The organism is Amycolatopsis sp. NBRC 101858, assembly GCF_030269325.1.
Lineage (GTDB): Bacteria > Actinomycetota > Actinomycetes > Mycobacteriales > Pseudonocardiaceae > Amycolatopsis > Amycolatopsis ponsaeliensis.
Genome location: NZ_BSTD01000004.1, coordinates 40,558 through 95,360, shown reverse-complemented (window position 1 = coordinate 95,360; position 54,803 = coordinate 40,558). Strand labels below are relative to the sequence as shown.

At 72.5% G+C, this 54,803-nt stretch carries 58 protein-coding genes (1 of these 58 running past the window's edge); 30 read left to right on the top strand and 28 right to left on the bottom strand.

All coding sequences use genetic code 11. From position 1 onward, the window contains the following. The 3 genes from QSK39_RS29110 to QSK39_RS29100 all read right to left on the bottom strand — a co-directional run. Positions 1–121: the 5' portion of an FG-GAP repeat domain-containing protein gene (locus tag QSK39_RS29110; protein ID WP_285481024.1), read on the bottom strand. Its footprint begins 530 nt before the window's first position; the window shows 121 of its 651 coding nt (coding positions 1–121); it begins with the start codon at positions 119–121; its stop codon lies off the left edge, out of view. A 119-nt stretch (positions 122–240) separates the two neighbouring features. Continuing rightward, positions 241–981 carry an SDR family oxidoreductase gene (locus QSK39_RS29105; RefSeq protein ID WP_285481023.1) on the bottom strand — a complete coding sequence of 247 codons (741 nt, stop codon included), beginning with the start codon at positions 979–981 and terminating at the stop codon, positions 241–243. Positions 982–1,070: 89 nt separating this feature from the next. After that, positions 1,071–1,736 (bottom strand): DUF4190 domain-containing protein, encoded by a 666-nt coding sequence (locus QSK39_RS29100; protein ID WP_285481022.1) that lies wholly within the window; start codon positions 1,734–1,736, stop codon positions 1,071–1,073. Between the two features lie 267 nt (positions 1,737–2,003). Here QSK39_RS29100 and QSK39_RS29095 point away from each other — a divergent pair, with 267 nt between their 5' ends. From QSK39_RS29095 to QSK39_RS29085, 3 genes are all read left to right on the top strand, one after another. Continuing rightward, on the top strand, positions 2,004–2,180 hold the full coding sequence (locus tag QSK39_RS29095; protein ID WP_285481021.1) for a hypothetical protein: 177 nt from the start codon (positions 2,004–2,006) through the stop codon (positions 2,178–2,180). Beyond that, positions 2,177–2,353 carry a TetR/AcrR family transcriptional regulator gene (locus tag QSK39_RS29090; RefSeq protein ID WP_353051092.1) on the top strand — a complete coding sequence of 59 codons (177 nt, stop codon included), beginning with the start codon at positions 2,177–2,179 and terminating at the stop codon, positions 2,351–2,353. The genes QSK39_RS29095 and QSK39_RS29090 overlap by 4 nt, the downstream gene beginning before the upstream one ends. 152 nt (positions 2,354–2,505) lie before the next feature. Continuing rightward, entirely contained in the window at positions 2,506–3,237 is a 732-nt protein-coding gene (locus QSK39_RS29085) for a hypothetical protein (RefSeq protein ID WP_285481019.1), read from the top strand. Between the two features lie 38 nt (positions 3,238–3,275). Here QSK39_RS29085 and QSK39_RS29080 read toward each other — a convergent pair whose 3' ends face one another. The 4 genes from QSK39_RS29080 to QSK39_RS29065 all read right to left on the bottom strand — a co-directional run bounded on the left by QSK39_RS29080 (position 3,276) and on the right by QSK39_RS29065 (position 6,535). Then, positions 3,276–3,656 carry a nuclear transport factor 2 family protein gene (locus tag QSK39_RS29080; RefSeq protein WP_285481018.1) on the bottom strand — a complete coding sequence of 127 codons (381 nt, stop codon included), beginning with the start codon at positions 3,654–3,656 and terminating at the stop codon, positions 3,276–3,278. Next, positions 3,653–4,102 carry a cupin domain-containing protein gene (locus QSK39_RS29075; protein ID WP_284741379.1) on the bottom strand — a complete coding sequence of 150 codons (450 nt, stop codon included), beginning with the start codon at positions 4,100–4,102 and terminating at the stop codon, positions 3,653–3,655. The genes QSK39_RS29080 and QSK39_RS29075 overlap by 4 nt, the downstream gene beginning before the upstream one ends. A gap of 14 nt (positions 4,103–4,116) precedes the next feature. Next, positions 4,117–5,610 carry a flavin-containing monooxygenase gene (locus QSK39_RS29070; protein ID WP_285481017.1) on the bottom strand — a complete coding sequence of 498 codons (1,494 nt, stop codon included), beginning with the start codon at positions 5,608–5,610 and terminating at the stop codon, positions 4,117–4,119. 100 nt (positions 5,611–5,710) lie between these two features. Then, positions 5,711–6,535 (bottom strand): IclR family transcriptional regulator, encoded by an 825-nt coding sequence (locus QSK39_RS29065; RefSeq protein ID WP_285481016.1) that lies wholly within the window; start codon positions 6,533–6,535, stop codon positions 5,711–5,713. 21 nt (positions 6,536–6,556) lie between these two features. Between QSK39_RS29065 and QSK39_RS29060 the strand changes: the two genes are divergently transcribed. From QSK39_RS29060 to QSK39_RS29040, 5 genes are all read left to right on the top strand, one after another. Then, entirely contained in the window at positions 6,557–7,348 is a 792-nt protein-coding gene (locus tag QSK39_RS29060; protein WP_285481015.1) for an SDR family oxidoreductase, read from the top strand. A gap of 13 nt (positions 7,349–7,361) precedes the next feature. Beyond that, positions 7,362–7,868: a cupin domain-containing protein gene (locus QSK39_RS29055; protein ID WP_285481014.1), complete on the top strand. Its 507-nt coding sequence runs from the start codon at positions 7,362–7,364 to the stop codon at positions 7,866–7,868. Next, positions 7,865–8,758, top strand: coding sequence for an alpha/beta fold hydrolase (locus tag QSK39_RS29050; RefSeq protein WP_285481013.1), 894 nt, complete (start codon positions 7,865–7,867; stop codon positions 8,756–8,758). Before QSK39_RS29055 ends, QSK39_RS29050 begins: the two co-directional genes overlap by 4 nt. Further along, positions 8,758–9,687: a DODA-type extradiol aromatic ring-opening family dioxygenase gene (locus QSK39_RS29045; RefSeq protein ID WP_285481012.1), complete on the top strand. Its 930-nt coding sequence runs from the start codon at positions 8,758–8,760 to the stop codon at positions 9,685–9,687. Before QSK39_RS29050 ends, QSK39_RS29045 begins: the two co-directional genes overlap by 1 nt. Positions 9,688–9,814: 127 nt before the next feature. Further along, entirely contained in the window at positions 9,815–10,603 is a 789-nt protein-coding gene (locus QSK39_RS29040) for a glycoside hydrolase family protein (protein ID WP_285481924.1), read from the top strand. On the opposite strand, the gene QSK39_RS29035 is transcribed toward QSK39_RS29040, so the two are convergent. Genes QSK39_RS29035 through QSK39_RS29025 form a run of 3 tightly spaced genes read right to left on the bottom strand, consistent with a single transcriptional unit; the run spans position 10,588 to position 12,596 of the window. After that, positions 10,588–11,028 (bottom strand): VOC family protein, encoded by a 441-nt coding sequence (locus QSK39_RS29035; RefSeq protein ID WP_502873316.1) that lies wholly within the window; start codon positions 11,026–11,028, stop codon positions 10,588–10,590. The genes QSK39_RS29040 and QSK39_RS29035 overlap by 16 nt on opposite strands. Further along, positions 11,012–11,725: an SDR family oxidoreductase gene (locus QSK39_RS29030; RefSeq protein ID WP_285481010.1), complete on the bottom strand. Its 714-nt coding sequence runs from the start codon at positions 11,723–11,725 to the stop codon at positions 11,012–11,014. The genes QSK39_RS29035 and QSK39_RS29030 overlap by 17 nt, the downstream gene beginning before the upstream one ends. Position 11,726: 1 nt before the next feature. Then, positions 11,727–12,596, bottom strand: a complete 870-nt coding sequence (locus QSK39_RS29025; RefSeq protein ID WP_285481009.1) for a DUF427 domain-containing protein — start codon at positions 12,594–12,596, stop codon at positions 11,727–11,729. Positions 12,597–12,689: 93 nt separating this feature from the next. Between QSK39_RS29025 and QSK39_RS29020 the strand changes: the two genes are divergently transcribed. From QSK39_RS29020 to QSK39_RS29010, 3 genes are read left to right on the top strand one after another with little or no spacing between them, the layout of a single operon-like run. Continuing rightward, positions 12,690–13,190 carry a CGNR zinc finger domain-containing protein gene (locus QSK39_RS29020; protein ID WP_285481008.1) on the top strand — a complete coding sequence of 167 codons (501 nt, stop codon included), beginning with the start codon at positions 12,690–12,692 and terminating at the stop codon, positions 13,188–13,190. 14 nt (positions 13,191–13,204) lie between these two features. Then, complete coding sequence (locus tag QSK39_RS29015; protein ID WP_285481007.1) at positions 13,205–14,881, top strand: MOSC and FAD-binding oxidoreductase domain-containing protein; 1,677 nt, start codon at positions 13,205–13,207, stop codon at positions 14,879–14,881. A gap of 43 nt (positions 14,882–14,924) precedes the next feature. Beyond that, entirely contained in the window at positions 14,925–16,046 is a 1,122-nt protein-coding gene (locus QSK39_RS29010) for a glycosyltransferase (RefSeq protein WP_285481006.1), read from the top strand. Here the strand turns inward: QSK39_RS29010 and QSK39_RS29005 are convergent. Further along, complete coding sequence (locus QSK39_RS29005; protein ID WP_285481005.1) at positions 16,024–16,593, bottom strand: GNAT family N-acetyltransferase; 570 nt, start codon at positions 16,591–16,593, stop codon at positions 16,024–16,026. The genes QSK39_RS29010 and QSK39_RS29005 overlap by 23 nt on opposite strands. A gap of 56 nt (positions 16,594–16,649) precedes the next feature. On the opposite strand from QSK39_RS29005, the gene QSK39_RS29000 reads away from it, so the two are divergent. From QSK39_RS29000 to QSK39_RS28985, 4 genes are all read left to right on the top strand, one after another. Beyond that, entirely contained in the window at positions 16,650–17,039 is a 390-nt protein-coding gene (locus tag QSK39_RS29000) for a helix-turn-helix transcriptional regulator (protein WP_285481004.1), read from the top strand. Positions 17,040–17,503: 464 nt separating this feature from the next. Further along, positions 17,504–17,941: a helix-turn-helix domain-containing protein gene (locus QSK39_RS28995; protein WP_285481003.1), complete on the top strand. Its 438-nt coding sequence runs from the start codon at positions 17,504–17,506 to the stop codon at positions 17,939–17,941. Next, positions 17,938–18,444, top strand: a complete 507-nt coding sequence (locus QSK39_RS28990) for a hypothetical protein (protein ID WP_285481002.1) — start codon at positions 17,938–17,940, stop codon at positions 18,442–18,444. Before QSK39_RS28995 ends, QSK39_RS28990 begins: the two co-directional genes overlap by 4 nt. 296 nt (positions 18,445–18,740) lie before the next feature. Further along, positions 18,741–19,784, top strand: a complete 1,044-nt coding sequence (locus QSK39_RS28985; RefSeq protein ID WP_285481001.1) for an MAB_1171c family putative transporter — start codon at positions 18,741–18,743, stop codon at positions 19,782–19,784. Here QSK39_RS28985 and QSK39_RS28980 read toward each other — a convergent pair whose 3' ends face one another. The 5 genes from QSK39_RS28980 to QSK39_RS28960 all read right to left on the bottom strand — a co-directional run bounded on the left by QSK39_RS28980 (position 19,785) and on the right by QSK39_RS28960 (position 23,773). Then, on the bottom strand, positions 19,785–20,741 hold the full coding sequence (locus tag QSK39_RS28980) for a catechol 2,3-dioxygenase (RefSeq protein WP_285481000.1): 957 nt from the start codon (positions 20,739–20,741) through the stop codon (positions 19,785–19,787). It abuts the gene before it with no gap. 9 nt (positions 20,742–20,750) lie between these two features. After that, positions 20,751–21,797, bottom strand: a complete 1,047-nt coding sequence (locus tag QSK39_RS28975) for a 4-oxalomesaconate tautomerase (RefSeq protein ID WP_285480999.1) — start codon at positions 21,795–21,797, stop codon at positions 20,751–20,753. Then, the gene (locus tag QSK39_RS28970; protein ID WP_285480998.1) at positions 21,794–22,498 is read right to left on the bottom strand and encodes a 4-carboxy-4-hydroxy-2-oxoadipate aldolase/oxaloacetate decarboxylase; all 705 of its coding nucleotides are present in this window, start codon (positions 22,496–22,498) and stop codon (positions 21,794–21,796) included. The genes QSK39_RS28975 and QSK39_RS28970 overlap by 4 nt, the downstream gene beginning before the upstream one ends. A gap of 366 nt (positions 22,499–22,864) precedes the next feature. Then, positions 22,865–22,996, bottom strand: a complete 132-nt coding sequence (locus tag QSK39_RS28965; RefSeq protein ID WP_285480997.1) for a hypothetical protein — start codon at positions 22,994–22,996, stop codon at positions 22,865–22,867. Between the two features lie 99 nt (positions 22,997–23,095). Then, the gene (locus tag QSK39_RS28960) at positions 23,096–23,773 is read right to left on the bottom strand and encodes a GntR family transcriptional regulator (protein ID WP_285480996.1); all 678 of its coding nucleotides are present in this window, start codon (positions 23,771–23,773) and stop codon (positions 23,096–23,098) included. Positions 23,774–23,848: 75 nt separating this feature from the next. Between QSK39_RS28960 and QSK39_RS28955 the strand changes: the two genes are divergently transcribed. The 3 genes from QSK39_RS28955 to QSK39_RS28945 all read left to right on the top strand — a co-directional run bounded on the left by QSK39_RS28955 (position 23,849) and on the right by QSK39_RS28945 (position 26,571). Beyond that, on the top strand, positions 23,849–24,634 hold the full coding sequence (locus QSK39_RS28955) for an NAD(P)-dependent oxidoreductase (RefSeq protein WP_285480995.1): 786 nt from the start codon (positions 23,849–23,851) through the stop codon (positions 24,632–24,634). A 75-nt stretch (positions 24,635–24,709) separates the two neighbouring features. Next, positions 24,710–26,044, top strand: a complete 1,335-nt coding sequence (locus QSK39_RS28950; RefSeq protein WP_285480994.1) for an MFS transporter — start codon at positions 24,710–24,712, stop codon at positions 26,042–26,044. A gap of 254 nt (positions 26,045–26,298) precedes the next feature. Next, a complete protein-coding gene (locus tag QSK39_RS28945; RefSeq protein WP_285481946.1) occupies positions 26,299–26,571 on the top strand; it encodes a hypothetical protein in 273 nt (90 codons plus the stop codon). 128 nt (positions 26,572–26,699) lie between these two features. On the opposite strand, the gene QSK39_RS28940 is transcribed toward QSK39_RS28945, so the two are convergent. The 3 genes from QSK39_RS28940 to QSK39_RS28930 all read right to left on the bottom strand — a co-directional run bounded on the left by QSK39_RS28940 (position 26,700) and on the right by QSK39_RS28930 (position 28,990). Beyond that, positions 26,700–27,146, bottom strand: a complete 447-nt coding sequence (locus QSK39_RS28940; RefSeq protein ID WP_285480993.1) for an STAS domain-containing protein — start codon at positions 27,144–27,146, stop codon at positions 26,700–26,702. Between the two features lie 319 nt (positions 27,147–27,465). Beyond that, a complete protein-coding gene (locus tag QSK39_RS28935) occupies positions 27,466–28,197 on the bottom strand; it encodes a GAF and ANTAR domain-containing protein (RefSeq protein WP_285480992.1) in 732 nt (243 codons plus the stop codon). A gap of 43 nt (positions 28,198–28,240) precedes the next feature. After that, positions 28,241–28,990 carry a GAF and ANTAR domain-containing protein gene (locus QSK39_RS28930; RefSeq protein ID WP_285480991.1) on the bottom strand — a complete coding sequence of 250 codons (750 nt, stop codon included), beginning with the start codon at positions 28,988–28,990 and terminating at the stop codon, positions 28,241–28,243. A gap of 197 nt (positions 28,991–29,187) precedes the next feature. On the opposite strand from QSK39_RS28930, the gene QSK39_RS28925 reads away from it, so the two are divergent. From QSK39_RS28925 to QSK39_RS28910, 4 genes are all read left to right on the top strand, one after another. After that, entirely contained in the window at positions 29,188–30,360 is a 1,173-nt protein-coding gene (locus tag QSK39_RS28925) for a carboxylate-amine ligase (RefSeq protein WP_285481923.1), read from the top strand. A 228-nt stretch (positions 30,361–30,588) separates the two neighbouring features. Beyond that, positions 30,589–32,019, top strand: a complete 1,431-nt coding sequence (locus QSK39_RS28920) for a DUF4389 domain-containing protein (protein WP_285480990.1) — start codon at positions 30,589–30,591, stop codon at positions 32,017–32,019. A 103-nt stretch (positions 32,020–32,122) separates the two neighbouring features. Further along, complete coding sequence (locus QSK39_RS28915; protein ID WP_285480989.1) at positions 32,123–32,956, top strand: alpha/beta fold hydrolase; 834 nt, start codon at positions 32,123–32,125, stop codon at positions 32,954–32,956. A 25-nt stretch (positions 32,957–32,981) separates the two neighbouring features. Beyond that, positions 32,982–33,554 (top strand): TetR/AcrR family transcriptional regulator, encoded by a 573-nt coding sequence (locus QSK39_RS28910; RefSeq protein WP_285480988.1) that lies wholly within the window; start codon positions 32,982–32,984, stop codon positions 33,552–33,554. Positions 33,555–33,558: 4 nt separating this feature from the next. On the opposite strand, the gene QSK39_RS28905 is transcribed toward QSK39_RS28910, so the two are convergent. Beyond that, entirely contained in the window at positions 33,559–34,338 is a 780-nt protein-coding gene (locus QSK39_RS28905) for an IclR family transcriptional regulator (protein ID WP_285480987.1), read from the bottom strand. A 108-nt stretch (positions 34,339–34,446) separates the two neighbouring features. On the opposite strand from QSK39_RS28905, the gene QSK39_RS28900 reads away from it, so the two are divergent. The 3 genes from QSK39_RS28900 to QSK39_RS28890 are packed head-to-tail and all read left to right on the top strand — an operon-like array spanning position 34,447 to position 38,755. Beyond that, a complete protein-coding gene (locus QSK39_RS28900; protein ID WP_285480986.1) occupies positions 34,447–35,724 on the top strand; it encodes an MFS transporter in 1,278 nt (425 codons plus the stop codon). Further along, entirely contained in the window at positions 35,724–36,182 is a 459-nt protein-coding gene (locus tag QSK39_RS28895; RefSeq protein ID WP_284741342.1) for a DUF3237 family protein, read from the top strand. The genes QSK39_RS28900 and QSK39_RS28895 overlap by 1 nt, the downstream gene beginning before the upstream one ends. Beyond that, positions 36,179–38,755 (top strand): family 78 glycoside hydrolase catalytic domain, encoded by a 2,577-nt coding sequence (locus QSK39_RS28890; protein WP_285480985.1) that lies wholly within the window; start codon positions 36,179–36,181, stop codon positions 38,753–38,755. The genes QSK39_RS28895 and QSK39_RS28890 overlap by 4 nt, the downstream gene beginning before the upstream one ends. On the opposite strand, the gene QSK39_RS28885 is transcribed toward QSK39_RS28890, so the two are convergent. The 8 genes from QSK39_RS28885 to QSK39_RS28850 form a co-directional block, all read right to left on the bottom strand. Further along, on the bottom strand, positions 38,739–40,097 hold the full coding sequence (locus QSK39_RS28885; RefSeq protein WP_285480984.1) for an MFS transporter: 1,359 nt from the start codon (positions 40,095–40,097) through the stop codon (positions 38,739–38,741). The two genes, QSK39_RS28890 and QSK39_RS28885, sit on opposite strands and share 17 nt — an antisense overlap. A gap of 20 nt (positions 40,098–40,117) precedes the next feature. Continuing rightward, a complete protein-coding gene (locus tag QSK39_RS28880) occupies positions 40,118–41,026 on the bottom strand; it encodes an amidohydrolase family protein (protein ID WP_285480983.1) in 909 nt (302 codons plus the stop codon). Beyond that, the gene (locus tag QSK39_RS28875) at positions 41,023–42,048 is read right to left on the bottom strand and encodes an amidohydrolase family protein (RefSeq protein WP_285480982.1); all 1,026 of its coding nucleotides are present in this window, start codon (positions 42,046–42,048) and stop codon (positions 41,023–41,025) included. Before QSK39_RS28875 ends, QSK39_RS28880 begins: the two co-directional genes overlap by 4 nt. 250 nt (positions 42,049–42,298) lie before the next feature. Continuing rightward, complete coding sequence (locus tag QSK39_RS28870) at positions 42,299–43,780, bottom strand: type 1 periplasmic-binding domain-containing protein (RefSeq protein ID WP_285480981.1); 1,482 nt, start codon at positions 43,778–43,780, stop codon at positions 42,299–42,301. Further along, positions 43,777–45,774, bottom strand: a complete 1,998-nt coding sequence (locus QSK39_RS28865) for a hypothetical protein (RefSeq protein ID WP_285480980.1) — start codon at positions 45,772–45,774, stop codon at positions 43,777–43,779. Before QSK39_RS28865 ends, QSK39_RS28870 begins: the two co-directional genes overlap by 4 nt. Positions 45,775–45,993: 219 nt before the next feature. Beyond that, positions 45,994–46,839 (bottom strand): carboxymuconolactone decarboxylase family protein, encoded by an 846-nt coding sequence (locus QSK39_RS28860; RefSeq protein ID WP_285480979.1) that lies wholly within the window; start codon positions 46,837–46,839, stop codon positions 45,994–45,996. Beyond that, positions 46,839–48,062, bottom strand: a complete 1,224-nt coding sequence (locus QSK39_RS28855; protein WP_285480978.1) for an RNA polymerase sigma factor — start codon at positions 48,060–48,062, stop codon at positions 46,839–46,841. Before QSK39_RS28855 ends, QSK39_RS28860 begins: the two co-directional genes overlap by 1 nt. Beyond that, positions 48,055–48,417, bottom strand: a complete 363-nt coding sequence (locus QSK39_RS28850; protein WP_285481922.1) for a YciI family protein — start codon at positions 48,415–48,417, stop codon at positions 48,055–48,057. The genes QSK39_RS28855 and QSK39_RS28850 overlap by 8 nt, the downstream gene beginning before the upstream one ends. A 235-nt stretch (positions 48,418–48,652) precedes the next feature. On the opposite strand from QSK39_RS28850, the gene QSK39_RS28845 reads away from it, so the two are divergent. From QSK39_RS28845 to QSK39_RS28825, 5 genes are all read left to right on the top strand, one after another. Next, complete coding sequence (locus QSK39_RS28845) at positions 48,653–49,831, top strand: carbohydrate-binding protein (protein WP_285480977.1); 1,179 nt, start codon at positions 48,653–48,655, stop codon at positions 49,829–49,831. Between the two features lie 106 nt (positions 49,832–49,937). Continuing rightward, positions 49,938–51,224: an extracellular solute-binding protein gene (locus QSK39_RS28840; protein WP_285480976.1), complete on the top strand. Its 1,287-nt coding sequence runs from the start codon at positions 49,938–49,940 to the stop codon at positions 51,222–51,224. Positions 51,225–51,294: 70 nt separating this feature from the next. Further along, the gene (locus QSK39_RS28835) at positions 51,295–52,236 is read left to right on the top strand and encodes a carbohydrate ABC transporter permease (RefSeq protein WP_285480975.1); all 942 of its coding nucleotides are present in this window, start codon (positions 51,295–51,297) and stop codon (positions 52,234–52,236) included. Then, positions 52,233–53,051, top strand: a complete 819-nt coding sequence (locus QSK39_RS28830; protein ID WP_285480974.1) for a carbohydrate ABC transporter permease — start codon at positions 52,233–52,235, stop codon at positions 53,049–53,051. Before QSK39_RS28835 ends, QSK39_RS28830 begins: the two co-directional genes overlap by 4 nt. Beyond that, positions 53,051–54,574 carry a beta-N-acetylhexosaminidase gene (locus QSK39_RS28825; RefSeq protein WP_285480973.1) on the top strand — a complete coding sequence of 508 codons (1,524 nt, stop codon included), beginning with the start codon at positions 53,051–53,053 and terminating at the stop codon, positions 54,572–54,574. Before QSK39_RS28830 ends, QSK39_RS28825 begins: the two co-directional genes overlap by 1 nt. The last annotated feature ends 229 nt before the right edge of the window (positions 54,575–54,803 follow it).

Sequence of the window (54,803 nt, the reverse complement as noted above, 5' to 3'; positions counted from 1 at the left end):
TGAGGTCGGCGACCGTGGTGACCGGGCCCGGCGCGGCCACCGCCGGCGCGGCGACGGCCAGGCCCAGGGCCGCGGCCAGGCCGGCGACGGTCGCGGTGCGGACGATTCCGGTGCGGTTCATGAGATCTCCCTCCCGTTCGGTGATCTTTTCACCGAACGTGCCCCCATGAAGAAAGACGGCCACAGTGACCGTGCGTGCACCGGGAGTGCGATGTGCCACACGGACGCAACCCCGGGTGATCAGCCCTGCCGGGACGGCCGGATGGTCAGATCCCCGATTTCGACGTCGTCGGGCTGGTCGATCGCGAAGACGATCGCCCGGGCCACCGCCTCGGGGTCGATGCCGAGGTCGGCCATGGTCCGCTGGGCCTGCTCGCGCACGGCCGGGTCGTCGACGGCGTGGTCGATGAGCTCGGTGCGGACGTAGCCCGGCGAGATCGACGTCGTGCGCGGCACGCCGTCGGTGCTCTCCTGCCGCAAGCCCTCCAGCAGGGTGCGGACGGCGTTCTTCGTCCCGGCGTACACCGCCTGCGTCGGGACGATCTTCAGCCCGGACGTGGAGACGACCGTGACGAGGTGGCCGCTGCCCTGACGCCGGAACACCGGCAGCGCCGCGGCGATCCCGTGCAGGACGCCCTTGACGTTCACGTCGACCATCGCCGCCCAGCCTTCGACATCGAGGTCGGCGACGGTGCTGATCCGGCTGACCCCGGCGTTGCCCACGAGGACGTCCAGCCGGCCGAAGCGTTCGACGGCGGTGGCGACGAGCGCGCGGAGGTCACCGGGCTCGGTGACGTCCACCCGCACGGCGGAGGCCTGTCCCCCGCCGTCTTCGATCTCGGTCACGAGCCGGTCCAGCCGATCGGTGCGCCGCGCCCCGAGGACGACGGCCGCACCGAGCGAGGCGAGGTGACGCGCGGTCGCCGCGCCGATGCCACTGCTGGCACCGGTGATGGCGACGACCTTGCCGTGGATGGTCATGATGACCCCCCGATTGAAGTGGACATGTGTCCACTTAGGTTAACGGACACGTGTCCACTTCTGTCAAGCGGGCCCGGCCGAGCCCGCGATCAGGGCTGGTAGGTGCACAGCGCGCCGACGCTGTCGGACCGCTCGACCACGGTCTTGCCGTCGACGGTGATCTTGCAGGAGTTGTCCTTGTCGCCCAGCTTGAAGTCGACCGGGGTGACCGTGACCGAGGTGAACGTCAGGTCGTCCATCGACAGGGTCTGGCGCCAGGTCTTGCCCTTCTCCAGGACTTCCTGGGAGTTCGCGGTGAACCCGCTGTTCCACTGCACGTTCGACTTCGCCGCCGTCGTCACCTCGAGGACGATCGTGTGCTTGCCCGACGCCGCCGCGCTCGGGGCCGCCGCGGCGGCATCGGATCCCGCGTCCGCCACCGCGGCCGGCGCCGCCGGGGCCGGCAGGCCGTTCGCGGTGTCGCTGACGGCCTTGCCGAACGCGGCCGTCCAGAGGATGCAGATGACCAGTCCCAGCGCGGAAAGCACGACCGCGGCGATGGCCAGTCCCTTGTTGCTCGCCTGGCCGCGGTTCGCGCGCAGCGTCCCGACGATGCCGAAGATCAGCCCGAGGATCACCAGCGGCCACGCGACGACCCCGACGATCGGGATGAACGCGAAGATCAGGCCGACCAGGCCGAGGACGAACCCGGCGGTGCCGAGGCCGTTCCGGTAGCCGACCGGGGCGGACAGGGGTGGCATGGGGGCGTAGGACATGGGATTGCCTCTTTCAGCGCAGCGACGGCACGACCGGATGCGGTCACGTTCTGGGCCATCCGTCGCACCGCGAGGCGCGCGCGTAACAGGGCACAAAAGCGACCCACGGTAACGAAGGGGACTCAGAACGGCCGAGTTCTCGATCATTCCCGCAGGTGGCCGCAGTGCGTGACTCCCTGACCGCCGTTACCCAAGGTGAGAAAGTGCAGCCTGCAGTTCACTCGTAAGAAGTAAGCGCCGGGACGTCCCACCGGCTCCCCCGCCCTGGTGGCCGGGGTCAATCAGGCGCTGGTCCACCGGCACGTCGGGTCGAAGGAGGAGCTGATCGCGGAGGCCGCGGGCCGCGACCTGGACACCGCCGACACGATGACCACCGGCACGCCCTGCTCGACCGGGCCCTGGACGTGGGCGCGGAGCACCCGAGCCACCTGCCGGGTCTCGTGACGGCGGCCAACGACGACGTGATCCGCGCGGTCGTCCGCGACCGCATCGAGCGCGCGTTCGACGAGCAGCTCGCGCCGAGGCGTCCGGGCGCGGACCGCGAGCTGCGCGCGGAGTCGCCGGCGGCGGTGATCACCGGGATCGCCGTGCTGCGCGGCAAGGTGGGCGCGCGCTGACCGCGGCGCGATCGCCGGGTACGTCGACCGGATCGCGGCGATCTTGCTCCGATGAGGACACTCTTCGGTCGCGAGGCGTAACGGATCACCCGAATGGTCGATATCCCGATCGTGTCCGGATCACCCGGACCTTCACGAGGGGATCTCCGACCATGCTTCGTGTCCACTGGGGAGCACTCATCGCGACCGGGGCCGCCGCGGCCCTGATCTGCACCGGCTGCTCGACCACTTCCGGGACGGCGGCGCCGGCTGCCGCGTCCACCAGCGCTCCGACGTCCGCCAGTGTCGCGGCCGCGTCGCTCGACGGCTCGAAGGCCGGCTCCGCCGTCGCCGCCGCCGCGAAGCAGGCCAAGTCCGTCCACGTCCGGGGCACGGTCTCCGAGGGTGGGGTCAACCTCGACCTGCAGCTCAACCCGGACAGCGCGAGCGGCACCGTGGTGCAGGACGGGCTCGAGATCCCGGTCCTGCGCGTCGGCGACAAGTACTTCTTCCGGTTCAGCCAGTCGCTGATCGACAAGGCCGGGATCCCGGCGTCGGTGGGCAAGCAGCTCAAGGACAAGTGGGTGTCCTCGACGTCGCAGATCGGCGCGGGGATCGGCGAGTCCTTCAAGCAGTTCCTCGACTACAAGACCTTCACCGACAACACGGTCGGCCAGCTGGGCTCGGAGACCTTCAAGGCGGGCGGCGAGACCACCACCGGCGGCGTCCCGGCCTTGACGTTCACCAGCGTCGACGGCACCGCGACGGTCGCCGCCGCCGAACCGCACTACCTGCTGCGCATGCAGGCGGCCAAGGAGGGCACGCTGGAGTTCTCCGACTGGGACAAGCCGACGACAGTCACGGCCCCCAAGGCATCGGAGATCTACTCGGGTCCCGGCGCCTGACCGGAGTGCCGGGCCCGGAAGGGCGGGCCCGGCACCCTTCAGGACGGCGCACCGGCCGGGGCGAGGGCCGGGGTGATGTCCATGTGGACGCGGTAGTCGGTCACCCGGTCTCCCGCCAGCCGGATGACCGTCACGCACGGCAGGGCCAGTGGGGTGCCGTCCGGGGCCGCCGTCTCGATGGTGAACCGGCAGAACAGCTGGTCCGCCCCCACCTCCGCGACCTGCTCGACCACGTGGCGGACCCACGGCAGCGCGCCCGCCGCGCCGGCCGTCGCCGCGGTGATCGCGGCGCGGCCGATCAGCGGCTCGCCGTTCGCGAACACGTACACCGCGTCGTCGGCGAACCAGGACGCGAACGACTCGGCGTCGCCCGCGTCGACCGCCGCGCACATCTCGCGGACCATCCGATCGCGGCTCACTTCCGCAGCTCCAGCCCGTAGCGGGTCATCACTTCCGCGACCAGCTTCATGTCCCGGCCGGGCGGCAGCTGCGACAGCTCCCGGTAGTAGTTCTCCAGGCCCGGCGGGGAAACCACGGCGATCACGCGGGTCTCCTCGTCGAACGGGTTGCGGAACACGTGCGGCACCCCGCGCGGCATCAGCAGCGAATCGCCCTGGCCGAGGACGTGGCGCTCGCCGTCGAGCTCCACCTCGACGCGGCCCTGGACGCACGTGAACAGCTCGTCCTCCCGGGTGTGGACGTGGGTCGGCGGCCCGCCGAGACCCGGCGGCACCACGTATTCGAACAGGGAGTACGCGCCGTTCGTGTCGGCGCCGGTCAGCCGGGCGTGGATCCCCAGCCCGATCGCGCCGAGGTTGGTGCCGTCGCCGGGGTGGATGACGTGGTGGCCGGTCGCGGTGCTCATCGGGAACTCCTTTGCTACAGCGGGGTCTTCGCGGGTTCGGGGGCGTCCTTCAGCCGGGTCAGCACGGCCGGCGTGAGCGACCGGTAGGCCGCGGGCACGACCGGGTTCAGCCAGTGCGTGAAGCGGGTGAAGCGGCCGATCTGCACGCCGAGGTCGCCGAGCACCTCGTCGACGTTGTGGATGGAGAAGGGGATGATCTTGGTGCCCCGGCAGTGGTGCGCCCCGGTCGCGACATCGAGGAAGGCCAGCTGGGCGACGACGTCGGCGCGCCGGCTCGCCTCGTCGGGCAGGGTGAGCGCACCCGCGAGATCGGCCGCGATCCACAGCGCCGCCATCTCGGCGTTGAGCGGGCTGAAGAACGACGAGTTGTACCCGTTGAAGTAGAGGCCCGGCGCGGCCAGCGGCTGGATCTGCCGGTACAGCAGGAAGTTCCCGCGCTCGTCGAACAATCCTTTTCGGACGTCCTCGGGCAGGAACGGGACGCCCTGGGTGAACCCGGTCGCGCAGACGACCAGGTCGGCCGGCAGCACCGTGCCGTCGGCCAGCTCGGCCACCGGCGCGCCCGCATCGGAGACGGACAGCCGCTGGATCACCTGGTCGCGGTGGACGCGGATCGAGCCGTCGGCCACGCCCTCGAAGAACCCCTCAGTGGCCAGGCCGATCGCGTTCTTGACGATGTCCTCCATCCGCCCGCGCGGCACCAGGTCGTGCTTCGCGAGCCCGAACTGCCGCACCGACACCGACCCGATGGAGTTGAGCATCGAGCGTCGCAGCCGGTTTCCCGGGCCGTGCAGGAACTTCTCGAACCCGCGCAGCCACCGGTAGCGGAACAGCGCCTCGCCCAGCCGGGTCAGCAGCAGCATCTTGAAGTTGACCACGCCGGCGATCTTGCGCGGCACCTTCCACAGCAGCTGGCGGGCGATGACGTCGGTGGTCTCGGCGACTTCGCCGATCGCCACGGTCACGTCGCAAGCGGACTTGCCGTACCCGACGACGAGCACGTGCTTGCCCCGCGCCTCGGCGACGTCGTGGAACTCCGAACCGGCCAGCAGCCGCCCGCCCGCGGCTTCGAACTCCGCGCGGCCCGGGTAGTCCGGCAGCGCGGGCTCGCAGAACACGCCGTTCGCGACGACGACGCGGTCGACTACCGAGGCCCCCTGCGCCCCGGTGGTCACCGCCCACCGCGCACCGTCGGGGACCACGGACTCGACGGTGGTCCCGAGTCGCAGGTGGGGCGTGACGCCGAACTCGTCGGCGTAGGCGGCGAGGTACTCCTGGATCTGCGCGCCGGTCGGCCACTCCGGGAAGTCCCGGGGCATCGGGAAGTCCGAGAACGAGTACTGCGCCTTGGGGCTCTGCGTGGTCAGCCCCGGGTAGCGCCGGGTCCGGCTCCACACCCCGCCGACGTCCGGTGCCCTGTCGTAGACCTCGACGTCGTGGCCGGCCTGCAGCAGCACCTTGGCCGTGGTCAGCCCGGCCAGCCCGGCCCCGATGATCGCGACGCGCATGCCTGGTCCTCCTCGTCGAGGCGTCCCGTGCCGGTGGCCCGGCTCGGCGTGCGCCACAGCCTGGATCAGGCGCGGGCATCCGGCCAACGGACAGTCCTAGTCACTGGGACGGCAGGTCCGGGCGCGGTGCCGCCCACCGCCGGGCGGAGTACGCGCGGCTGGCCGCCGCGGCCGCCATCCGCACGGCCGGCCCGATCCGGTCGGGCTGCACCGCGGCGCTGGGCCCGGTGACCGACAGCGCGGCGGTCACGCTGCCGGTGAAGTCGAAGATCGGGGCCGCGACGCAGCTGATGCCGGCGTTGCCCTCTTCGCGGTCGTAGGCCCAGCCCTGCTCGTGCACGACGGCGAGCTCGCGCTCCAGCGCGGCGGCACTCGTGATCGTGCGCGGGGTGCGCCGGGTGAGCCCGCCGTCGACCACCGCACCGACCGTTTCGGCGTCCGACCAGGCGAGGATCGCCCGGCCGAGCCCGGAACAGTGCGCCGGGATGAACCCGCCGACCTGGTCGAGCATCGGCAGCTGGCGGTGGCCGCTGATCTTCTCGACGACGAGCACCCGGGTGCCTTCCAGGACGCCGAGCTGCACGGTCGTCTTGGCCGCGGCGTAGAGGTCCTGCAGGTAGGGCAGCACGGCCTCGCGCAGCTCGTGGCGCACCGGCACCAGGCCGGACAGCTCGAACAGGCGGGTCCCGATCCGATACTTCTCGCCGGGTTTGTCCAGCCAGCCCAGCTCGATCATCCGGGCGGCCGTACGGTGCACGGTCGAGCGCGGCAGGCCCGAGCGCTCGACGAGCCGGGACAGCGTCAGCTCGCGGTGCGTCGCGTCGAAGGCGTCCAGCAGCGCGGCGGCGCGTTCGAGCGCCCCGGAAGCGGCGCTCTCTTCGGAGTCCCGTGCAGTGGGACCCGTCCTTGGCCGGCCGGCGGTCATGGCCCGAATGTAGGTCACATCATGGAGAGCAACCAGTCTCATCCGAAACGCCGCCGCGTCGCGCTCGTCGGGGGCGGTGCCGGTGGCATCGGCTCGGCCTGCGCGGCCGCACTGCTGGCGGCCGGGCACCGCGTGGTCCTCGCCGGCCGCACGGAGTCCACCCTGGCCGCAACCGCGTCGACGCTCGGCGACGACGTCCGGCACGTCGTCTGCGACCTCGCCGACCCGGCCGCGGCGGCGGCCGCGGTGACCCGGGTCCACGAGTGGTACGGCTCCCTCGACGTCGTCGTGGCCAACGCCGGCGGACCCGCACCCGGCCGCGTGTTCGACGTCCCGGCCGAGCAGTGGCACCACGACCTCGACCTGCTGGTCCTCGGCCCGCTGTCCCTCCTGCGCGCCGCGCTGCCCGCGATGGCCGAACGCGGGTTCGGCCGGGTCGTCGTGATCAGCTCGACGGCGGTGCGCCAGCCGCAGCCGGAGCTCGCCGCCTCGACGGTGCTGCGCTCGGCGACGACGTCGGCGGCGAAGCTGGCCGCCCTCGAGTACGCCGACCGCGGTGTGACGGTCAACTGCGTCGCGGTCGGCGCCACGCTCACCGCGCGACGCCTGGAGATCGTGCGCAGCCGGGCGGGCGCGGCGGGCGTCGACGTCGCGACCGCGATGGCCGAGGACCTGGCCGCCATCCCGGCCGGGCGGGCCGCCGCGCCGCGCGAGGTCGCAGCCGCGGTGGCGTTCCTGGCCTCGCCCGAAGCAGGCTATGTCAACGGAACCGTGCTCACCGTCGACGGCGGCCGCACGGAATGTCCCGCCTGAACGGAAGGTGCCCATGACCACGACCGGCCCCGGCTTCACCATGACCGACTTCCTCGCGAGCATCAGCCACGCCGTCCGCCCCGACGGCAGGCGGCCCCTGGTCGTGCACGACGGCGACCTCGAGGAGATCCCGCCGGGCGCCGTCCCGAACCCGACGTCGCTGCGGATCGCCGGCACGCTGCCGACCGCGACGTTCGAGCTCTTCCGGCAGGTCATCCCGGCCGGGGAGAGCTCGGACATGCAGCGCCACCACCACGAGACCGTCCACTTCGTCCTGACCGGCGACGGCCACAGCGAGATCGAGGACGAGACCGTCGGCTGGACGACCGGGTCGTTCGTCTACACCCCGCCGTGGACCTGGCACCGCCACCACAACGACTCGGCCGAGCACCCGGTCGAGTTCCTCACCATCGAGAACTCGCGGCTGCTCGGCCCGCTCGGGCTGAACCGCCGCCAAAGCGCGGGGATGGCGACCCTCGCCGAAGCCCGCGCCCGCTTCGACCACCGGGAGGACCAGTGACCGAGCCGATCCCCGACCACGTCGGCATCTGGGGCGAGCTGGGCGAGCTCGACCACACCCTGCGCCACGTCGACGTCCCGCTCGACGGACGTCCCGTGCGGACGCGGGTGCTGCAGGCGGGCACCGGGCCCGACCTGGTCCTGCTGCACGGGACCGGCGGGCACCTCGAGGCCTACGCCCGCGACCTGGCCGGCCTCGCCCGCGACTTCCGCGTCACGGCCTACGACATGGTCGGCCACGGCTGGTCGGACCTGCCCGACCGGCCGTACACGATCGACGTCCTGTCCGCGCACCTCGTGTCCCTTTTGGACACTCTCGGCATCGGGCGGGCCCACCTCTCGGGCGAGTCGCTCGGCGGCTGGGTGGTCGCCTGGACCGCCGCCCACCACCCGGACCGGGTCGACAAACTCGTGCTCAACACGCCCGGCAACATCGCCAACAAACCCGAAGTGATGGCGCGGATGCGCGACAGCACGATGGCGGCGGTGCTCGACCCGAGCGACGAGACCGTGCGCCGCCGCGTCGAGTTCCTGTTCCACCACAAGGAGATGGTCACCGACGAGCTGGTGAACCTGCGCCGCCGGGTCTACTCCCGGCCCGGGTTCGTCCGGGCGATCACGAACACCCTGGTGCTGCAGGACCCCGAGGTGCGCAAGGACTTCGCGTGGGACCCGTCCTGGGTGTCGCGGGTGAAGGCGCCGACGCTGCTGCTGTGGACCAGCCACGACCCCACCGGCGGGCTCGACGAGGCCGAGCTGCTGCTCGGCTGGCTGCCCGACGCGCGGCTGCACGTCATCGACGACGCCGGGCACTGGCCGCAGTGGGAGAAGGTCGCCGAGTTCCTCGACGTCCACCGCACCTGGCTGCTGACCGGAGAGGATCCGTCCTGATGGCCGAGATCGCCGGGTTCGCCGGCATGTCCCACAGCCCGTTCGCGACGCTGCTGCCGCCGCCGTCCGAGGGCGGGCCGGGCGCGAAGTTCCTCGCCGACGCCGACCGGGCCCGCCGCGCGGTCGAGGCCCTCGCCCCGGACGCGGTCGTCGTGATCGGGCCGGACCACTTCCACGGCAACTTCTACGACGTGATGCCGCCGTTCGTCCTGGGCGTCGAGCACGCGGTGGGGTTCGGCGACTTCGGCAGCACCGAAGGCCCGCTGCCGGTCGCCGGGGAGCTGGCGTGGTCGGTCCACAACGGACTGACGACGGCGGGCTTCGACGTGTCGCTGTCGTACTCCCTCACCGTCGACCACGGCATCGTGCAGACCTACGAGATGCTGACCGGCGGCACCGGGCTGCCGATGGTCCCGGTCGTCGTCAACACGGCCGCGCCGCCGCTGCCCACGCTGGAGCGGTGCGTCGCGCTGGGGCAGGCGCTCGGGGCGGCGCTGCGGTCGGCGAGCTTCCCCGGCCGGGTCCTGGTGGCGGCGAGCGGCGGGCTGTCGCACTGGCTGCCGTCGAACGACCCGCGCGAGGTGGCGGGCGAACGCCGGGAGTCGCTGATCCACGGGCGTTCGGATGTCCGCGCGTTCGCGGCGGCCCGCGAACCCCGCGTCCGCGCCATGGGCGGCGACCCGGGCGCCCGCGTGAACACGGAGTGGGACCGGTGGTTCCTCGACCGCCTGGCCGCCGATGACGCGGGATCGGTGGCCGACCTGGGCCACGAGACGCTCGAGACGATGGCGGGCAGCGGCGGCCACGAGGTGCGCTGCTGGCTCATCGGCCAGGTCGCCGCCGGGGCACCCCTCGCGTGGACCAGCTACGAGCCGGTCCCGGAGTGGATCACCGGCATGGGCATCGGCACCACGTTCCCCGTCGCCTGACCGCACGGGCACGGACGGTTCCTGTTCGCGCCCTCGGCGTCGCCGCGATCTTGCCGCGAGCCTCGGTGGTGCGTTACGCCGGACACGGACCAGCGTGACATTCACCGAGGAGCGGCTCGTGAAGAAAATGCTCGCCGTCGTGGCCGTCGTTCTCCTCGCTCTCGGCGGCCTCGCCGCGCCCGCCGCCGGGGCGAGCGCCAAGAAGGGTGTCAGCGCCAACCCCTACTCCGGGGCCGCGACCGCGCTGAAGGACGTCGGGGCGAAGTGGTTCTACACCTGGGCCGCCGACCCCCAGGGCATCGCGGTGCCGAGCGGCACCGAGTTCGTGCCGATGATCTGGGGCCGGGACTCCGTGACGCAGGACCAGCTCGACCGGGCCAAGGCGAACGGCCGCACGCTGCTGGCCTTCAACGAGCCGGACCTGGCGGGCCAGGCGAGCATGCCCGTCGAGACCGCGCTGGACCTCTGGCCGCGGCTGCAGTCCACCGGGCTGCGGCTCGGCGCACCGGCCGTGGCCTACGGCGGCGACGTCGCGGGCGGATGGCTGGACCGGTTCATGAGCGGCGCCGCGGCGCGCGGCTACCGCGTCGACTTCATCCCGCTGCACTGGTACGGCGGTGACTTCTCCAGCGCCGCCTCCGGGCAGCTGCAGTCGTACCTGCAGAAGGTCCACGACCGCTACCACCTCCCGATCTGGCTGACCGAGTACGCGCTCATCGACTTTTCGGGGTCCAGCCCGCGCTACCCGTCGTCGGCGCAGCAGGTCGACTTCGTGCAGCGGTCCACCGCGATGCTCGAAGGGCAGTCGTTCGTGGAGCGGTACGCGTGGTTCTCGCTGTCGACGTCGACGTCCCCGACCGGCCTCTACTCCGGGACGACACCCAACGCGAGCGGCGTCGCCTACCGCGCCGTGTGACCGCGCTCCTGGACGATCCACGTGTTGCCGTCCGGGTCGGCGAAGTCGAAGAAGCTCGCGTAGTCACGCCGGTCCGGGTCGGCGCCCGGCGCGAAGTCGCCTTGCCAGTCCACGGACTTCTTGTGCCGCACCGCGCTCACCGGCACGCCGCGCCCGGCCAGTTCCCCGTGGGCCGCCTCGATGTCGGCGACCACCAGGTAGTGGTCCCGCGCCGAGCCCGGGGCCGCGCCGGTCAGGCCGACCCCGAGCTGGATCGACGCCGCCGACCCGGGTGGCGTCAGCTGGACGACCCGGAAGCCGTCGTGCGGCGCGTAGTCGACGTCCAGGGTGAAGCCGACGTTCTCGGTGTAGAACCGGACGGCCCGGTCGACGTCGGCGACGGGGAGCGTCAGGACCTCCAAGCTGAACTCAGACAAGGGGTTCACCCCCGTCGACGCCGAGCGAGACACCGGTCAGGAAGCTGCTGCCGAGCGCGAAGACGACGGCTTCGGCGATCTCCTCAGGACGTCCTACGCGCCGCGCCGGGCTGGTGGCCGCGCGGGCGGCGAACAACGCCGCCTTCTTCTCGTCTCCGAGGGCGTCGTAGGCCCCGGTGTCGATCGTGCCCGGCGAGACCGCGTTCACCCGGATCGGCGCCAGCTCCACCGCGAGGCCCCGGGTCAGCGCGTCCACCGCGGCGTTCGTCGCCCCGACGGCGAGCATGCCGGCGGCGGGCTTGCGTGCCGACGATCCCGAGAAGAACACGAACGAGCCGTCCTCGGGCATGCGGGGCGCGAAGTGCTTCGCCAGCAGCAGCGGGCCGAGGACCTTGACGTCGAACGACCGGAGCACGACGTCGTGGGCCAGTTCGCCCACGGTGCCGCGGGCCCGGGCCGACGCCGTCGAGACGACGTGGTCAACCCGGCCGAGGCGCTCGGCCAGCGCGGCGACGGAGGCTTCGTCGGTCAGGTCGACGGCGGCCGCCGTGACGTCCGGGTCGTCGTAGGCCCGGGCCAACGCGTCCGCGTCGCGCCCGGCGACCACGACCGTGGCTCCGGCCGCCCGGGCCGCGAGCGTCACCGCGCGGGCGATGCCGCTGCCGCGGCCGACGACGAGCACGCGGCGATCCTTGAGCGAAGTCATCTCAGTTTCCCTTCGGGGCAAGGAGTTCGTCGGGGTCCAGGCCGCGGTCGATGCCGTGCGGGGTGACGGTCTGGCCCGGTTCGAGGGCGAGCTTGCGGCCGTCGAGCGTCACGTCGACGACGTCCGGCTCGAACGACACGAACCCGGACACCCGCTCGACCTCGGGCCACGCCTCCGCGTACGACCACGCGGCGCGCTTGCCCGCCCCGATGTCGAAGTAGCCGGCCAATCCCTTGTACGGGCAGAAGGTCTCGCCCTCGACCGGCGTCAGCGCGCTCAGGTCGATGTCCTCGCGCGGCACGTACCAGCGCGGCGCGAAGCCGGATTCGTAGAGCACGACCGGGCGCCGGGTCTCGGCGACGACGCGGTCGCCGTCGCGCACGACGAGGTGGCGCGAGGTCTGCCGGATGTCGATGCGGTGGTACGGGTCGGCCGCGTGGCCGACGATCCGCTCGTCCTCCTCGTAGAACGCGTCCATCGCCCGCCAGGCGAAGGCGACGCGGTCGCGCAGGACGTCCGCGTGGCCCGGGAGGCCGGTGTAGCGCCAGGCCGCGCGCGGGGCCTTTTCGTCCCCGGCCTGGACCCCGTACCAGTCGGTCGGCCCCAGCTCGCGGTGCGTCGTCGTCCGGTTCTCGGCGACGAGCACGTCTTCGCGGACGTCGGCGAGCGGGAAGTACGCCACCGGGTAGCGGCCGGGCTCGTGCAGCAGGACGACGTCCTCGCTGTCGGCCACCCACTCCCCGCCGAACCGCACGCGCATCCGCCGCCGCAGCGGCTCGGCGAACAGCAGCCGCTCGGGCAGCGGCTGCTCGACCAGGAAGTGCCCCACCGCGCGCGTCGCCAGTGGTCCCTGCTGCCAGGCCAGTCCCATGACTTCCTCCTAACCTTTTTAAACTTTTTTGATGGTTAGACATGGAAGCACCGGTACTGTAACCTGTCAAGCGTGAGTTTGGAGGTTAGGTCGATGACCGACGAGATGCTGCTCCTGGACCTGCTGAACACCACACCGGTGCGCGACGGCGTCCCTGGTGACGACCTCGCCGACGCCCAGGCGGCCCGCGAGTGGCTGGCCGACCACGGGCAGCCGGCCACCGGCGACGAGCACCGCGCGGTGCTCGAAGCGCGGTCCGTGCTGCAGGGGATCGTCCGCGGCCAGGCCGAGCCCGCCGCGGCCGCGCGGTTCCTCGACGACGTGACCTACCGGGCGTCCTTCGGCGACGACGGCGTCGAGTGGGTCCTCGACGTCCCGGCCGGGCGGTCCGCCGCCGCGCGGGCGGTGCTCGCGTGGGACGCGCTCGCCAAGTCGAGCCCCGGCCGGCTGCGCCCGTGCGCCAACCCGGAGTGCCGGCTGTTCCTGATCGACCACAGCAAGCCCAACAGCGCCCGCTGGTGTTCGATGGCCGTGTGCGGCAACCGCATGAAGGCCCGGCGGCACTACCAGCGCTCCCGCACCGCGGCGGACTGAAGGAGACGAGCACGATGGCCCGCTTGGTGTCACTGAACGTCGGGATGCCGAAGGACGTGCCCTGGCAGGGGCGGACCGTCCACACGGGAATCTTCAAGTACCCCGTCGAGGGCGGGCGGCTGGTCCGCCGGCTCAACGTCGACGGCGACGGCCAGGGCGACCTGGGCGGCCACGGCGGCGAGAACCGCGCGGTGCTCGTCTACCAGCGCCAGTCCTACGAGCACTGGCGGCGGTTCCTCGGGCGCGACGACCTCGAAGACGGCCAGTTCGGCGAGAACTTCACCGTCGACGGCCTCCCCGACGACGAGGTGCACATCGGCGACCGGTACCGGATCGGCGAGGCCGAGTTCGAGGTCACCCAGCCGCGCGTCACGTGCTTCCGCGTCGGGATGCGCCTGGGCGAGCCGCGGATGCCGTCGCTGCTGGTCGCGCACCACCGGCCCGGCTTCTACCTGCGGGTCATCACCGAAGGCCGCGTCGAGGCCGGCGACGAGATCGTCCGCACCCGCACCGGCCGCCACGCGATGAGCGTCGCGGACATCGACGCGCTCCTCTACCTGCCGGGCCGCGAAACCGCCGCGCTCCGCAAGGCCGTCGACATCCCCGCGCTCAGCCCGGGCTGGCAGGGGTCCTTCCGCGATCTGCTCGCCGCGGAGCCCGCTCCCGCACCGGCGGGGTGGCGCGGCTTCCGGCCGTTGCGCGTCGTCCGGGTGGTGCCCGAGAGCCCGGCGGTGTCGTCGATCCACCTGGCCGCCGACGACGGCGCGCCGCTCCCCCGGCCCGAGCCCGGCCAGTACCTCACCCTGCGCGTCCCCGGCGCCGGGGACCCCGCGCCGGTCCGCAGCTACTCGCTGTCGGCGGCACCGTCGGACCGGGAGTACCGCATCAGCGTCAAGCGCGACGGCGTGGTCAGCAGCTACCTCCAGGCGAAGCTGACGGCGGGCGCGCTGGTGGACGTGGCGGCACCCCGCGGCGACTTCGTCCTGGCCGACGACGACCGGCCCGTGGTGCTGGTGTCCGCGGGCATCGGCGTGACCCCGGTGCTGGCGATGCTGCACGCGCTCGCGGCGCGCCGGACCACGCGGGAGGTCTGGTGGCTGCACACCACCCGCACCGCGGCCGAGCAGGCGTTCGCGGCCGAGGCGCACCGGCTGCTGGCGAGCCTGCCCCACGGTCGCGAACACGTCCACTACACGGCCGAGAGCGGCCGGCTGACGCGCGAAACCTTGTCCACTTGGGACCTGCCGGCCGACGCCACCGCGTACCTCTGCGGCCCGGACGCGTTCATGACGGCGATGCGGGAGGCCCTGGTGTCACTGGGTTTCGACGCTGCTCGCGTCCACAGTGAACTGTTCGGCGGGGTGTCCGCGATCAACCCGGGCCTGACCGGAGCCGTCCGGAAGACCCCGCACGCCCCGGCGGGCGCGGCGGGAACCGGCCCGGCGGTGACGTTCGCGCGCAGCGGGCTCACGGTGCCGTGGAGCCAGGAGTACCCGAGCCTCCTGGAGTTCGCGGAGGCGTGCGACGTGCCGACGCGCTGGTCGTGCCGGACCGGGGTGTGCCACACGTGCGTGACCCCGGTGCTCACGGGCCGGGTGGAGTACGACCCCGACCCCCTGGAACCCCCGGCCGACGGCGAGGCGCTGGTCTGCTGCGCCCGGCCGCGGGAGGACGTCGTCCTGGACCTCTGAAGTCTGCCCCTTCGGCCGGCTTCGCCGCGGATAGGCTGCGGTGGTGCGGATCTTGCTGACGGGGTTGCCGATCCGGTCCCACCTGCTGCCGGTGCTGGTGCCGGTGGCGCGGGCGGCCCGGGCCGCCGGGCACGAGGTCGCGATCGCGACCGGCGGGGCGGCCGCCGGCGAGATCGAGCGGGAGGGCGTGCCGGTCGTCGTGCTCCCGGACGTCCTCTCCCCCGAAGAGGCCGGGCGGCGGTCACCGGCCGCGCTGGAGAAGCTGCGGCGGTGGCGGCCGGAGGTCACCGGGCCACTGGCGCTGCCGCTGTTCGACGACGCGATGACGGCCGCGGCCGCCTCGAACATCGTCGGCGCGGCCTGGCGGCCGGACCTGATCGTCCGGGAGACCAACGAGTACGGCGGTCTCCTGGCGGCGGAGGTGCTCGGCGTGCCGTCGACGGTCGTGGACATCGCACCCCTGATCGGGCGGCTGGTGCCGGACCTGGGCACGCGGCTCGACGTGCTGCGCGCGGCCCTCGGCCTGCCGCCGGGAGGCACGCCCGGCACGACGGCGGGCCTGCTGCCCGAGGCGTGGTACCCCCGCGAGCTGCGCACGCCGGGACACCGGTACTACCGCGTGCCCGGTGCGCCGGTGGTCCCGGTGCCCGGCGGACCGCGCGTGCTCGCCGCGTTCGGGTCGAACCTGCGGACCCTGCCGGCAGCGGACTCCCGGCTGCTGTCGATCACCGTCGAGGCGCTGGGCGCCCTCGACGTTCCCGCGGTGGTCGCGCTGGGCAGCGACGAGGCGGTGACGTCGTGGACCGGGCCACGACCGTCCACTGTGGAACTGGCGGGGTTCGTGCCGCAGCGCGCACTGCTGGAATCTTGCGCCGTGTTCGTCACGCACGCGGGGTTCAGCGGGGTGCGGGAGGCGCTGGCGGCCGGGGTGCCGATGGTGGCGGTGCCGTTGTTCGCCGACCAGCCCGCGAACGCGGCCCGCCTGGAGGAACTCGGCGTCGGGCTCCGGGTCGGCCCGGCCGGGCTGACCGCCGGGACCTTGAGCGCGGCGGTTTCGCGGGTGCTCGCCGAGCCGTCCTTCCGGTCGGCCGCACGCGGGTTCCAGCGCCGGATCGCAGCGCTGCCGCCGGTCACCGACCTGCTCAGCGGAGATCCAGCCGCATGAGCCAGCGGACCCGGCGGTCGGCGCGGGCCTCCGTCGGCCGGATGCGCTCGAAGCCCGCCGCTTCGAACAGCGTCGTCGTGCCCACGTGGGCCGCGCTCGAGCTGATGCGCGCGCCCTCCGTGTCGACCGGGTAGCCCTCCACCGCCGGGGCGCCGCACGAACGCGCGTAGTCGACCGCACCGGCCAGCAACTCCGCGAGCACCCCTTGCCGGCGGTACGGCGCGCGCACCACGAAGCACACCACACTCCACACCGGCAGGTCGTCGAGCGGCGGCATCGTCCGTGATCGCTTCAGCCGTTCCATGCTCGACCGCGGCGAGACACCGCACCACCCGGCCGGCGTGTCCCCGTCGTAGGCGAGCACGCCCGGCGCGGGCTGGTCCGCGCAGAGGCCCCGGACCCGCTCGGCCCGGTCCTCGCCGCGCAGCGCGCTGTACTCGGCCGACGTGACGCGGTAGGCGAGGCACCAGCAGGCGCGCTCGTTCCCGCTGGGGTTGAGGACCGCGGCGACGTCGTCGAAGTGCGCGGCAGGACGGATCAGGAACATGGGATCACCGTAGAATCGGATTCCCGACAAAGCGATGTCGGTTGGGGGGAACGCGCGTGGATCGGCTCGTCGGCTCCGGCCGCTACCCGGGGATGACCCAGCTGCACCAGGCCGTGCCCCTGGTCGAGCGCCAGCACGCCCTGATCGAGGAGATGCGCGCGCGGGCGCCCCGGTTCGTCACGGGCCGCGTCCTGGCCGAACGCACCGGGACGACGGTGCGGACCGTCGAACGCGACGTCACGCGCCTGCGCGCGGCGGGCGTCCCGGTCGAGGTCAAGCGCGGCGCCGGCGGCGGCTACCGGCTGACGATGCCGTCCGTCGTGCCGCCGGTGACCTTCAGCCCGGGCGAGGTCGCCGCGCTCGTGGCGTCCCTCGTGGCCCTCGGCCCGTACACCTCCGCCACGGCGTGCAGCGCGCTCGGCAAACTCCTGACGGCCTTCCGTTAGCCGATTTGTCGACTCCGGTCACCGCAGCGGGCGTCCGCGGGCCCCGGGTGCCGGACGGGGACGATGCGCGTCACCGGCACCGGCACCGGCGGACCGGATCCGGCGAGCACGGTCGTGTAGACCGTCACCCGGGTCAGCTGGACGATCGACGTCGTCTCGCAGGTCGTGGCCGCGACGAGCGCGACGGCGGTGTCTTCCCTTCAGGTTCGCTGCCCCGCAAGGCAGCCGGCGCCTCCGATGCAGTGGGCGTAGAGCAGTCCGGCCGCGCCCACCACGGCCAGCCGTCCCGGAATCGTCCTGGTTCGGACCGTCTTCCTCGGAATGTGAACCGCCCCCTCGCCCATTCACATCAGTTGGTGAACCCGGTCGCGATCGTAAACTGACGTGACCGGCGCGGTCAACTGAGGTGGACCGGTGACCGCGAACCCGCTTCACCGCAGCTGGCGGCGCGGTAGACTCCGGACATGCCGGAGGAGATCGCCGCGGGGACACTGGCGGCGAAGCTGAACCACCTGTTCGGCGTCGTGCGGCCCGCCGACGGCGACGAGTACACCTTCGACGAGGTCGCCGAATCGATCCGCACCCAGGGCGGGCCGACCATTTCCGCGACCTACCTGTGGCAGCTGCGCAAAGGCCTGCGCGACAACCCGACCAAGCGGCACCTCGAAGCGCTCGCGGGGTTCTTCGGCGTGCCCCCGGCGTACTTCTTCGACGACGCGGAAGCCGAGCGCATCGACGCCGAGCTGACGCTGCTCAGCGCGTTCCGCGACGCCCCGGTCCGGCAGATCGCACTTCGTGCGCGCGGGCTGTCGGCGAAGAGCCTCGAAGCGATCAGCGACATGGTCGACCGCGTCCGCGAGCTCGAGGGCCTGCCCGAACCGGCGAGCGACGCCGAACGATGAGCTCACGCGGACGGCGGCAGCTGCGTCACCGCTTCGCCGCGGTGCTGCGGGACCTGGAGCTGCCGGCCTCCTTCGACGTGCCGGCGTTGTGCGCGGCACTGGGCAAGCGGCGCGGCCGGCCGATCCGGCTGCTGCCGCTGCCGGGGCTGTCCGAGGTGTGCGGGCTGTGGATCGCGACGGACACGACCGACCTGATCGCGTACGAGAGCAACACGAGCGCACCGCACCAGGACCACATCGTGCTGCACGAGATCGGCCACATGCTGTGCGACCACTACCCGGCCACGCTCACCCCGGCCGAGCAGATGCGCCTCCTGCTGCCGAGCCTGGACCCGGCAATGGTCCGGCGCGTGCTGGGGCGCGCGGGGTATTCGAGCGTGGAGGAGCGAGAGGCGGAGTTCTTCGCGACAATGCTGGGCCAGCACACGGGCCTGTCCCACCGCGGCGACTCGGTAGCGGACAAGCTCCGCTCAGCCCTGGAGGACGGCAGCGACCGTGGGTGACGTGAAGAGCGCGATACGCCCGGCCGCTCCGACGAGCGCGAGCGCGCTCGTGGCCCACACCGCCCCGGCGAGCGCAGGCGCACTCGTGCCGCACACCACCCCGGCCACACCGCCCAGCGCACGCGACCTCCTCCCCCGCGCGACCCCGACCGCCCCGGCGAGCCCGCGTGCGCTCACGCCCCACACCACCCCGGCCGCACCGCCAAGGGCACGCGACCTCCTCCCCCGCGTCACCCCGACAGCCGGCGAGGCGAGCAGCCGCCCGTCCCCCGCCCCGCCGGCGAACGGCGGCGACCGTGGGTGACGTGATCCGCCGCTACGGCCCCGCAGTGCTCGCCTGGATCCTCCTCGTCTTCCTCCGTCCCGGGCCCGCGCCCGGCCGGCGGCTCGTGCGGTTCTGCGTGCTGGGCCTCGCCGTCTCGCAAACCGCGCTGATCCCCGCCGTCCGCGACCTCACCCGTGCCCTCGGCGTGCCCAGCATCGAACTGCTCGTCGCCCACCTCGCCATGGTCGGCGCGGTCTGGGCCGGCGCCCAGGTTCTCCTGCGCCTGCACGGACTTCCGGCCGCCGCCCGCCGTCACACCGGCTGGGCCCTCGCCGGCGGCACCGCGATGGTCGTCACCTTCGGACTGGCGCCCAACGTCATGCCGCAGTCGCCGTTCGTCATGGAGTACTGCATCGCCTACGCCGTCGCGCTGCTGCCCGAGCTCGCGGTCATCGCCTGGCTCTGCCTGCAGGACGCGCGCCGGGCTCCGGACCGGATCCTGCGGGCCGGGCTCGGCCTGGTCGTCGCCGGGGTCGTCGCCGCGGCCGGGTACATGGTGGTCCGGACCCTCGTCGCGATGACCTCGCGCCTCCCCTTCGACTTCGACTACGGCCGGGGATTCCTGCTCAGCAAAGCACTCCCCACGACCGCGCACCTGCTCGTGCTCGTCGGCGTCGGCGTGCCCGCGGCGGCCGGCTGGCTGCGCCGCCACCGCCAGTTCCGCCGGCTCGGCCCGCTCTGGCTCGCCCTCTACCGCGCCGAGCCCGCCATCGCGCTGGAACCCCCGCGCACCACCCTGTTCCCGACGCGCCTGCAGCTCTACCGGCGGGTCATCGAGATCCGCGACGGCCTGCTCGTGATCCGCCCGTACCGCAGCGGGTCCGGCGCCGGCGAACAGCAGGAGGCCGCCGAGATCCTGGCCGCCCTGCGTGCTCGCGAGGACGGCCTGCCACCGCTTTCCCCCGAGACGACCGTCCAAGGTGGACAGGACCTCAGCAGTGACACCGAGTACCTCTGCCGCGTCGCCGACGCCTTCCGCGCGCTCAGAACGAAAACACCGGCCGACGTCTCCTGATCATTCCACCGGCGGGGTGCCGTGCGTGTGGAACGACTCGATCGTCTTCAGCCCCCACGCCTGCCCCTTGGCCCGCTCGGCCTCGGTCCAGGTGACGGGCTCCCAGTCCGGCGCGAAGATCAGCCGCCCGGTCGGGTTGCACAGCTCGACGCGGTTGCCGCCGGGCTCGTAGACGTAGAGGAAGAACGTCTGCTGGATCGCGTGCTTGTGCGGCCCGGTCTCGATGTGGACGTCGTTGTCGAGCGCGATGTCGGCCGCCCGCAGGATGTCCTCGCGGGTGTCGGTCGCGAACGCGATGTGGTGCAGGCGCCCGTTCGCCTTCGTCCAGTCGTTCGTGTAGACGATGTCGTAGGACTTCTGCGCGAAGTGCGTCCACTGCCCCGAAATCACGCCGCTGTCGAGCCGGATCTGCTCGGTGACCCGGCCGCCCAGCGCGTCGCAGATGAACCGGCCGTTGACCTCGGCCTCGCGGGCCAGGTAGTTGACGTGGTCGAGGCGCCGGACGCCGACCCCGCGCCCCGGGTAGGCCTGCGCCTGGTTCTTCAGCGCCGGCCGCAGGTGCTCGGGCGGCCGGTAGCGCTCGGTTTCCCAGTAGACCTCGAGCTCGTGACCGTCCGGGTCGCGGAACAGGTACGTGGGGCCGATCCCGGTGTCGCCGTCGACCCAGCCGATGCCGAGCCCGCGTTCCTCGAGGGCGACCACGCGCCGCTTGAGGGCCTCTTCGCTGGACGCGCGCACCGCGGTCCGCCCGACCCCGGACGTCTTCGCCGCGGTGAGTTTCAGGCTGTGGTGCTCGTAGTCGTCCCAGGTGCGCAGGTAGACGGAGGCGCCGTCGGTGCCGTTCTCGGTCAGGCCGAGCACGCGGACGAAGAAGTCCAGGCTCTTCTCCGGCTCCGGGGTGAACAGCTCGACGTGACCGAGGTGCGCGATCTCGTGACGGGGCGAGGGCTGGGGCATCGAGGCTCCTCAGGGGCGGGGGAAGACGGTGCCGTCGAACAGCTTCCGCGCGGTGCGGATCACCGTCGACCGGCGGACGCGGGACCCGTCGAATTCGATCGCCACCGCGAGCTTGCCGCTCGGGTGCTCGATCTGAACGGGTCCGCCGCCGCTTTCGAGCAGCTCGTGGCCGACGGCGCCGTCGAGCAGCAGCGCCGTGACGACGCTGACGCCGCCGAGCACGCCGATCGACGGGTGCGGCTTGACCGGGATGAAGGTCCGGGTGCAGATCGCGCCGCCGTCGCGGGGCGCGGCGACGAGCGTGGTCTTGGGGATCGAGCTGCCGCGGACGTCGCCGAGGCCCATCAGCTTCCCGGCTTCGACGCGCAGGGCGTCGATCCGTTCGGCCAGCGCGGTGTTCGCGCCGAGTTCGGTCGCGTCTTCGTAGCCGGTGATGCCGAGGTCTCCGGCGCGCGCGACGACGACCGGCATCCCGTTGTCCACACAGGACACTTCGATGCCGCCGACGTCGTCGCGGACGTTCCCGGTGGGCAGCAGGCTGCCGCAGACGGACCCTTCGGTCTCGGTGAAGTCGAGCTCGACGGGGGCGGCGGTGCCGGGCACGCCGGAGATGGCCGTGTCGCCGCTGTAGTCGACTTCACCGCCGGGGGTGGCGAACGTCGAGACGGCGACGGTGCCGGTGTTGACCAGCCGTATCCGCACAGTGGTGCGGTCTTCGCCGGCGGGCACGAGTCCCCGCTCGACGGCGAACTGGCCGACGCCGGCCAGGAGGTTGCCGCAGGTCTGGCGGTCGGAGACGGTGGGCTCTTCGACGCCGAGCTGCAGGAACAGGTAGTCGATGTCGTGCCCGGGATCGGTCGCCTTCGAGACGACGGCGACCTTGCTGGTGACGGGCTGGGCACCGCCGACGCCGTCGATCTGGCGCGGGTCGGGGGTGCCCATGATCCGCATCAGCAGGTCGTCGCGGGTCCCGGGGTCGGCGGGGAGGTCGTCGGCGAGGAAGTAGGCGCCTTTGGAGGTGCCCCCGCGCAGGAGCATGCAGCGCACGCCGGTCATGCCTGCTCCTTCTCGTACTCCTCGGCGGTCAGGTAGCGGACGCCGAGGGCTTCGAGCTTCTCGCGCAGGCCGTAGCGGTCGAGGCCGAGCTGCCCCTGGGCGAACGCTTCCCTTGCGGCGGCTTCCTTTTCGAGACGGGCCTGGGAGGCATCGAGTCCTGTTTGGACATCTTCGCGGCGGACCCGCATGACGCCGTCGTCATCGGCGAGGATGGCGTCGCCGGGGCGGATCACCTGACCACCGATGACGACGGGCACGTTGACGGCACCGGCGGTCGCCTTGACGGTCCCCTGCGCGCTGACGGCGGCCGACCACACGGGGAACCCGAGGGCGCGCAGGTCACTGACGTCGCGGACGCCGGTGTTGATGACGAGGCCGTTGACCTTGCGGTACTGCAGGGCGGTGGCGAACAGTTCGCCGAAGAGCCCGTCGCGGCACGGCGAGGTGGTGGTGACGACGAGGACGTCGCCTTCGCGGCATTGCTCGACGGCGGCGTGGATCATGAGGTTGTCCCCGGGCCAGCAGAGCACGGTGACGGCGGTGCCACCCATGCGCGCGCCGTCTTGGATCGGGCGCAGGTCCGGACCGAGCAGCCCGGAGCGCCCAAGAGCCTCATGAACGGTGGCAACGCCGTAGTCGGCCAGGCGAGCAACCTGGCCAAGGTCGGCACGCGGCGGATCGGTGACGATGACGGGCTTCATACGGGTTACGGTACGGTTCGGTTGACGAAATTGTCAACAATTTTGGTGAGCAAGTCGGCGCTGGTCTGGGCGCGGAAAGTGGCAGCGAACCTGAGCGCATCTCTGTGGCAAGGGATGCTCACGATCCGATGCAGCTTTGGGTGGGCCGCGCACCCTGGCGGCGTTCGGCGCACCCCACAACTCAAGCGGCGTTCAAGCGCGCCCCGCTCCCCAACGCGCCGCTCGGTGCGCCCGCTCACCCAACGCGCCGCTCAGCGCACTCCACAATCCGACGGGGCGTCGAGCGCGGCCCACCCAACGTGCCGCTCGGCGCGGCCCACCTACCCAACGTGGCGTCCAGCGCCGCCCACCCATCCACCGTGGTCTTCAGGCGCGGCCACCCAGCCGCAGCGTTCGGGCGCAGCCACCCACTCCACTGCGGCCTTCGAGCGCGGCCACCCAGCCGCCGCAGCCTTCGGGCGCGGCCACCCAGCCGCCGCAGCCTTCGGGCGCGGCCACCCACCCCACTGCGGGCTTCGGGCGCGGCCTACCCATCCCCGCCACGGCCTTCGAGCGCGGCCACCCACCCCCACCTGGGCCTTCGAACCCAGCCGGAGATCAGCGGTGGAGCGGCGCGACCTCCGCGGCATCAGCCGCCTTGAGGGCCTCGATCACGCTCCCCAAATGCGCCCGCGCCGCCTCGGCCGCCCTCTCCGGGTGGTGCGCGCAAATCGCGTCGATGATCGCCAAGTGCTCCGGCAGTGACACCTGGGGCCGGCCCGGGCGCATCGCCAACCGGAACTGGTGGCGCACGCTCTGGCCGCGCAGCCTCTCCAGCACCTGCGCCGCCGTGCGCTGGCCGCTGATCTCGCGGACCCGGCGGTGCAGCCGCTGGTTGAGGCCCGAATACCCGACCACGTCGCCGCCGGCCACCGCCTGGTGCATCAGCTCGCCGAGCTCCTTCAGCTCGCCGATCTCCGCGTCGGAAATGCGCTCCGCCGCCTTCGCCGCGCACAGCGACTCCAGCATCATGCGGACTTCGGAAATCTCGACGGCCTCTTCCAGCGACACCGCGCGCACCCGGGCGCCCCGGTTCTGCACGCGCTCGACGAGCCCCTCGTTGGTCAGCTCGATCAGCGCCGCGCGCACCGTCGCCCGGCTCGCCGCGAACTGGCTGGAGAGGTCCGCCTCCACCAGCCTCTGATTGGGGACGAACTCGCCCCGGACGATCGCGTCGCGGATGGCCGCCACCACGGAACGCTCCCCCGGCTGCCCGTCCGCAGCACTCTCCGTCATACCCCGGCTCCGTTTGTTGACAATTTTGTCGAGAACATCGTGTACTCGATCGTAGCTTGTAGAGAGGATTCTGCTATGACCGGAACCATCGCGGTACTCGGACTCGGCGAAGCGGGCAGCGCACTCGCTCGCGACCTGGTCGCCGCCGGGGCCGTCGTGCGCGGCTACGACCCGGCCGTCACCGCCGCCGAAGGTGTCGTCGCGACCGGCTCCGAGGCCGAAGCCGCCGAAGGCGCCGATCTGGTGCTCAGCGTGAACAGCTCCGCCGCGGCCGTCGGCGCGCTCGAAGCCGGCCTGGCCGGCGTGAAGACCGGCGCCGCCTGGGCCGACCTGAACACCGCCTCCCCCGGCACCAAGCGCAAGCTGGCGGACATCGCCGCCGGGCACGGCGTGCCGTTCGCCGACATCGCGATCATGGCACCGGTGCCGGGCCGCGGCCTGCGCGTCCCGATGCTCGCCACCGGCGTCGCCGCCGACACCGTCGCCACCAAGCTGAACTCGTTCGGCGCCGCGGTCGAGGTCATGGCCGGCGACGCCGGGCTCGCCGCCGAGCGCAAGCTCCTGCGCAGCGTGTTCTTCAAGGGCATGTCGGCCGCCGTGGTCGAAGCCCTGACGGCCGCGCGCGCCGCGGGCTGCGAAGACTGGCTGCGCACGATCATCGTCGACGAGCTCACCTCGGCGAACGCCGCCACGGTCGACCGGCTCGTCGACGGCTCGTTCAAGCACGCCGTCCGCCGGACGTCCGAGATGGCGGCGGCCGCCGAGATGCTCGGCGAGCTGGGCGTGCGCGCCGACGTCGCGTCCGCCGCCCGTGACCACCTTGCGCACCTAGCTGATACACGGGATTGTCAACAATCTTGACGCAAGTCTTGTGTTCAATATCTCATCGGATGTAGCTTCGGACTCCTTCGCCACCCCGGGACGAAAGGGACGAGCATGTCCACACGAGAACTCGGCGGTACGGCCGCCGCGACGGTCCGGCTCTCCATCCGGGTGACCGCGTTGTGCTGGGTCCTCGTCCTGCTGGACGGGCTGGACCTGTTCGTCTACGGGGCGACGCTGCCGGGCGTGCTGGCCGACAAGAGCTTCGGCCTGACCCCAGTCACCGGCGGGACCATCGGCAGCCTGACGACGTTCGGGATGATGCTCGGCGCGCTCGGGGCCGGCATCCTCACCGACCGCACCGGCCGCCGGAAGATCATCATCACCGGGGTCACGGTGTTCTCCCTGGCCGCGGCCGCCTGCGCCGCCGCGCCGACGGTCGAGTTCTTCGGCGCGGCGCGGTTCGTCGCCGGGATCGGGCTCGGCGGGCTGCTGCCGTCGGCGATCGCGATGGTCATGGAGTACGCGCCGGCGTGGCGGAAGAACCTCGCCGTCACCACCGTGATGACGGCCCACCAGGCCGGCGGGGCGCTGGCCGGCGCGCTGGGGATGACGCTCGTCCAGTCGCTGGGGTGGCGCTCGGTGTACTGGATCGGCGCGCTGCTGCTCGTGGTGGTGCTGCCGGCGGTCGTCCTCCTGCTGCCGGAGTCGCTGACGTTCTTCCTGGCCAAGGGAAAGACCGACCGCGCACGGGCGATCGCGGGCAAGTTCGCGGTTTCGCTCGACACGTTCGCGCCGGAGCCGGCCGACGACCGGCGCGGTGGGCTGCGCGGCTTGTTCACGCCGTCGGTGCGGATGACGACGCTGCTGTTCTGGATCGCGTCGTTCGCCGGGCTGCTGCTGGTGTACGGCGTGAACACCTGGCTGCCGACGATGATGCGCGGCAGCGGCTACAACCTCGGCTCCGCGATCAGCTTCCTGCTGGTGATCAACCTGGGCGGGATCGCGGGCATGCTCGTCGCCGGGCGGCTCGCGGACCGGTTCGGGGCCCGGCCGGTCGCGATCATCTGGTTCGCGCTGACCGCGTGCGGCGTCGGGTTGCTGGCGGTGCACATGCCGCTGGTGGTGACGTACGTGGTCGTGTTCCTCACGGGCGCCTGGCTGTTCAGCGCGCAGACGCTCATCTACGCGGCGGTCGGCGCGTACTACCCCGCCGACAGCCGGGCCACGGCGCTCGGCTGGGTGTCCGGCGTCGGCCGGACGGGCGCGGTGTTCGGGCCGTGGCTGGGCGGCATCCTCGTCGCGGGCGGGCTGTCGTCGCTGGGTTTCGTGGTGTTCGCGATCGCGGGCGTCCTGGGCGCGGTGATGGTCTTCCTGGTGCGGCAGAAGACGAACAGCGCCATGGCTTCCGCCGATCGGACGCCGGTCCCGGGTCCGCAGAACGCTTGACGTCCGGTCGGCACGGGGCCGGTCGAAAGCCGCGTCCGGCAACGACTGCGGCGGGGCCGCGCTGAACACTCCAACCCGTTTGCCGTCCCCGGCCCCCGGCGGGGAGGACTACATTCGGGGGTCCGGGAGCCAGCAGGCCCCGGCGACTCCGCCCCGGTCCCCGGCGGCACCACACCTGTGGTCGACGCCGACCGGAGGGCCGGAATGACAGCCCACACCAAGCCCCGCACGGGCGCGCGCCCAGCCCCGGTCCGATGAGCGGCGCGCGGTCGTGGCCGCCCGAGGACACGACGGATCCCTTCGCCCTGACGAGGCAGCAGCGCCACCAGGCCGTTCGCGTGGTCGCCTCCGGCTCGCGCGACGCCGACGACTGCGCGCTGCTGCTCGCGGTCCTCGGCCTCGCGCCGGCGGAGGGCCGTCCACCGCCGGACGACACCCCGGGCGGCTCCGCTCGAGCCGGGCACCCGGTGGAGCCCCCGAGCCAGCACCGCCAATGGCGAAGCACCCCGCAAGCACGGCGGCGGTGACCCGACGGGCCGACTCCGCTCGCACGGCACGACCCGCGGAACCAAGCACGGCGGCGGTAACCCGGCAGGCCGGCAGCGACGGCTACACCGCGCGGCGAGGGGCCACTGCCGCAACAGCCGGCTCTCCGTCAGCAGCGGGGGCTTCGCGGCGCGGCAAGAGCCGCCGTCCGTGAAGAGTGGATCGCCAGACGCTCGTACGCCCGGGTGAGCTGCAACGGCCGGCACGTCGAGCGGGTCGTGGCCACCAGCCGGACGTCGGTGGCCGGGGCGGCGCGGCGGTGCGCGTCGATCAGCACCAGCAGCCCCGCCGTGTTCAAGAAGCGGACGCGCGACAGGTCCACCACCACCCGCCGCGGTGCCCGGCTCAGCGCCGCGTCGAGGACGTGGCGGAGCAGGGGTGCGCTGCCGAGGTCGACCTCGCCGTCCAGCGCGATGACCAGCGCCGGGCCGCACCACTCCTCGGTGATCGCCAGGTCCTGGTACCGGTGGGCCGGCGGCCGCCGGGTGCCGGGCGGCGGCAGGATCTCCAGCAGCGGGCGGCGAGGACGCGGGACATCGACGGCGATGGGCTTCACGATCGGATCCCCTTTCGTGGCAACGGTTCCGAAACGGTCGGACGCCGGCTGTCCGCGCGACGCGGATGGGCGGCCTCCGGCCATCGTGTCCGCTCCGGCCGCGACCGGCCCAGGGCCGACCGTCCTCGACCCGAGGGCCGAATGAACTTTTCCCGCCCGCGGAGCCGCGAATCAGTCCTCAGGCCCGGACGTGCACGATGCGAAAATCGGAATCCAGGCGACACCGGGCACCGGGAAACCCGCCGGACGGGTAATACCCGACCGATTCTCCCGAAAGAACGGGAATGTTCACGCGCGCAAGAGAGAAACAGAACCGGAATTACCGCGCCGGGCCGTTGTCGAACAGATCACGCACGTTCGCCGAGCGGGTGACGACCTCGCCGGCGACCGCGGTCAACCGGCGGCCCCGCGACCGCGCGTAGTCGCGCAGGAGGCCGAACGCCGCGGCGACGTCCACGCCGAGCCGCTCGGCCACGAAGCCCTTCGCCTGCTCGATGACGATCCGGCTGTTCAACGCCGTCTGCAGCTGCTCGACGAGGACCTCGTGCCGGCGGGCCGTCCGCGCCTGGATCAGGCCGATCGTGGCGACGTCGACCATCGCCTTCGCCGCCCGCACCGAATCCCCGCCGGGCTCGCCGGTCGTGCCCTTGAACAGGCAGAGGGCGCCGACGTTTTCGTCACGCAGCCGCATCGGGACGGCGTAGACGGCCGCGTACCCCGCCGTCGCGGCCATCCGCCGCAGCCGGGGCCACGGGGTGTCGCCGTCGGCGAGATCCGGGTGGCCCACCGGTTCGCCGCCCTGCCAGGCCTCGAGGCTCGGCCCTTCCTCGACCTGGATCTGGAACAGCTCCATGATCTCCGGCGCTTCGTCGGCGCTGGCGACCACCTGGAGCCGGCCGTGCGGGTGCGCGAGCAGGACGCCGGCCGCGTCGACGTCCAGCAGCTCGACGCACCGGCCCGCGAGCAGGTGCAGGAAGTCGATCAGGTCGAAATCGCCGGTCAACGTGTCGGCCAGCTCGACGAGGGTGTCGATCAGCCCGGCCTCGCGCATCGGCCTCCTTCCCACCCGGGCAGCCTACCGCCGCCGGTCTCGGTCATCGCAGGTCCGGATCGGGGTCGAAGCGCAGCCGGCGGGCGACGACGTCGGCCGCGACCTCGGACAGCGGACGGCCGTCGGCGAAGGCCCGCGCCCGCAGCCGGGCGAACGCGGTGTCCGGATCGGTGTCGAGCTGCGCGGCGATCATCCCGGTCGCCTGGTGCACCTCGGGTCCGACGATCGGGAACCCGTCCTCCGCCGGCCCGGGCACCTTTCCGCTCCTGGTCACCTGCTCCCCCATCAGCATCGCGAGCAGCAGGTCGGCGAACACCAGCGCCTCCCGCAGCGTCGCGGCCCCCGGCGCGCTCGGCGCGCCGTGCAGCAGGACGAGCACACCGGCCCGGACCACCCCGACGGCCAGCGGGAAGGCGAAGCACGCCCGCACGCCCGCGTCCGCCGCCAGCGGCGCGAACAGCGGCCACCGGCGCAGCACCGGTTCGGCGTCGAGATCGGTGATCACCACCGGGGAAGCCAGCTCCAGCGCGTCCCGGATGGGGCCCTCCCCCACCGTCACCTCGAGCTCGGGGATCAGGCGGCCGAGCTCCCCGATCGAGCTGTGCAGCTCCGCCATCCCCGTCGTCCCGGTCACGATCAGGCTGGCCCCTTCGGCGCCGAACCGTTCCGCGGCGACCGCGCACACGAATTCGACGGACAGCGCCCGGCCCCGTTGCCCGGCCAGGGTGGTCAGCGACGCCCACAGGCGACCCAGTGAGGAGTTCTCACCCCACTCGTCACGGATAGTGGACACCCTGCTCAGCGCTTCCCGGTTCTGCGATCGGCGATTCCCCACGGCGGGAAGCGCCTCCGCAGAGTACCCGAGGCCGTCCGCACCGGCGGTCCGCGGAAGGGCCGAATGGCCTCCGACGGGTGACCGGCGGCCCTTTCTCCGGCACGGCCGGCGAATGAGACTGGTGCCCCCACCGAGGAACGGAGCGGACCTTGCCCGTGCGACTTCCGCCGCTCGAACGAGATCCGCTCACCTTCGGCGTGGAGGAGGAATTCGTCCTCGCCGACCCGGTCACCGGCGGCGTGGCGCTCGCGGCGCCGCGGGTGCTGGAACTGCTCGACGGCGAGCCCGCGGTGACGCCGGAGTTCCTGCGCTTCCAGGTCGAAACCGCCACCGGGATCCACACCGGCCTCGACGGGATCCGGGCGGAACTGCTCGGGTTGCGCGGGCTCGTGGCGGACGCCGCCGGCCACGCCGGCTGCCTCGTGCTGGCGTCCGGGACCCCGCCGTGCGGCGACCTGCCGGGCCTGCCCGGCGTCACCGCCGATCCCCGGTACCAGGCGCTGGCCGAGCGGTTCCCCTCGCTCATCCCGCAGGCCGGCACGTGCGCCTGCCACGTGCACGTCGGCATCCCGTCCCCGGCGCTCGGCGTCCGGGTCCTGGCCGGGCTGCGCCCCTGGCTCGCCCCGCTGCTGGCGCTCGGCGCGAATTCGCCGTTCGCGCACGGCGTGGACACCGGGTGGGCCGACGGCCGGTACCCGCTGTGGTCGCGGTGGCCGACCGCGCTTCCCCCGCTCGACTGGCCGGACGCGGCCGCCTACGCCGCGAGCGTCGACGACGCGGTGCGCCGGGGTGACGCGATGGACGCCCACGGCGTCTATTTCTACGCCCGGCTCTCGCCGAAGTACCCGACGGTGGAGGTCCGGATCGCGGACGTCGGCCTGACCGTCGAGGATGCCGTGCTGCTCGCGGGCCTGACCCGCGCGCTCGTCGTCACGATCCTCGCGGAGGCCCGGGCCGGGGTCGCGCCCCGGCCGGTACCGGACCGGCGGGTGCTCGCGTCCCTCACCGCCGCGGCCCGCGAAGGCGCCCCCGGCCACGGCATCGACGCCTTCACCGGCGAGCTCGTCCCGCAGCGGCAGATCGTCGACGGACTGCTGGACTACGCCGGGCCGGCCCTGCTGGCCGCCGGGGACCTGGCGGCGGTCGAGCGGCAGCTCGCCGTGGTGCGGGCCGGGAAGACCGGCGCGCAGCGCCAGCGCGCGCTCTTCGCGGAGGCGGGCTCCCCCGGCGCGTTCGTGGCGGGCCTGGCGGCGGCGACCCTGGCCGGAACGGGGGCACCCGGTCCGGCGAGCGATCGCCGGCCGAGACCGGCGCTCCCGATCCGGTGACGTTCGCCGGGGATCCGGGGTCGCCGGACCCTGGCCCGCGGGCCGCGCGGCACCAGGCTGGAGAGGGGAACGCGGCCTGAACCGGCAGTTCGGCCGCGGCCCCGGCCACCTCCCGGCGCGTCGCGACCACGACGGCGATCGGCGGCGGCGGCCACGGCGACCGCCCGCCGATCCGGACCCGGGGGCGGCATCGGCGTGGCACGAGCACGCCTCGAGGAAGGACCACCGATGACCGCCGCACGCACCTGCCCCGTCCGGGTCGAAGGCCGGCTCGACGAGCCCCTGTCGCGCTGGCTTTGGCTGGTGAAATGGCTTCTCGCGGTCCCCCACTACCTGGTCCTGGCGGTCCTGTGGGCCGCCTACCCGTTCGTCGGTGTCGTCGCGTTCTTCGCGATCCTGGTGACCGGGCGCTACCCGCGGCCGCTCTTCGGCTTCACCGTCGGGGTCCTGCGCTGGAGCTGGCGCGTCCAGTTCTACGCGACCAGCGCGCTCGGCACGGACCGGTATCCGCCGTTCACGCTCGCCGACGTGCCGGACTACCCGGCCCGGCTGGAAGTCGAGTACCCGCAACGCCTTTCCCGCGGGCTCGTCCTGGTCAAGTCGTGGCTGCTGGCCCTCCCGCACCTCGTCCTGGTCGGCCTGTTCGCCGGTGGCGGCAGCTGGCTGACCGGCCGCACCGGCTCGGACGGCTTCACGTGGGCGGCCGGCGGGCTGGTCGGCGTGCTCGTGCTCGTGGCCGGGGTCGTCCTGCTGGCGACCGGCCGGTACCCGCGGCCGCTCTTCGACTTCGTGCTCGGCCTGGACCGCTGGGTGCTGCGGGTGGCCGCGTACGTGTCCCTGCTGACGGATGCCTACCCGCCGTTCCGCCTCGACCAGGGCGGGTCCGAACCGGGTGACACGTCACCGGTGCCCGCACCGGACACGCCGGCGCCCGCACGCGCCGCCTGGACCGGCGGCCGGACCGCGGCGGCGATCGCGGGCGCGGCCCTCGTCCTGGTTTCGGCCGGCCTGCTCACCGGGGGCGCGGCCGTGCTGTGGGCGGACCGCACGCAGCGCGACGCCGACGGCTACTTCACCGCCTCGAACACCTTCTCCGCCGGCGGGTACGCCCTCACGAGCGATCCGATCCAGCTCGACGGCGTCGAAGCCGGTGCCGCCGGCTGGGCCGCGACGGTCGGCGAGGCCCGGATCCGCGCGACCGGCACCGAGAAGCCGGTCTTCGTCGGCATCGCCCGGACCGCGGACGTCGCGCGCTACCTCGCCGCGGCGGAGTACACCACCGTCACGGACCTGACGGAAACCGGTGCGGTGACGACGATCCACCCCGGCGGCGCACTCGGCGGGCGACCGGGCGACGCCGGGATCTGGGCGGCCGGCGCGACCGGCGTGGGCACTCGGACGCTGGTGTGGCCGGTGCGCGACGGCGACTGGACGCTCGTGGTGCTGAACGCCGACGGTTCCCGCGGTGTGGTGGCGCAGGTCGAAGCCGGCGCGACGATCCCGGCGCTGGGCCGGGTGGCGGCGGTCGTCCTCGGCGCGGGCCTGCTCGTGCTCGGCGGCGGAGTCGCCCTGATCTGGTTGGCCGCCCGCGGCGCCGCTCGCGGCCCGGGCACGCCGACGGTCCCGGCTCCCGAGCCGGAACGGACGACCACGGTGTGAGGTCCGCGGGAGCTCGCCCCCCTCGTGCGCTGCGTCACCTCGCTTGACGACCTTAAGACGACCGGTCATATTGGAAGCATCGGATCGTCGAGAGGACGAGAACATGAGCGAGATCAAGCCCCGCTTCAAAAGCGTCGACGGCTTGTCCGTCCGCTACGCCGAAAGCGACGGGCCGCGCGAAGCGGACGCCCTGCTGCTGAGCCCGTGGCCGGAAAGCCTGTTCGCCTTCGACGCCGCCTGGTCGCGGCTGGCCGGGCACGCCCACCTGGTCGCCGTGGACCTGCCCGGGTTCGGGCACTCGGAGCTGCGGGCGGACCTGCTGTCCCCGCGGGCGATGGGCGAGTTCGTCGTGCGGATCGCCGACGAGCTCGGGCTGGCGCGGCCCCACCTCGTGGGCCCGGACATCGGCACCAGCGCCGCGCTGTTCGCCGCGGCCGGCCATCCGGGCCGGTTCCGCAGCGTCACCGTGGGATCCGGCGGGGCGTCGGTCCCGCTGAACCTCGGCGGCGTGCTGGACGACTGGGTGCGTGCCGAGGACCTGGCGCCGTACCGGGCGCTGGGCGCCAAGGACGTCGTGAAGCTGGCGATGAGCACGATCGAGGGCTACGAGCTGCCCGAGGTCGTGCGCGAGGACTACCTCGCCGCCTACCGGGGACAGCGGTTCGCCGACCAGATGCCCTACGTCCGGGCGTACCCGGCCGAGCTTCCGATCCTCGGCGGCCTGCTGGCCGGCATCGAGACACCGGTGCAGATCATCGCCGGGCGGAACGACCCGGTCGTGCCGCCGGCCAACGCCGAGTACCTGCACGAGCGGCTGCCCCACAGCCGGCTCGATTTCCTCGACACGGGCCACTTCGCCTGGGAAGAGGACGCGGCCGGTTACGCTCGCGCGATCACGGCCTGGTGGCAGGCGAACGCGCCGGTCCCGGCGGCTTGACGCACCCGCGGAGGAGGAGAACCGGATGGCCAGGGCCAGCGTGCGCGAACAGATCGTGGACGCCGCGTACGAGCAGTTCCACCGGCACGGCTACAACGCCTGCGGCGTCAAGCTCATCACCGACAGCGCGGGCGTGCCGAAGGGTTCGTTCTACAACCACTTCGCCAGCAAGGAAGCGCTGGCGCTGGTGGTGATGGAGCGCTACGGCGACACCCGGCGGGTGCCGGAGCTCGCCGATCGGTCCGTCGCCCCGCTGGCCCGGTTGCGCGCCCACTTCGAGTTCCTCGCCGGGGACATCGAAAAGCACGGCTACGAGCGCGGGTGCGTGTTCGGGAACTTCAGCAACGAGGCCGCCGACCACAGCACCGCCATCCGCGACGGCCTGGTGACGGCCTTCGCGAGCTGGTCGGCGGCCGTGGCGGACACCATCCGCGAAGCCCAGGCGGACGGATCCGTCACGTCGGCGCAGGATCCGGAAGTGCTGGCGCGGTTCCTCGTCAACGCCTGGGAAGGCGCCATCGTCGGCGAACGCGCCACCAAGGACGGCTCCTCCTTCGCCGCGTTCTTCACGATCGCGTTCGGGACGCTCCTGCGCTGAACCGTCAGCGGCCGGCCAGCTCCCGGGAGATGCCGCGCGCCGCCGTCTGCACGGCCAAGCCGAGCCGCCGGGGCTGGGCGACCCGCTTCGGGACGAGGACGCCGAGCACGCCCGCCACCGTGTCGCCGCGGCCGAACACCGGTGCGGCGACGGACACGATCGAATGGCGCTCGTCCTCGCGCCGGAAGATCGCCAGCCGCTCGCGGCGCACCTCGGCGAGCGTGCGGCGCAGGACGTCGGCGGGGATGAGCCGGTTGTCCGGCTCGCTGTAGACCGGCTTCGACAGCAGCTCTTCCTGGACTTCCTTGGGCGCGAAGGCCAGCAGCGCCAGGCCAACCCCGGTGGAGTGCAAGGGAAGCCGCCCGCCGATGCGGTAGTCGACCGGCGTCGCCTGGTGTGCCGAAAGCCGTTCGACGAGCATCGCCTGCATCCCGTCGCGGACGGCGAGCTGGACGTGCTGGTGGGTCACCTCGGCGAGGTCGTTCATGAACGGCAGCGCCACCTGCCGCAGCCCGTGGCCGCGCGGCGCGAGCGTCGCGACCTCGAGAAGCCGGAGCCCGACGCAGAACCGCCCGCTGTCGTCGCGCTCCAGCGCGCCCCAGTCCACGAGGCGGTTCGCGAGCCGCAGGGCCGAGCTCGGCGGGATTTCGGCGCGGCGGCTCAGCTCGGCCAGCGTGAGCGTCCGGTGCTCCGCGTCGAACGCCGAGAGCAGCGACAACGCCCGGTCGATGACCGGTTCCCCGTGCGGCGGACGGCGTCCCCGCACGCGCACGGACTCGGTCACGACGACCTCGGCGTTCCATTGATTGGCATCGCTCTCACGGTACACCGCGCCGGGCGCCCATCCTTCCCCGCAGGTCAGCCGCGACCGAGACGTGAAAGGTGCCCGACGATGAGTACTTCTTTCCGCCAGGCCTCCGCATCCGCCGAGGCGACGTCCGCCGGACCCCGGCGCGGGTTCCTGTTCTTCTTCGCCTTCGCCGCGGTCGGCGCGGGGATGGCGGTGTTCGTCCCGGCCGTGCTGACGCTGTCGGTCAAGGCGACGCTGCTCGACCCGGCGGGCGCTACGACGATGGTGTCCATCGTGACCAGCATCAGCGCCTTGTGCTCGCTGGTCGCCTTCCCGGTCTTCGGCAGGCTCAGCGACCGGACGACCGGCCGGTTCGGCCGCCGCAGACCGTTCCTCGTGCTCGGCGCCGTGCTGTTCACGCTGGGGGCGATCGGGCTGCAGCTGGGCGCGACGACGTTCGCGCTGACCGTGGCGGCGAGCTGCACGACGGTCGGCGCGAGCGCGGCAACAGTCGCGTTCACGTCGGTGATCCCCGACCAGCTGCCGCCGGAGCGCCGCGGCCCCGCGTCGGCCATCGTGGGGCTGAGCCTGCCGGTCGGCGCGGTCCTCGGCCTGTTCATCGCGCAGCTGGTCGCCCCGAACCTGCCGGCGATGATCCTGCTGCCGGCCGGGCTCGCCGTCCTCGGGACCGTCCTGCTCGCCGTCACGATGCGGGACTGGCGGCTGTCGCCGGAGGAGCGGCCCGCGTTCGCGTGGCGCGACCTGCCGCGCACGTTCTGGGTGAACCCGGTGCGGCACCCCAACTTCGGCTACACCTGGCTCAGCAGGCTGCTGATCTTCTTCGGCGTCGCCGCGATCCAGGCGTACCAGGCCTTCTACCTGATGAACGTCTTCCACATCCCGCCGGCCGGCATCGCGAACGCGGTCTTCCTGTCCACGCTCGTGCTCACCGGCGTGGCCCTGCTGTTCGCTCCCCTGGCCGGCAAGATCTCCGACCGCGTCGGGCGCCGCAAGCCGTTCGTCGTCACCGCGGCCGTGATCTTCGGCTGCGGGCTGCTGCTCGCGACGTTCACCAGCACCTATCCCCTGTTCCTGGTCGCGATGGGCGTCATCGGCCTCGGCCAGGGCGTGTACTTCGCCGTCGACATCGCGCTCATCACCCAGGTGCTCCCCGACCCGGCCGACACGGCGAAGGACCTCGGCCTGATGAACCTGGCCGGCAACCTGCCGACGTCCGTCGTGCCGGCCCTGGCCCCGGCGATCCTCGCGATCGGCGCGACGGCCGCGGTGCCGCAGAACTTCCCGGCGCTGTTCATCGCGGGCGCGGTCGCCGGGCTGCTCGGCGCGGTGCTGATCCTGCCGATCCGGAAGGTGCGCTAGTGCCGCTGTTCCCCCCACCGGCACTCGAGTTCGTCAGCTCGGCGGTCGTCGAGCTCGGCGAGCCCCTCGACGTCGGCGAGACGCCGGCCGGGCGGAGCCGGATCGTCCCGATCACGGGCGGCAGCTTCACCGGACCCGGGCTGGCGGGCCGGATCCAGCCGTTCGGCGCCGACTGGCAGCGCATCCTGCCCGACGGGACCACGCTCGTCGAAGCGCGCTACCTCGCCGAAACCGGCGACGGCCTGGTGTCGATCACGTCCACGGGCGTCCGCACCGGGCCGCCGGCGGTGCTGGCCGCACTGGCCCGGGGTGAGCACGTCGACCGGTCGAGCTACGAATTCCGGCTCACCGTCCGGGTTTCCGGCGCGGTCGACCGGCCGCTCACCACCGGCCTCCTGGTCGGCTTGGCCGAACGCGCCCCGGACACCGTCCGCTACGACCTCTACCGGCTGACGTGAAGCCCACGCGGTTGCGCCTCGACCACCTCACGCCGGGCCGTCCTTCGGTGGCGCCGCGCGGTTCCTGGTGGCTGCCCGCCGGGTCGGCCGTCCAGCACGCGTACGAGATCCGGCTGACCGGACCGGACTGGACGTCGGGCCGGCGTGACGGCGACCAGTCCGTGCTCGTCGACCTGCCCCGGCACGCGGCAACGGCGTGGCAGGTCCGGGTCTGGACCGACGCCGGCGAGAGCGACTGGTCGGACCCCGCGCCCTGGACCGTCGTCACGCTGCCCGCCGCGCTCGAGACGGCGGCCTGGATCGAGCCGCACGAACCGGTGGTCGCCCCGCCCGGGCGGCGGCCTGCTTACCAGCTGCGGCACGAATTCACCCTCGACGGCCCGGCCGTGACCGCGACGGCCTGGGCGACCGCGCACGGGATCTACGAGCTCTTCGTCAACGGCACCCGCGTCGGCGACCTCGAGCTGACGCCCGGGTTCACCGCCTACCGCAAGCGGCTCCAGGTGGAACCGCACGCCGTCAGCACCCTGCTGCGGCCGGGGAAGAATTCGGTCGAATTCCTGCTCTCCGACGGCTGGTTCCGCGGCCGGCACGGCTTCGAACGCACCGCGGACGGCTTCGGGAACCGCACGGCCGCCCTGCTGGTCCTGGAGGTCGACGGCACCACCGCGGTCACCACCGGGCCGGGCTGGTGGTCGCGGCCGAGCCGGATCACCGCGGCCGACCTCATGGACGGCCAGGAGACCGACTTCCGGCTGCCCGCACCGGGTTCCCTCGGCCTGTCCGCGCCCGGCTGGCACCCGGCGCCCGTGCGCACCGGCGACCGGCCCCGGCTCGTCCTCACCGAAGCCCCGCCCGTCCGCCGGATCGAGGAGCTTCCGCCGGTGTCGGTCTCGCGGCTCGACGACGGCGGGATCGTCGCGGACTTCGGGCAGAACATCACCGGCTGGGTCCGGCTGGGCGACCTCGGCCCGGCCGGCACCCGGCTGACGCTGACCCACGGCGAACACCGGGCGCCCGACGGCCGCGTCACCACCGACCACCTGCGCGCGTTCGACTTCGTCACCGGGAAACCGCTGCCCGCCGGCCAGGTCGACACGGTCGTCTCCGCGGGCCGGGCCGGGGACGTCTTCGAGCCGCGGCACACGACCCACGGCTTCCGGTACGTCCAGGTCGACGGCGGCGAGCCCCAGGTCACCGCGGTCGTCGTGCACACGGACCTGCCCGAAACCGGCCGGTTCGGCTGCGGTGACCCGCGGCTCGAAGCCCTGCACCGGACCGCGGTGCGGAGCCTGCGCGGCAACGCCTGCGACGTCCCGACCGACTGCCCGCAGCGGGAACGTTCCGGCTTCACCGGCGACTGGCAGGTGTACGTCGCCACCGCCGCACGCACCCACGACGTCGCCGGCTTCTCCCGGAAGTGGCTGCGCGACCTGGCCGCCGACCAGTGGGCCGACGGCCGCGTCCCGACGATCACGCCCGACCCCGCCGGCGACGGCCCGTCCGGCAATGCGTTCCAGGACGCGATGGCCGGGTCCGCGGGCTGGGGTGACGCGGCGGTGCTCGTGCCCTGGGAGCTGTGGCGGGCCTACGGCGACCTCGAAGTCCTCAGTGGACAGTACGAGTCGATGGCGGGCTGGGTCGAGTACGCGGCCGCGGCCGCCCGCGAGCGGCGGCACCCATCGCGTGTGGCCAGCGCAGCTCCGCACGAGAAGTTCCTGTGGGACACCGGCGGGCACTTCGGCGAATGGCTGGAGCCGGGCGTCCCGCCCCACCCGGATCCCGGGGCCGACCACGGCATCGTCGCCACGGCCTACCTGGCCCGCTCGGCCCGGGTGCTCGGCCGCGTCGCCGAGCTGCTCGGTCACACGGCGGACGCGGCCCGCTTCCGGTGGCTCGCGAACCGCGCCCGGGACGCGTGGCAGCGCGAATACCTCGGGCCGGGCGGCACCCTCACCGAACCCACGCAGGGCAACCACGTCCGGGCGCTCGCCTTCGGGCTGGTGCCCGGGCACCTGCGGGACGTCGTCGCCGGACGGCTCGCCGAGCTGGTCGCCGCGGCCGGCGTCGGCACCGGCTTCCTCACCACCGGCCTGCTGCTGCCCACCCTGGCCGGCACGGGACACCTCGGCCTCGCCTACCGCACGCTGCTGTCGACCGGGATCCCGTCCTGGCTGGAGATGCTCGACCGCGGCGCGACGACGTTCTGGGAGCACTGGGACGCCGTCGACGGCGATCGGGTGCGCGGCTCGCTGAACCACTACAGCAAGGGCGCGGCGATGTCCTTCCTGCACACCCACGTCGCCGGGATCCGGCTGCCGGACGACCCGGGTCCCGCCGAAGCGGGCTACCGGCGGTTCCTCGTCCGGCCCTGCCCCGGCGGCGGCTTGGACCGGGCCGAAGCGGAACACCTCACCCCCTACGGGCCCATCCGCAGTGCCTGGGAACGGACCGCCGGATGCTTCCGGCTCACCGTCGACGTGCCACCCGGAACCCGCGCCGACGTCCGGCTTCCCGGCTCGGAAAGCGTCGACGCGGGTCCGGGGCGGCACACGTTCACGGTGCCGTCGTGACCGTCTCGGTGGTCGCGGGCTTCAGCCTCGCCTGCCGCGTCCGCGGCCCGAAGATCGCCAGCACCACCGCGCCGACCAGCCAGGTCCCGGCGATGAACAGGAACACGCTCTGGTAGCCGCTGCCGTTGTACAGCGCGGCGACGATCAGCGGGCCCACCGCGTTCGACAGCCGCCCGAGGCCGTACGACACCCCCGTGCCGAGCGACCGGCCCCGCGTGTCGAACAGCTCCGGCGAGTACGCGTACCCGAGTGCCGTGTAGCCGCGCTCGAACAGGTTCACCAGGAAGCCGAACACCACGATCAGGATCGGGTTGAACGTCAGCCCGTAGAACAGGCCGCAGAGCGCGATGACCGTGCCGAACGCGACCAGGCACCACTTGCGTTCGAACCGGTCGGTGACCAGCGCCGCCAGGTACGAGCCGAGCGGCGCGCCGACCGTCGTCAGGGCCACGTAGAACACCGACTTCTCGACGCTGAAGCCTTCCTTGGCCAGCAGCGTCGGTGCCCAGCTCGAGTAGCCGAAGAAGCCGATCGTCTGCGTCACCCACAGGACGGTCAGCAGCAGCGTGGGGTACAGGTACTTCTTCTGCAGCAGCAGCCGCAGCGGCGCCTTGCCCACCGGGGCTTCCTCGATCGGCGGCGCGGGCTCGGGCAGCGGGCCCTTCTCCGCGGCGACCTGCTCCTCGATCTCCCGCAGCACCGCGTCCGCTTTGGCGTGCTCACCGCGGCTTTCGTACCAGCGCGGCGACTCCTTCAGGTGCCGCGTGAACAGCACGAGCAGCACCCCGAGCGCGCCCCACAGGTACACCAGCCGCCACGACCAGGAGTTGATCGGCACCACCGCGCTGGCGATCAGGTTGGTGACCGGCGTGCCGCAGATGCCGATCACGATCGCGTAGGCCTGGTACTTGCCGCGGCTCGCCGCCGGGTACAGCTCGCTGACGTAGATCACCGCGACGACGGTCATCGCCGACAGGCCCGCCGACGTCAGGATGCGGAACACGCCCAGCGACACGATGTCCCACGAGAACACCGCCGCGAACGAGAAGACGCCGAACCAGACGGTGGTCCACATGAGCGCGCTCTTGCGGCCCCAGCGGTCGGCGAGCTTGCTCGCGATGATCGACCCGAAGAACATCCCGACGAACGACAGCGAGGTCACGTAGGCGACCTGGTCGACCGTCACGCCCCAGAGCTTGATCAGCTTGGGTGCGGTGGTGGCGAAGCTGTTGATGTCCGCGAACTCGAAGAAGTAGGCGAACGAGACGGCGAGCAGGGTGACCTTGTGGAAGCGCGAGATCGGCAGGCGGTTCAGCCGGTTGAGCGCGTTGGCGTGCTGCATTGCATGCCCTTCAGGGGGTTTCAGGCGGTTTCGCCGGGCCAGTACAGGCGCATCGGGTTGTCGACGAGCAGTTTTCGCCGCTGCTCGGTGGTTTCGGCGATCCGCGGGACGTAGTCCACGAGCAGTCCGTCGTCGGGCATGTGGTTCTTCAGGTTCGGGTGCGGCCAGTCGGTGCCCCACAGCACCCGGTCCGGGAACTCCGTCACGACGCGGCGGGCGAACGGGACGACGTCGGTGTAGGCGTGCCGTTCGCCGTCGAGGGCCGGCGGGCCGGTCACGGTGAGGCGCTCGGGGCAGCTCACCTTGACCCACACGTCGTTGCGGTCCACGAACTCGAGGAACCTCGCGAATTCCGGGCCGTCGGCCGGTTTCGTGACGTCGGGGCGTCCCATGTGGTCGATCACGAGCGGCGTGGGCAGCTCACCGAAGAAGTCCTCGAGTTCGGGCAGGTCGGCGGCCTCGAAGTAGAGGACGACGTGCCAGCCGAGCGGGGCGATCTTCTTCGCGATCGTGCTCAGGTCCTCTCGGGGCGAGGCGTCGACGAGCCGCTTCACGAAGTTGAACCGCACGCCGCGCACGCCTTGGGCGTCGAGTTCACGCAGCTCTACTTCGGTGCTGCCGGGCCGGACGGTCGCGATGCCGCGCGCCCGGCCGCCTGCTGCCCGGACGGCGTCGAGCATGGCGGAGTTGTCGGCACCGTGGCAGGTGGCCTGCACGATGACGGTGCGCGCGATACCGAGGTGGTCGCGCAGGGCGAAGAGCTGGTCCTTGCTCGCGTCGCAGGGCGTGTACTTGCGTTCCGGCGCGAACGGGAACTCTTTCTCCGGGCCGAAGACGTGACAGTGGGCGTCGACGGTGCCGTGGGGCAGCTCGAAGTCCGGTGTGGACGGATGCGCGTACCAGTCCAGCCAGCCGGGTGTCTTGGTCATCGGCCCTGTCCCTTCAGGAGGGCGTCCAGGCGCGGGTAGACGGCGCGGGCGTTGTGCTCCCGGATCGCGGCCCAGTCCTCTTCGGACAGTTTCGCGGCCTCGGCGTACCGGCGCGTGTCGTCGAAGTGGTGGCCGGTCCGCGGGTCGACGCTGCGGACGGCGCCGATCATCTCGGAGGCGAACAGGATGTTGCGTGCCGGGATGACGTCGAAGAGCAGGTCCGAACCCGGCTGGTGGTAGACGCAGGTGTCGAAGAAGACGTTGGTGAGCACGTGTTCTTCCAGTTCCGGCTTGCCGAGCGCCATGGCGAGGCCGCGGAACCGGCCCCAGTGGTAGGGGACCGCGCCGCCGCCGTGCGGGATGACCAGCCGCAGCGTCGGGAAGTCGGTGAAGAGGTCGCCCTGCACGAGCTGCATGAACGCGGTCGTGTCGGCGTTGAGGTAGTGCGCGCCGGTGGTGTGGAACGCCGGGTTGACGCTCGTGCTGACGTGCACCATCGCCGGGATGTCGTACTCGACCATCTTTTCGTAGATCGGGTACCAGGACCGGTCGGTGAGCGGCGGCGCCGTCCAGTGGCCGCCACTGGGGTCGGGGTTGAGGTTGAGCGCGACGGCGCCGTACTCCTCGACGCAGCGGGTCAGCTCGGGAAGGCAGGTCGCGGGATCGACACCCGGCGACTGCGGCAGCATCGCGGCGGGGGCGAACCGCTCCGGGTAGAGCGTGCTGACGCGGTGGCAGAGCTCGTTGCAGATCGCCGCCCACTCCGCCGAGGTCTCGAAGCCGCCGACGTGGTGGGCCATGAACGAGGCGCGCGGCGAGAAGATCGTGAGGTCGATGCCGCGGTCGTCCATGAGCCGCAGCTGGTTCGGCTCGATGGTTTCGCGCAGTTCGTCATCACTGATCCGCAGGTCAGCGCGGGAAGGTGCGACACCGGGATCGTCCAGCGACGCGATCTGCTGGTCCCGCCACGCCGCGAGGGCGGATGGGGCGGTCGTGTAGTGGCCGTGGCAGTCGATGATCAAGAGAGTTCCTCGTCGCTCCGCATGCTTGATACTCGCACACTAATCGTCGATGAAATTGTTGACAATATCTGCGACGAGGTTGTGACGGAGAGGTGAGCAGCGAGAACGGCACGTGACGACCCCGCGCGGCTGCAAGCAGGCGGGTGACAAGGCTCGGAACTCGGGTCAGCGGTAGGGGCATCGCCCCTGGTCAGCGGGCTCGGCGGCGGGGTCGAGCAGATCTCACCGCGGCACCGAACACGCCCTCAGCTCAGGAGTCCGGTGCCGAGAGCTGCACGAACTCCGGCGTGTCGTCCTCCCGCACCCGCAGGATCGGCACCGCCTTGTTCACCGGATCGCCCCGGTCGTCGAACGAGATCATGCCGCTCGCGCCCGGGACCGCCAATGTCCCGTGCAGCCGGTTCTTCGCCTGGAGCACGTCCTGCGCCGTCACCTGGGCCGGGGACACCCGCGGGATTCCGCGGATCGCCCACACCACCGTCAGCACCGCGTCGTGCGCGAGGATCGCGATGCCGTCGTCCAGGCGCTCCTTGGGGAACACCGCCTTGAAGCAGTCCGTGCACCCCGGCTCCTGGAAGCTCGCGACCGCCGCCGGGTTGAACGCCTGCGGGGAGCTCGTCCACGCCTGCGGGTGGGCCAGCCCCGGCGCGAGCACCGTGACGTTGGCCTGCAGGCCCCGGCGCATCTCCGCCTCCGGGGGCCCGACCAGCGCCAGGTCACCCGTCAGCACCGTGATGTGCCGGTCGAGGCAGGGGCGCTGGGCGAGCTCGGCGATGAACGACGTGAGGTGGTTCTCGCGGCCGGCGAAGTACACGACCTCGGGCTGGTTGCCGCAGATGTTCGGCATCATCTGCAGGAACGTGTTCTCGATCCCCGGCAGGCTCGAGTCGTACTCCTCGGTCCGGCCGACGATCCGGTGGGTCGCGTCGGCGAACTTGCGGGTGAACGCCGTCGCCAGGGTCTTCGGGTACAGGTCGCCGGGGTTGACGTCCTGCACGATCGTGGCCGAGTGCGCGGTCGGGCGCACGTAGCTCGCCGCCGCCAGGCCGTACGTCGAGCTCGTCGGCGACACCCGCATGAAGCCCGGGATCTCGGAGAACTCGTCGGCGGCCAGGTGCGAGGCGACGACCGGGATCCGGTGCTCCGAGAGCCGGCGGATCGCGTCGCGGGACGTGTCGAGGCTCAGCCCGATCCCGGTGACCGCGACCAGCCGCTCCGACGTCACCCGCCCGATCAGGTCGTCGACCACCGGCTCCCAGTGCGCCAGCCTGCTGCCGGGGTTGGCCAGCAGCAGGCGGATCTTCGGCAGGCTGCCCCACGACTGCGTCGTGTTCGCCCGGTGCTGCGCGATGTAGGCGCCTTCCAGCTGGTGGCGGACCCACTCGTCGGACAGGATGTCGTGCTCTTCGAGGGTCATCGGCAGGAAAGCCGCGATCGTCACGTACGGCGACCCCGACGTCGTGACGGACTCGTTCTCCTGGCGGATGCGCTGCTCGACGTCGGCGAGTCCCGGCGAGAACACGTAGGCGCCGTCGGTGACGCCGGTGCATTCCCCGGTGTCACCGCGCTTCTCGACCCCGGCGCCGCAGGTGCGCCCGGCCGCGCTGATCGCCGGCACCACGACCAGCACGGCGACGAGGACCACGGCGAGCAGCAGCACGCCGCCCGCCACCACCAGCCACTTCGACCACGTCGGCCGCGGTGGCCGGATCCGGTCGGTGCGCACGCTCATCGGTACCTCTCCGCCCGTTCGTGCAGCAGGATCGAGCCCCGCCCCCGGCCCTGCGCCAGCTGGTGGAAGGCCCCTTCGATCGTGGAGTCCAGCGTCCCGCCCGGGTCGCCGAGCGGATCGCGGGCGATCCACAGCGCGACGACCAGCCAGGCCAGCGTCGTCCCGAGGTCGTCGTCGCCCTGTCCGGCGTGCTGCTGGACCTGGTCGTAGGGCTCGGCGTGCTTGTCCAGCCGGTTGGGAGCCGCGGTGACGAGGTCGAGCTCGGCGAGCCACGCCTCCGCGGTCGTCACGTCGAACTCCGCGTGCCGCGCGCCGCCGAACGGCTCGCGCAGGTGCGCGACCGCCGCGCCGACGTTCTCCAGCGCCAGGTCGTGGTAGCGGGCGGCCACCGTCCGGCCGTTCTCCTCGTAGAAGTCGCGGCACCGGGTGTGCACCCGGGTCCAGCTGAGCGGGTGGTCGTCGGCGCGGGAAGCCAGTTCCTGCAACAGGATCCGGCGCAGCCACGGGTGCAGCACGTACTGCGGCGCCTCGCCCGGCTCCGCGCGCAGCCACAGGTGATCGCCCAGCTCCTTGAACAGCACCCCCTCCCCCGCCGGGTTGCGCAGGTCGAGGATCTCCTTGTGGAACAGCAGTTCCACGTCCAGCGCGGCGCTCGCGGTGACCAGGTCCTGCCGGCTCGCCGTGGAGAAGTCCTGCAGCAGGTAGTCGCGCATCGCGGTGACCAGCGGCGGTCCGGCACCGTCCGGCCCGGCGACCGGGGTGCGCAGCGCGGCGCGCAGCGTCCCGGGCCGCCGCGGGTCGAAGCGGTGGGCCACGGCGGCGATGACGTCGGTGACCGCGCCGGGGTGGCCGTCGGTGACCCGGTGCAGGAACCGCGGCAGCCGGGACGCGGGGTGGATCTCGCTGCCCGCGGCGAGGTGCACGACGTCGTCCTTGGACAACGCGCCCAGTTCGAGCAGGTACCACGGGTGCCACCGCGGTTCCGGTTCCGCGTCGGGGCGCCAGTCGGAGTCCACATCGGACGGTTGCCGCGGCGCGGGCCGGTGCAGGCCCTTCGTCCGGTGCGTGGTCGGCGGGCGGCGCACCGGGGCGCCGCGGTGCGCGGCCGGCGGGGACCAGCTCTCGGTCCAGTCCGGGTTCCACGTGCGGCTGGTGGCGAGCACGACCAGCGGGTCGGCCTCACCGGCCCGCTGGCGCGCTTCGGTGAGCGAGCGCAGGAAGAACCGTCCGCCCGGCGTGTGCGCGTTGTCGAGCAGGACCAGGCTGTTCAACGTCCGCCGCGAGCGGTTGAGCCCCGTGTAGTTCCGGCGCAGGTCGGCGAGGAACGCGTCGCAGAAGGTGGCGTCGACCGCGTCCCGGTCCTCGTCGTCGCCCTGGGCGTGCCAGGCGATCTCGATGAGGAAGTCCTCGTGGTTGCCGGTCCCGGCCGGCAGGGCCCGCATCTTGCCGATGAGCCGGCGGCGGTCGTACCAGCTCAGGCCGCGCAGCAGGAGGTCGGTCGCCTCGGGCCAGCCGCGGAGGCCGCCGGCGGGTGCGATGCCGCCCGCGAGGCGGACGACGTCGACGATGGCCTCGCGGCTCTGTTCGAGCGGCTGGTTCTTCGCCAGCAACGCGTGGAGCTTGCGCAATGCCGCGCGACGGTCCTGCAGTTCCAGCGGTGCCCCGAGCACCAGCATGCACAGCCAAAGACGCGGAAACGCCAGCCTGCCGAACTGCTTCCACCGCCGGCTGAGATCGAAGGCGAGGTGCCCCAGCAGTTCCCGCGGCCGGCTGTCCGCGCGGTCGTGCCGTTCGAAGTCGAGGTGCGCGTGCGGAATGTCCTGGCAGCGATTCCCGACGGCGTCGAGCAACGCGGTCTTCCCGGTGCCCCGCGCCCCGAGCGCGACAACGACCGGGAGTGCCCGGCTTTCGCCGTCCGCCCGGGCCAGCAACCGTTCGACGAGCCCGCCGGTGACGGCGTCGAGGCCCGACAAAGGGGGTACGTCGGCTGGCATCGTCCCCCCATCCCCCGAAACGACCCGATTCCGGCCGGAGCCGCCACTATCGCACGCGATCAGCCGGGGTGCAGCATTCTCCGGGCGGCCACGAATGCGCCGGGGACCGGTCCCCGGCGCATTCCCTTTCCGGCATTTCCGCAGGTTGCCGCCATTCACCGCGGGCGGCCGGGTGAATCCGCGGGCACGCTTTCCGGCTACCGCATCGACCGGTTCGGCCTAATCGCCGCGCGCCTTCAGCACGTCGCGGCCGGCGTCGAAGCTGCGCAGCGCGGCACCGACCGCCGCGGCCACCGTGACCTCGAAGATCTCGTCCTCGGTGCACCCCGCCGCGAGCAGCCGCCGCACGTCGTCATCGGTGATGCGGTGCGACGCGCCGCGGACCGCCGCCGCGTAGTCCCGCCACGGCTCCTCCAGCCCTTCGCCCGTCCCGGCCGCCCGCCGCAGCTGCGGGCTCGTCCGCGCCGGCTGCTCGAAGACGCTCTCGCGGAGGTCGTCGGGGCCGTCGGCGAGCAGGAAGCCCGGGAACCGGTAACCCGCGCGGTGCAGTGCCTTCGTGCCCACCTCCAGTTGGCCGTCGAGCAGCTCGAACCCGAACGCGTTCGCGAGCCGGTTGACGATGTTCCACACCAGGTTGACGTTCAGCGCCTCCAGCACCGCCTGCGCGGGCAGGTCACCCGGCGGCACCGGCTCGAGGTCGCGGGAGACGTCCTCGAGGAACCGTTGCACGGCCAGCAGTTCCGGGCGTGCGTCCAGCGGGCGGTCGGGGTCGATCTCGCCGTTGCCCGCGATCCGGGTCAGCTCGGCGTGCGTGACGACGCAGAACGGGCACTCGTGCACCCGGGCCGTGCTCATCGCGAGGTACTCGCGCTCGCCGGCCGTCCAAGAGGACTCGCCGCGCATCGCCGGCGCGGTCAGGTCCAGCAGCGGCCGGGTCAGGAAACCCGGCCGGTACAGCAGCAGCTTGACGATGTCCGGGCTGGTGACGCCGGAGAGCTTGCCGGTGACGGCCAGGAACAGCCGGGCCCGGCGCCGGTGGCCGTGGTCCAAAACGGACAGTCGCATCAGGACTCCAGTTCGTGCAGGCGGGCGGTGAGGAAGCGGTGGTCGGCCGGGGCCTCGGCGAGGTCGCGGGCCCGCTCGTACGCGGCGACGGCTTCGCCGGCGCGACCGAGGCGGCGCAGCAGGTCGGCGCGGGCGGCGTGCCAGAGGTGGTAGCGGTCGAGGCCGCCGATCGCCTCCACCAGCGCGAGCCCGGCCTCGGGACCGTCGGCCATCGCGACGGCCACGGCGTGGTTGAGCGCGACGACGGGCGACGGCGCGAGTGCCCGCAGCTGCGCGTAGAGCGCGGCGATCCGCGCCCAGTCGGTGTCGGCGGCGACGCGGGCCTGCGCGTGCTGCGCCGCGATCGCCGCCTGCAGCTGGTAGGACCCCACCGCCCCGCGGCGCAAGGCCCGGCCGAGCACTCCGAGCCCCTCCGCGATCTCCGCCCGGTTCCAGCGCGTGCGGTCCTGGTCCTCGAGCAGGATGACGTCGCCACCGGTCGTGTAGCGGGCGGCTGAACGTGAGTCCTGCAGCAGGAGCAGCGCGACCAGGCCGAGCGCTTCCGGCTCGTCCGGCATCAGCGCGGCCAGCAGCTTCGCCAGCCGGATCGCCTCGCGGCACAGCTCGTCCCGACCCGACGGCGAGGTGTAGCCGCGGGTGAAGACGAGGTAGAGCACCGCGAGGACACCGGAAAGCCGGTCGGGCAGCAGGTGATCCGGCGGGACGCTCAGCGAGATGCCCGCGTCGCGGATCTTCCGCTTCGCGCGCACCAACCGCTGCGCCAGCGCGGGCTCGGCGACCAGGAACAGCCGGGCGATCTGGGCAGCGGTCAGGCCGGCGACCGCCTGCAGCGTCAGCGCCACCCGGGCGTCTTCGGCCAGTGCCGGGTGGCAGCACGTGAAGAGCAGGCTCAGCCGGTCGTCGCCGACCTCGGCGAGCCGGTCGTCCGGCAGGCCCATCGTCGTCACCCCGCTCTCGCCCGCCGCGAGCCGGGCGAGCTTGGCCTGCCCGACGCGGGCGCGGCGGATCCGGTCGACGGCGCTGTTGCGCGCCGCGGTCAGCAACCAGGCCGCGGGGTCGTCCGGGACGCCCGGGTCCCACGTCCGCAGTGCTTGCGCGACCGCGTCCTGCAGGGCGTCCTCGGCGAGCTCGAAGTCGCCGAGCGCCCGGACGAGCGCGGCGAGCAGCCGGGCACGGTCCTCGCGGTAGACGCGCTCGACGACGCCGGCCGCCCGATCACCCACGCGCGACCCGGTGGTCCAGCCCGGGCACCCCGGCGACCGGCCGGACCTCGATCGAGCCCTGGGCGGCCATCGGGCACAGCGCGGCCAGCTCCAGGGCCTCGTCGAGGTCGTGGCAGTCGAAGACGTACACCCCGCCGAGGTGCTCGTGGGTCTCGGCGAAGGGCCCGTCGGTGATGAGCGTCCGGCCCTCCTGCACGGTCACCGTGGTGGCGGTGTGCTCGCCCTGCAGCGGGTGCCCGGAGACGAACACGCCGCGTCGACGGCACTCGTCGGCGAAGGCGTTGACGGCGGCCAGCGCCTCCTCGAACCCGGGGTCGCCCGGCTCGGGCCGCTCGCAGTTGTAGATCAACAGCATGTAGAGCACGTGCGCTCCTTCGTCCGGCGTCGGTCGAAGAGGATGACGAACGGGACGACGGTAACTCGACAGACCGACGCCGACTTGCCGACATCGGGCGTCGGAAATTACCAAAGGTAAGTTCTGCGGCGGTCTTGACATGACCAATGGTCAGGAGGAAAGTCCTCGCCACCTGATTCGTCTAGACCAATCAGGGAGCTCTCCCGGCGGACGGCCATCCTCAGGACGGAGACCCATGTCCCGCAGAATCCGGACCACCACAGCAGCACTGACGAGCGTCGCGACCGTGGCGGCGACGGCCCTGATCCTTTCCGGTGGGGCCGCCGCCAGCCCATCGGCCGCGGCGGCCGACTGCGGCGTGCTGTTCGACGACTTCCACTACGCCTCCCCCACCGACTCCGCGTTCGGCGGCGCCGGCTGGACCACCCGCAACGACGTCGGCAGCCCCGGCGTGGCCGGCGCGCGCTGGCTCACCAGCAACGTCAGCTTCCCGACGGTGAACGGCGAGCGCGTCGCCCAGCTCGCCGCCAGCACCGACGGCAGCTCGGCCGGCACGACGCACTCCGAGATGTACCAGAACCAGCTCCGGTTCTTCGAAGGCACGTACGCGAGCCGGGTCCGCTTCACCGACGCGCCGGACAGCGGCACGGACGGCGACCACGTCAACGAAACGTACTTCACGATCTCGCCGCTGCGGTACGACCGCGACCCGCTCTACAGCGAGCTGGACTTCTCGGAGTACCTGCCCAACGGCGGCTGGGGCGGCTCGACCGCCAACTACCAGACCAGCTGGTACACCTACTGGAACAACCCGACGTGGGACGGGCTTCGGACGTCCACCGCGCAGAACCGCAGCTTCGCCGGCTGGCACGACATCGTCACGCAGGTGTCGGGCGGGCACGTGAAGTACTACATCGACGGCCAGCTCACCGCGGACCACACGACCGACGCCCAGGGCGACCCGGTGACCCCGCGGACGCCGATGTCGATCAACTACAACATGTGGTTCATCGACACAGCCGGGCACACGAGCGGCAACAGCGTCTACACCGAGCAGGTCGACTGGACGTACTACGCGGGCAACCAGGTGGTGTCGCCGTCGGACGCCGTCGCCCGCGCGGGCTCGTACCGGACGAGCGGAACGTCCCATGTGGACACGGTGAACGGGTGCACGACGCCGACCAGCCCGCCGCCGACCACGACCACCAAGCCGACCACCCCCACGACCCCGACGACGCCCACCACGCCGACCCAGCCCGCCAACTGCTCGACCGCGGCGGAGTGGGACTGGGGCACGGTGTACCTCGCCGGCCAGCGCGTGAAGCACAACGCCCACCTCTGGCAGGCGAACTGGTGGACCCAGGGCTCCGAGCCGGGGCTCACCGCGCAGTGGGCCGACCAGGGCCACTGCTGACACCAGGCACCGACCTGGCCGCGGCCCGGGTTCCAGGGACCAGCCCGGGCCGCGGTCACCCTCACGACCGCTCTCCACTCCCCCGCCGCCACTCCAGGAGTTTCCCGTGCGCAGACGCACCTTCGCCGCCGCACTGGCCGTCGCCGCCGTGACCGCCAGTGCCGCCTGCGGCACCGACACCCCCGCCCCCGCCGCCCAGAGCGGTCAAGGCGGGCAGCTGACCGTCTGGCTGATGAACGGCGACCTGTCCGACAAGGCCACCGCGGCGATCACCGCCGCCTTCGAGAAGGCCACCGGCGCGAAGGTCACCGTGCAGATCCAGGAGTGGGACAACATCAACACCAAGATCAGCACGGCCCTGGCCCAGGACAACACCCCCGACGTCATCGAGATCGGCAACACCGACGTCCCCCTCTTCGCCGCCAACGGCGCGCTCACCGACCTCACCCCGCACCGCGACGAGCTTTCCGGCGGGCAGCACTGGCTCCCCGGTCTCGCCGGACCGGCCACTGTGGACGGAAACCTCTACGGCGCGCCGCTGTTCGCGGGCAACCGCGCGGTGATCTACGACAAGCAGGTCTGGGCCGACGCCGGGATCACCGCACCCCCGAAGACGGTCCAGGAGCTCACCCAGGACCTCGACAAGATCAAGGCGAAGCACCCCGCCGCGGACTACTCCGCCTTCCACTTCCCCGGCAAGTACTGGTACGGCGCACTCCAGTTCGTCTGGGACGCCGGCGGCCAGCTCGCCACGCAGAAGGACGGGAAGTGGGCCGGGGCGCTGGAAAGCCCCGAGGCGCAGAAGGGCCTGCAGGCCTGGAAGGACTTCCAGAACGCCTACTCCTCCCCCGCGTCCCGCAACGTCGACACCAAGGCGCCCGACCAGGCCGCGATCTTCTCCGCCGGTGGCGCCGGGGCGATCCTCGACACGAGCGTCAACACCGTCGTCAAGAACAAGCCGGAGCTGAAGGATCACCTCGGCACCTTCCCGTTCCCCAGCAGCACGGCCGGGAAGACGCAGCCGGTGTTCCTCGGCGGGTCCGATCTCGCCGTCGCGGCCAAGAGCCGCAACCAGGACCTCGCCCTCGCCTACCTCAAGGCCGCGACGAGCCCCGAGGTGCAGCGCCAGGCGATCGTCGGCATCGACGGCTGGACGCCCATTTCGACCGAGCTGATCGACGAGATCACGCCCACCCTGCCGCCGGTCAACGCCGCTTTCGCCACCGCGGCCAAGACCAGCGTCGCGACCCCGGCCGCGCCGGGCTGGGCGACCATCGAGAGCGACAAGTCCATCAACACCTTCTTCGCCGACATCGCCACCGGGCGCCGGCCGATCGCCGACGCCGCCAAGGACTTCGACGCCCACCTGACCGAGGCGCTCAACGCCCGCTGACCGGCGGGGTGGCCCGGCCGACTGCCGTCCCCAACCGGGCCGCCCCGCCCCTTTCCGCGAAGGAGTCCTCGTGTTGCTGGAGAAAGCGCCGCCCGAAGCCCCGCCGAGACCGGTCCCGCCGCGCCGGCGCCGCTCGCTGCTGCCGTACGGCCTGCTCCTGCCCGCAGTGGTGCTGCTCGGGCTCGTCCTGGGCTACCCGCTCGTGCGGCTGGTCGTCATCTCGACGCAGCGGTACGGCCTGCGGTCGCTGTTCACCGGCACCACGACCTTCGCGGGCTGGGACAACTACGCCGCCGTCCTCGGCGACGACCAGCTCCTGCCGGTCCTCGCACGCAGCATCGGGTTCTGCCTGGCGCTGGTCCTCGGCACCCTGGTGATCGGCTTCGGCGTCGCGCTGCTGCTGCAACGGCTGGGCCGCGGCATGCGCACCACCGTCACGATGTGCCTGATCGCGGCCTGGGCGCTGCCGAACGTGGCGTCCACTTTGGTCTGGCAGTGGCTCTTCCAGCCCGGCTACGGCGTGGTCAACTGGCTGCTCACCCAGGCCGGCTTCGGCGACCTCACCCAGCACGACTGGACGACGTCACCGGCGTCGGCGTTCACGCTCGTCTGGCTGCTGGTCGTGTGGCAGTCCGTGCCGTTCGTCGCGCTGACGCTCTACGCGGGCCTGTCGCAGATCCCGCGCTCCTACTACGAAGCCGCGGCGCTCGACGGCGCCGGGCCGTGGCGGGTCCACCGCACCATCACCCTCCCGTTCCTGCAGCCGATCCTCGGCCTGGTCACCATCCTGTCGGTGATCTGGGACTTCACCGTGTTCAACCAGATCTGGATCCTCACCCAGGGCGGCCCGAACGACGGCACGACGACGCTCGGCATCTGGACGTTCACAAGGGCCTTCAGCGGCAACAACTTCGGGCAGGGCGCGGCGATCGCCGTCGTCTCGGTGGCACTGCTCGTCGGCATGACGGCCGTGTACGTGCGCCGGCTCGTCCGCTCCGGGGAGGACCTGTGATCCGCCGGATCGGCCGCAACACCATCGCCACCGTCTTCTGCCTCGTCTGGATCTTCCCGGTGTACTGGATGGTGCTCACGGCGTTCAAGCCCGCGGGCAAGATCCTCCAGCCCACGCCGCAGTTCCTGCCGGTGGACCTCACCCTGGACAACTTCGCCGATGCCCTGGCCAAACCCGGGTTCGTGCAGGACCTCGCCAACAGCGTCGTGGTCGTCGTCGCGGTCGTCGCCCTGTCCATCGTGGTCGCCTTCCTGGCCGCGACGGCGTTGACGCGCTTCCGGTTCTTCGGCCGCCGCAGCTTCCTCATCGGCGTGCTGGTGCTGCAGATGGTGCCGGTGCCCGCCCTGGTCATCCCGCTGTTCCTCGGCCTGAAGAGCGCGCACCTGCTCGACACGCTGTTCGGGCTGATCCTGACGTACGTGGCACTGGTGCTGCCGTTCACGATCTGGACGTTGCGCGGGTTCCTGCACGGGATCCCGGTCGAACTGGAGGAGGCGGCGATGGTCGACGGCGCGACGCGCGCGCGGGTGATGCGCTCGGTCCTGCTGCCACTGGTGCTGCCCGGCCTGATCGCGACGAGCGTGTTCGCCTTCATCACGGCGTGGAACGACTTCCTGTTCGCGTACGTGATCATGAAGGACAGCTCCGGCTACACGCTGCCGGTGTGGCTGGTGTCGTTCAGCACGAGCACCGGCACCGACTACGGCGGCCTGATCGCCGCGTCGACGCTGTTCGCGCTGCCGGTCGTCGTCTTCTTCGCGCTCGTGCAGCGCCACCTTGTCGAGGGCATGACCGCGGGCGCGGTGAAGGGCTGATGATCATCCCCCACCCCGCGCGGCTGACCCGCCGCGCCGGTTCCTTCGCGCCCGCCGGCGGCCTGCGCGTGCTCGCGAGCCGCGGCGCCGAGAACGCGGCCCGGCTGCTCGCCGGGTACCTGCCCCGGCCGACCATCCACCACGGCCCCGCCATCCGCCTCGACCTCGTGCCCTCGGCGAAGCACGGCCTGGAGGGCTACGAGCTCGACGTCACGCCGGCGGACGCGCTCCTCACGGCGTCGACCGAGGCCGGCCTGCGCAACGGCGTGCAGACCCTCCGGCAGCTGGTCCCGCTGCACGGCCCGCCGCGGCTGCCGTGCCTGCACGTCCGCGACGCGCCCCGGCTGCCCTGGCGCGGCGTGCTGCTCGACGTCGCCCGGCACTTCCTGCCGCTGGAGTTCCTCCGCGAGTTCGTCGACCTGCTGGCCCTGCACAAGTACAACGTCCTGCACCTGCACCTCACCGACGACCAGGGCTGGCGGATCGAGATCGACGGGCGGCCACGGCTCACCGAGATCGGCGCGTGGCGCACCGAGTCGATGGTCGGGGCGGCCGGCAGCGGCGTCTACGACGGTGTCCCCCACGGCGGCTTCTACACGCAGCGCGAGCTGCGCGAGCTGGTCGGCTTCGCGGCCGACCGCGGCGTGCGGATCGTGCCGGAGATCGACCTGCCCGGGCACGTGCGCTCGGCGCTGGCCGCCTACCCCGAGCTGGGCAACCGGCCGGAGGTGCCGCTGCCGGTGTGGACGGCGTGGGGCATCAGCCCGGACATCCTCGGCGTCCACGACGGCGCGTTCGCCTTCTGCCGGGAAGTGCTCACGCAGGTCGCCGACGTCTTCCCGGCGCGGCACCTGCACATCGGCGGCGACGAGTGCCCGACCACGCAGTGGGCGGCGAACCCGGTCGCACTGGCGAAGGCGGCCCAGCTCGGCCTGGGCGACACCGCCGAACTCCACCCCTGGTTCCTGAGCCGGCTGCACGGCATCCTGGCCGACCTCGGCCGGCAGGCGGTGTGCTGGGACGAGACCGGCCACGCCGCGGGCCGGCTGCCGCCGGAGCTGGTCGTGACGGCCTGGCGCGACGCCGCCCACGGCGCACTCGCCGTGGCCCGCGGCCACCAGGTGATCATGGCGCCGCACACGTCGACGTACTTCGACTACCGGCAGAGCGAAGAGCCCGGCGAGCCGCCGCGGACCGACGTCACGACACTCCGGGACGTCTACCGCTTCGACCCCCTAGCCGGCGGGCTCCCGGTCAGCGACGGCACCCGGCCCGGAGTGCTGGGCACGCAGGCCCAGCTGTGGACCGAGCACGCACCGACCCCCGACCACGTGCGGCACCTGGCGTTCCCGCGCCTGTGCGCGCTGGCCGAGCGCGCGTGGTCGCCCCCGGACCGCCGTTATGCTGAATTCCAGGAGCGCCTGACCGGTCACCTCGAGCGGCTGCGCACTCTCGACGCCCTGCCGAAGGAGCGCGTCCGGTTCGCCGGCGCGCTCGGAGTATCCGGGAAGACGGTGCCTTGACCGCTGTGCCATCCGGGGCTTCGCCCCAGGCCGGGGGCTCCGCCACCCGGAGCCCCCGAAAAGAAGGTGCGCCATCCGGGGCTTCACCCCAGACCGGGGGCCCCGCCACCCGGAGCCCCCGAAAAGAAGGTGCGCCATCCGGGGCTTCACCCCAGACCGGGGGCCCCGCCACCCGGAGCCCCCGAAAAGAAGGTGCGCCATCCGGGGCTTCACCCCAGACCGGGGGCCC

Excerpts from the sequence above, each read along its gene's own strand:
- QSK39_RS29105 (WP_285481023.1), bottom strand. The coding sequence starts at position 981 with ATGACCATCCACGGCAAGGTCGTCGCCATCACCGGTGCCAGCAGTGGC.
- QSK39_RS29100 (WP_285481022.1), bottom strand. The coding sequence starts at position 1,736 with ATGTCCTACGCCCCCATGCCACCCCTGTCCGCCCCGGTCGGCTACCGG.
- QSK39_RS29085 (WP_285481019.1), top strand. The coding sequence starts at position 2,506 with ATGCTTCGTGTCCACTGGGGAGCACTCATCGCGACCGGGGCCGCCGCG.
- QSK39_RS29075 (WP_284741379.1), bottom strand. The coding sequence starts at position 4,102 with ATGAGCACCGCGACCGGCCACCACGTCATCCACCCCGGCGACGGCACC.
- QSK39_RS29070 (WP_285481017.1), bottom strand. The coding sequence starts at position 5,610 with ATGCGCGTCGCGATCATCGGGGCCGGGCTGGCCGGGCTGACCACGGCC.
- QSK39_RS29065 (WP_285481016.1), bottom strand. The coding sequence starts at position 6,535 with ATGACCGCCGGCCGGCCAAGGACGGGTCCCACTGCACGGGACTCCGAA.
- QSK39_RS29060 (WP_285481015.1), top strand. The coding sequence starts at position 6,557 with ATGGAGAGCAACCAGTCTCATCCGAAACGCCGCCGCGTCGCGCTCGTC.
- QSK39_RS29055 (WP_285481014.1), top strand. The coding sequence starts at position 7,362 with ATGACCACGACCGGCCCCGGCTTCACCATGACCGACTTCCTCGCGAGC.
- QSK39_RS29045 (WP_285481012.1), top strand. The coding sequence starts at position 8,758 with ATGGCCGAGATCGCCGGGTTCGCCGGCATGTCCCACAGCCCGTTCGCG.
- QSK39_RS29040 (WP_285481924.1), top strand. The coding sequence starts at position 9,815 with ATGCTCGCCGTCGTGGCCGTCGTTCTCCTCGCTCTCGGCGGCCTCGCC.
- QSK39_RS29030 (WP_285481010.1), bottom strand. The coding sequence starts at position 11,725 with ATGACTTCGCTCAAGGATCGCCGCGTGCTCGTCGTCGGCCGCGGCAGC.
- QSK39_RS29025 (WP_285481009.1), bottom strand. The coding sequence starts at position 12,596 with ATGGGACTGGCCTGGCAGCAGGGACCACTGGCGACGCGCGCGGTGGGG.
- QSK39_RS29020 (WP_285481008.1), top strand. The coding sequence starts at position 12,690 with ATGACCGACGAGATGCTGCTCCTGGACCTGCTGAACACCACACCGGTG.
- QSK39_RS29015 (WP_285481007.1), top strand. The coding sequence starts at position 13,205 with ATGGCCCGCTTGGTGTCACTGAACGTCGGGATGCCGAAGGACGTGCCC.
- QSK39_RS29005 (WP_285481005.1), bottom strand. The coding sequence starts at position 16,593 with ATGTTCCTGATCCGTCCTGCCGCGCACTTCGACGACGTCGCCGCGGTC.
- QSK39_RS28995 (WP_285481003.1), top strand. The coding sequence starts at position 17,504 with ATGCCGGAGGAGATCGCCGCGGGGACACTGGCGGCGAAGCTGAACCAC.
- QSK39_RS28990 (WP_285481002.1), top strand. The coding sequence starts at position 17,938 with ATGAGCTCACGCGGACGGCGGCAGCTGCGTCACCGCTTCGCCGCGGTG.
- QSK39_RS28980 (WP_285481000.1), bottom strand. The coding sequence starts at position 20,741 with ATGCCCCAGCCCTCGCCCCGTCACGAGATCGCGCACCTCGGTCACGTC.
- QSK39_RS28975 (WP_285480999.1), bottom strand. The coding sequence starts at position 21,797 with ATGACCGGCGTGCGCTGCATGCTCCTGCGCGGGGGCACCTCCAAAGGC.
- QSK39_RS28970 (WP_285480998.1), bottom strand. The coding sequence starts at position 22,498 with ATGAAGCCCGTCATCGTCACCGATCCGCCGCGTGCCGACCTTGGCCAG.
- QSK39_RS28960 (WP_285480996.1), bottom strand. The coding sequence starts at position 23,773 with ATGACGGAGAGTGCTGCGGACGGGCAGCCGGGGGAGCGTTCCGTGGTG.
- QSK39_RS28955 (WP_285480995.1), top strand. The coding sequence starts at position 23,849 with ATGACCGGAACCATCGCGGTACTCGGACTCGGCGAAGCGGGCAGCGCA.
- QSK39_RS28950 (WP_285480994.1), top strand. The coding sequence starts at position 24,710 with ATGTCCACACGAGAACTCGGCGGTACGGCCGCCGCGACGGTCCGGCTC.
- QSK39_RS28945 (WP_285481946.1), top strand. The coding sequence starts at position 26,299 with ATGAGCGGCGCGCGGTCGTGGCCGCCCGAGGACACGACGGATCCCTTC.
- QSK39_RS28935 (WP_285480992.1), bottom strand. The coding sequence starts at position 28,197 with ATGCGCGAGGCCGGGCTGATCGACACCCTCGTCGAGCTGGCCGACACG.
- QSK39_RS28920 (WP_285480990.1), top strand. The coding sequence starts at position 30,589 with ATGACCGCCGCACGCACCTGCCCCGTCCGGGTCGAAGGCCGGCTCGAC.
- QSK39_RS28915 (WP_285480989.1), top strand. The coding sequence starts at position 32,123 with ATGAGCGAGATCAAGCCCCGCTTCAAAAGCGTCGACGGCTTGTCCGTC.
- QSK39_RS28910 (WP_285480988.1), top strand. The coding sequence starts at position 32,982 with ATGGCCAGGGCCAGCGTGCGCGAACAGATCGTGGACGCCGCGTACGAG.
- QSK39_RS28900 (WP_285480986.1), top strand. The coding sequence starts at position 34,447 with ATGAGTACTTCTTTCCGCCAGGCCTCCGCATCCGCCGAGGCGACGTCC.
- QSK39_RS28885 (WP_285480984.1), bottom strand. The coding sequence starts at position 40,097 with ATGCAGCACGCCAACGCGCTCAACCGGCTGAACCGCCTGCCGATCTCG.
- QSK39_RS28880 (WP_285480983.1), bottom strand. The coding sequence starts at position 41,026 with ATGACCAAGACACCCGGCTGGCTGGACTGGTACGCGCATCCGTCCACA.
- QSK39_RS28870 (WP_285480981.1), bottom strand. The coding sequence starts at position 43,780 with ATGAGCGTGCGCACCGACCGGATCCGGCCACCGCGGCCGACGTGGTCG.
- QSK39_RS28865 (WP_285480980.1), bottom strand. The coding sequence starts at position 45,774 with ATGCCAGCCGACGTACCCCCTTTGTCGGGCCTCGACGCCGTCACCGGC.
- QSK39_RS28860 (WP_285480979.1), bottom strand. The coding sequence starts at position 46,839 with ATGCGACTGTCCGTTTTGGACCACGGCCACCGGCGCCGGGCCCGGCTG.
- QSK39_RS28850 (WP_285481922.1), bottom strand. The coding sequence starts at position 48,417 with ATGCTGTTGATCTACAACTGCGAGCGGCCCGAGCCGGGCGACCCCGGG.
- QSK39_RS28845 (WP_285480977.1), top strand. The coding sequence starts at position 48,653 with ATGTCCCGCAGAATCCGGACCACCACAGCAGCACTGACGAGCGTCGCG.
- QSK39_RS28825 (WP_285480973.1), top strand. The coding sequence starts at position 53,051 with ATGATCATCCCCCACCCCGCGCGGCTGACCCGCCGCGCCGGTTCCTTC.